The organism is Pantoea stewartii (assembly GCF_011044475.1).
Lineage (GTDB): Bacteria > Pseudomonadota > Gammaproteobacteria > Enterobacterales > Enterobacteriaceae > Pantoea > Pantoea stewartii.
The window spans coordinates 2,303,373-2,360,891 of sequence record NZ_CP049115.1 but is presented as its reverse complement, the minus strand read 5'-3'; the positions used below and the strand labels follow the sequence as shown (position 1 = coordinate 2,360,891).

The 57,519-nt window shown below is 54.4% G+C and carries 56 protein-coding genes (2 of these 56 running past the window's edge); 43 read left to right on the top strand and 13 right to left on the bottom strand.

Translation table 11 applies throughout. The annotated features are described in order from the left end of the window. From mutL to G5574_RS11130, 12 genes are all read left to right on the top strand, one after another. Window positions 1-29: the final stretch of a DNA mismatch repair endonuclease MutL gene (gene mutL, locus G5574_RS11185; RefSeq protein WP_054686971.1), read on the top strand. 1,816 nt of this gene lie to the left of the window's left edge; 29 of the gene's 1,845 nt are visible here — the last part of the coding sequence; its start codon lies off the left edge, out of view; its stop codon occupies window positions 27-29. Then, window positions 22-972 (top strand): tRNA (adenosine(37)-N6)-dimethylallyltransferase MiaA, encoded by a 951-nt coding sequence (gene miaA / locus G5574_RS11180; RefSeq protein WP_006120944.1) that lies wholly within the window; start codon window positions 22-24, stop codon window positions 970-972. The genes mutL and miaA overlap by 8 nt, the downstream gene beginning before the upstream one ends. A gap of 104 nt (window positions 973-1,076) precedes the next feature. Beyond that, the gene (gene hfq / locus G5574_RS11175) at window positions 1,077-1,391 is read left to right on the top strand and encodes an RNA chaperone Hfq (protein ID WP_033740039.1); all 315 of its coding nucleotides are present in this window, start codon (window positions 1,077-1,079) and stop codon (window positions 1,389-1,391) included. Between the two features lie 75 nt (window positions 1,392-1,466). After that, complete coding sequence (hflX, locus tag G5574_RS11170; protein WP_006120942.1) at window positions 1,467-2,747, top strand: ribosome rescue GTPase HflX; 1,281 nt, start codon at window positions 1,467-1,469, stop codon at window positions 2,745-2,747. Window positions 2,748-2,924: 177 nt separating this feature from the next. Further along, window positions 2,925-4,157, top strand: a complete 1,233-nt coding sequence (gene hflK / locus G5574_RS11165) for an FtsH protease activity modulator HflK (RefSeq protein WP_164482621.1) — start codon at window positions 2,925-2,927, stop codon at window positions 4,155-4,157. A 3-nt stretch (window positions 4,158-4,160) separates the two neighbouring features. Next, window positions 4,161-5,165 (top strand): protease modulator HflC, encoded by a 1,005-nt coding sequence (hflC, locus tag G5574_RS11160; RefSeq protein ID WP_006120940.1) that lies wholly within the window; start codon window positions 4,161-4,163, stop codon window positions 5,163-5,165. Window positions 5,166-5,220: 55 nt separating this feature from the next. Further along, window positions 5,221-5,421 (top strand): DUF2065 domain-containing protein, encoded by a 201-nt coding sequence (locus tag G5574_RS11155; protein ID WP_006120939.1) that lies wholly within the window; start codon window positions 5,221-5,223, stop codon window positions 5,419-5,421. 166 nt (window positions 5,422-5,587) lie between these two features. Further along, window positions 5,588-6,886 (top strand): adenylosuccinate synthase, encoded by a 1,299-nt coding sequence (locus G5574_RS11150; RefSeq protein WP_033740036.1) that lies wholly within the window; start codon window positions 5,588-5,590, stop codon window positions 6,884-6,886. 222 nt (window positions 6,887-7,108) lie between these two features. After that, window positions 7,109-7,552, top strand: a complete 444-nt coding sequence (gene nsrR, locus G5574_RS11145) for a nitric oxide-sensing transcriptional repressor NsrR (protein WP_006120936.1) — start codon at window positions 7,109-7,111, stop codon at window positions 7,550-7,552. Between the two features lie 16 nt (window positions 7,553-7,568). Beyond that, on the top strand, window positions 7,569-10,004 hold the full coding sequence (rnr, locus tag G5574_RS11140) for a ribonuclease R (protein ID WP_006120935.1): 2,436 nt from the start codon (window positions 7,569-7,571) through the stop codon (window positions 10,002-10,004). A 66-nt stretch (window positions 10,005-10,070) separates the two neighbouring features. After that, complete coding sequence (gene rlmB / locus G5574_RS11135; RefSeq protein ID WP_033740035.1) at window positions 10,071-10,805, top strand: 23S rRNA (guanosine(2251)-2'-O)-methyltransferase RlmB; 735 nt, start codon at window positions 10,071-10,073, stop codon at window positions 10,803-10,805. Between the two features lie 85 nt (window positions 10,806-10,890). Then, window positions 10,891-12,519, top strand: a complete 1,629-nt coding sequence (locus G5574_RS11130) for an isovaleryl-CoA dehydrogenase (RefSeq protein ID WP_164482620.1) — start codon at window positions 10,891-10,893, stop codon at window positions 12,517-12,519. On the opposite strand, the gene bsmA is transcribed toward G5574_RS11130, so the two are convergent. Together bsmA and G5574_RS11120 are read right to left on the bottom strand one after the other, a co-directional pair. Beyond that, window positions 12,493-12,819 carry a biofilm peroxide resistance protein BsmA gene (gene bsmA / locus G5574_RS11125; protein WP_164482619.1) on the bottom strand — a complete coding sequence of 109 codons (327 nt, stop codon included), beginning with the start codon at window positions 12,817-12,819 and terminating at the stop codon, window positions 12,493-12,495. The genes G5574_RS11130 and bsmA overlap by 27 nt on opposite strands. A 57-nt stretch (window positions 12,820-12,876) precedes the next feature. Next, window positions 12,877-14,808, bottom strand: coding sequence for a methyl-accepting chemotaxis protein (locus G5574_RS11120; RefSeq protein ID WP_054633018.1), 1,932 nt, complete (start codon window positions 14,806-14,808; stop codon window positions 12,877-12,879). Between the two features lie 154 nt (window positions 14,809-14,962). Between G5574_RS11120 and yjfP the strand changes: the two genes are divergently transcribed. From yjfP to rplI, 5 genes are all read left to right on the top strand, one after another. Further along, window positions 14,963-15,712, top strand: coding sequence for an esterase (yjfP, locus tag G5574_RS11115; protein ID WP_006120929.1), 750 nt, complete (start codon window positions 14,963-14,965; stop codon window positions 15,710-15,712). Between the two features lie 261 nt (window positions 15,713-15,973). After that, window positions 15,974-16,369, top strand: a complete 396-nt coding sequence (rpsF, locus tag G5574_RS11110; RefSeq protein WP_006120928.1) for a 30S ribosomal protein S6 — start codon at window positions 15,974-15,976, stop codon at window positions 16,367-16,369. A gap of 6 nt (window positions 16,370-16,375) precedes the next feature. Then, on the top strand, window positions 16,376-16,693 hold the full coding sequence (priB, locus tag G5574_RS11105; RefSeq protein WP_006120927.1) for a primosomal replication protein N: 318 nt from the start codon (window positions 16,376-16,378) through the stop codon (window positions 16,691-16,693). 4 nt (window positions 16,694-16,697) lie between these two features. Next, window positions 16,698-16,925, top strand: a complete 228-nt coding sequence (gene rpsR / locus G5574_RS11100; RefSeq protein WP_000135199.1) for a 30S ribosomal protein S18 — start codon at window positions 16,698-16,700, stop codon at window positions 16,923-16,925. A 39-nt stretch (window positions 16,926-16,964) separates the two neighbouring features. Next, the gene (rplI, locus tag G5574_RS11095; RefSeq protein WP_006120926.1) at window positions 16,965-17,414 is read left to right on the top strand and encodes a 50S ribosomal protein L9; all 450 of its coding nucleotides are present in this window, start codon (window positions 16,965-16,967) and stop codon (window positions 17,412-17,414) included. A 379-nt stretch (window positions 17,415-17,793) separates the two neighbouring features. Here the strand turns inward: rplI and G5574_RS11090 are convergent, their stop codons facing one another. Continuing rightward, window positions 17,794-18,459, bottom strand: coding sequence for an OapA family protein (locus G5574_RS11090; protein WP_158281346.1), 666 nt, complete (start codon window positions 18,457-18,459; stop codon window positions 17,794-17,796). Window positions 18,460-18,679: 220 nt separating this feature from the next. On the opposite strand from G5574_RS11090, the gene bamJ reads away from it, so the two are divergent. Next, a complete protein-coding gene (bamJ, locus tag G5574_RS11085) occupies window positions 18,680-19,300 on the top strand; it encodes a BamJ family beta-barrel-assembly machinery protein (RefSeq protein ID WP_006118358.1) in 621 nt (206 codons plus the stop codon). Between the two features lie 34 nt (window positions 19,301-19,334). Here bamJ and G5574_RS11080 read toward each other — a convergent pair whose 3' ends face one another. Next, window positions 19,335-21,275: a bifunctional 2',3'-cyclic-nucleotide 2'-phosphodiesterase/3'-nucleotidase gene (locus G5574_RS11080; RefSeq protein ID WP_033740025.1), complete on the bottom strand. Its 1,941-nt coding sequence runs from the start codon at window positions 21,273-21,275 to the stop codon at window positions 19,335-19,337. Between the two features lie 294 nt (window positions 21,276-21,569). On the opposite strand from G5574_RS11080, the gene cysQ reads away from it, so the two are divergent. After that, window positions 21,570-22,313, top strand: a complete 744-nt coding sequence (gene cysQ, locus G5574_RS11075) for a 3'(2'),5'-bisphosphate nucleotidase CysQ (protein ID WP_033740024.1) — start codon at window positions 21,570-21,572, stop codon at window positions 22,311-22,313. Window positions 22,314-22,350: 37 nt separating this feature from the next. Here the strand turns inward: cysQ and G5574_RS11070 are convergent, their stop codons facing one another. After that, a complete protein-coding gene (locus G5574_RS11070) occupies window positions 22,351-22,914 on the bottom strand; it encodes a YtfJ family protein (protein ID WP_164482618.1) in 564 nt (187 codons plus the stop codon). A gap of 313 nt (window positions 22,915-23,227) precedes the next feature. Here G5574_RS11070 and G5574_RS11065 point away from each other — a divergent pair, with 313 nt between their 5' ends. Further along, entirely contained in the window at window positions 23,228-23,434 is a 207-nt protein-coding gene (locus G5574_RS11065; protein ID WP_003855513.1) for a DUF1107 domain-containing protein, read from the top strand. Between the two features lie 32 nt (window positions 23,435-23,466). Here G5574_RS11065 and paeA read toward each other — a convergent pair whose 3' ends face one another. Next, a complete protein-coding gene (paeA, locus tag G5574_RS11060; RefSeq protein WP_033740022.1) occupies window positions 23,467-24,786 on the bottom strand; it encodes a polyamine export protein PaeA in 1,320 nt (439 codons plus the stop codon). A gap of 513 nt (window positions 24,787-25,299) precedes the next feature. On the opposite strand from paeA, the gene tamA reads away from it, so the two are divergent. The 4 genes from tamA to G5574_RS11040 all read left to right on the top strand — a co-directional run bounded on the left by tamA (window position 25,300) and on the right by G5574_RS11040 (window position 32,920). Continuing rightward, complete coding sequence (gene tamA, locus G5574_RS11055) at window positions 25,300-27,015, top strand: autotransporter assembly complex protein TamA (protein ID WP_172677636.1); 1,716 nt, start codon at window positions 25,300-25,302, stop codon at window positions 27,013-27,015. Next, on the top strand, window positions 27,012-30,779 hold the full coding sequence (gene tamB / locus G5574_RS11050) for an autotransporter assembly complex protein TamB (protein WP_164482617.1): 3,768 nt from the start codon (window positions 27,012-27,014) through the stop codon (window positions 30,777-30,779). The genes tamA and tamB overlap by 4 nt, the downstream gene beginning before the upstream one ends. Window positions 30,780-30,781: 2 nt before the next feature. Further along, on the top strand, window positions 30,782-31,138 hold the full coding sequence (locus G5574_RS11045) for a gamma-glutamylcyclotransferase family protein (RefSeq protein WP_058708626.1): 357 nt from the start codon (window positions 30,782-30,784) through the stop codon (window positions 31,136-31,138). A 327-nt stretch (window positions 31,139-31,465) separates the two neighbouring features. Beyond that, window positions 31,466-32,920 carry a glucosyltransferase domain-containing protein gene (locus G5574_RS11040; protein ID WP_244964631.1) on the top strand — a complete coding sequence of 485 codons (1,455 nt, stop codon included), beginning with the start codon at window positions 31,466-31,468 and terminating at the stop codon, window positions 32,918-32,920. A gap of 167 nt (window positions 32,921-33,087) precedes the next feature. On the opposite strand, the gene ppa is transcribed toward G5574_RS11040, so the two are convergent. From ppa to G5574_RS11025, 3 genes are all read right to left on the bottom strand, one after another. After that, a complete protein-coding gene (gene ppa, locus G5574_RS11035; RefSeq protein WP_006118350.1) occupies window positions 33,088-33,618 on the bottom strand; it encodes an inorganic diphosphatase in 531 nt (176 codons plus the stop codon). A 100-nt stretch (window positions 33,619-33,718) separates the two neighbouring features. Continuing rightward, window positions 33,719-34,168 carry a DUF441 domain-containing protein gene (locus G5574_RS11030; RefSeq protein WP_039341815.1) on the bottom strand — a complete coding sequence of 150 codons (450 nt, stop codon included), beginning with the start codon at window positions 34,166-34,168 and terminating at the stop codon, window positions 33,719-33,721. A gap of 58 nt (window positions 34,169-34,226) precedes the next feature. After that, window positions 34,227-34,637, bottom strand: a complete 411-nt coding sequence (locus tag G5574_RS11025) for a lysozyme inhibitor LprI family protein (protein WP_058708628.1) — start codon at window positions 34,635-34,637, stop codon at window positions 34,227-34,229. A 177-nt stretch (window positions 34,638-34,814) separates the two neighbouring features. Here G5574_RS11025 and G5574_RS11020 point away from each other — a divergent pair, with 177 nt between their 5' ends. Further along, on the top strand, window positions 34,815-36,374 hold the full coding sequence (locus tag G5574_RS11020) for a methyl-accepting chemotaxis protein (RefSeq protein WP_039341822.1): 1,560 nt from the start codon (window positions 34,815-34,817) through the stop codon (window positions 36,372-36,374). A 36-nt stretch (window positions 36,375-36,410) separates the two neighbouring features. On the opposite strand, the gene fbp is transcribed toward G5574_RS11020, so the two are convergent. Further along, window positions 36,411-37,418, bottom strand: coding sequence for a class 1 fructose-bisphosphatase (gene fbp / locus G5574_RS11015; RefSeq protein WP_006118345.1), 1,008 nt, complete (start codon window positions 37,416-37,418; stop codon window positions 36,411-36,413). Between the two features lie 167 nt (window positions 37,419-37,585). On the opposite strand from fbp, the gene mpl reads away from it, so the two are divergent. Further along, window positions 37,586-38,950: a UDP-N-acetylmuramate:L-alanyl-gamma-D-glutamyl-meso-diaminopimelate ligase gene (gene mpl, locus G5574_RS11010; protein WP_164482616.1), complete on the top strand. Its 1,365-nt coding sequence runs from the start codon at window positions 37,586-37,588 to the stop codon at window positions 38,948-38,950. A gap of 84 nt (window positions 38,951-39,034) precedes the next feature. Here the strand turns inward: mpl and yjgA are convergent, their stop codons facing one another. Beyond that, window positions 39,035-39,580, bottom strand: a complete 546-nt coding sequence (gene yjgA / locus G5574_RS11005; protein ID WP_033740015.1) for a ribosome biogenesis factor YjgA — start codon at window positions 39,578-39,580, stop codon at window positions 39,035-39,037. 113 nt (window positions 39,581-39,693) lie between these two features. Here yjgA and pmbA point away from each other — a divergent pair, with 113 nt between their 5' ends. Next, complete coding sequence (pmbA, locus tag G5574_RS11000; RefSeq protein WP_006118343.1) at window positions 39,694-41,034, top strand: metalloprotease PmbA; 1,341 nt, start codon at window positions 39,694-39,696, stop codon at window positions 41,032-41,034. Window positions 41,035-41,129: 95 nt separating this feature from the next. Beyond that, window positions 41,130-41,516 (top strand): cytochrome b562, encoded by a 387-nt coding sequence (gene cybC, locus G5574_RS10995; protein ID WP_006118342.1) that lies wholly within the window; start codon window positions 41,130-41,132, stop codon window positions 41,514-41,516. A 32-nt stretch (window positions 41,517-41,548) separates the two neighbouring features. Here the strand turns inward: cybC and G5574_RS10990 are convergent, their stop codons facing one another. Then, entirely contained in the window at window positions 41,549-42,349 is an 801-nt protein-coding gene (locus G5574_RS10990; protein WP_133745666.1) for a DeoR/GlpR family DNA-binding transcription regulator, read from the bottom strand. Window positions 42,350-42,383: 34 nt separating this feature from the next. After that, on the bottom strand, window positions 42,384-43,280 hold the full coding sequence (locus G5574_RS10985) for a sugar kinase (protein WP_164482615.1): 897 nt from the start codon (window positions 43,278-43,280) through the stop codon (window positions 42,384-42,386). A 166-nt stretch (window positions 43,281-43,446) separates the two neighbouring features. Between G5574_RS10985 and yihU the strand changes: the two genes are divergently transcribed. From yihU to G5574_RS10910, 15 genes are all read left to right on the top strand, one after another. Continuing rightward, window positions 43,447-44,352 (top strand): sulfolactaldehyde 3-reductase, encoded by a 906-nt coding sequence (yihU, locus tag G5574_RS10980; protein ID WP_164482614.1) that lies wholly within the window; start codon window positions 43,447-43,449, stop codon window positions 44,350-44,352. Between the two features lie 14 nt (window positions 44,353-44,366). Next, window positions 44,367-45,242, top strand: coding sequence for a sulfofructosephosphate aldolase (gene yihT / locus G5574_RS10975; RefSeq protein WP_164482613.1), 876 nt, complete (start codon window positions 44,367-44,369; stop codon window positions 45,240-45,242). A 13-nt stretch (window positions 45,243-45,255) separates the two neighbouring features. After that, a complete protein-coding gene (yihS, locus tag G5574_RS10970) occupies window positions 45,256-46,497 on the top strand; it encodes a sulfoquinovose isomerase (protein WP_033740011.1) in 1,242 nt (413 codons plus the stop codon). A 26-nt stretch (window positions 46,498-46,523) separates the two neighbouring features. Then, window positions 46,524-47,366: an aldose-1-epimerase gene (locus G5574_RS10965; RefSeq protein WP_006118336.1), complete on the top strand. Its 843-nt coding sequence runs from the start codon at window positions 46,524-46,526 to the stop codon at window positions 47,364-47,366. Between the two features lie 40 nt (window positions 47,367-47,406). Continuing rightward, complete coding sequence (locus tag G5574_RS10960) at window positions 47,407-49,464, top strand: alpha-glucosidase (RefSeq protein WP_164482612.1); 2,058 nt, start codon at window positions 47,407-47,409, stop codon at window positions 49,462-49,464. A gap of 12 nt (window positions 49,465-49,476) precedes the next feature. Further along, window positions 49,477-50,388, top strand: a complete 912-nt coding sequence (locus tag G5574_RS10955; RefSeq protein WP_164482611.1) for a sulfite exporter TauE/SafE family protein — start codon at window positions 49,477-49,479, stop codon at window positions 50,386-50,388. Between the two features lie 43 nt (window positions 50,389-50,431). Next, a complete protein-coding gene (locus G5574_RS10950) occupies window positions 50,432-51,826 on the top strand; it encodes an MFS transporter (RefSeq protein ID WP_033740007.1) in 1,395 nt (464 codons plus the stop codon). Window positions 51,827-51,851: 25 nt separating this feature from the next. Next, complete coding sequence (locus G5574_RS10945; RefSeq protein WP_164482610.1) at window positions 51,852-53,291, top strand: MFS transporter; 1,440 nt, start codon at window positions 51,852-51,854, stop codon at window positions 53,289-53,291. Window positions 53,292-53,588: 297 nt separating this feature from the next. Beyond that, entirely contained in the window at window positions 53,589-53,933 is a 345-nt protein-coding gene (locus tag G5574_RS10940) for a glycine dehydrogenase (RefSeq protein ID WP_044241509.1), read from the top strand. Between the two features lie 28 nt (window positions 53,934-53,961). Continuing rightward, window positions 53,962-54,318 carry an SFCGS family glycine-rich protein gene (locus G5574_RS10935; protein ID WP_006118330.1) on the top strand — a complete coding sequence of 119 codons (357 nt, stop codon included), beginning with the start codon at window positions 53,962-53,964 and terminating at the stop codon, window positions 54,316-54,318. A 3-nt stretch (window positions 54,319-54,321) separates the two neighbouring features. Further along, on the top strand, window positions 54,322-54,618 hold the full coding sequence (locus G5574_RS10930) for a DUF4312 family protein (RefSeq protein WP_033740005.1): 297 nt from the start codon (window positions 54,322-54,324) through the stop codon (window positions 54,616-54,618). Between the two features lie 33 nt (window positions 54,619-54,651). Continuing rightward, entirely contained in the window at window positions 54,652-55,428 is a 777-nt protein-coding gene (locus G5574_RS10925; RefSeq protein WP_006118328.1) for a DUF4311 domain-containing protein, read from the top strand. Window positions 55,429-55,441: 13 nt separating this feature from the next. Then, window positions 55,442-56,086 carry a DUF4310 family protein gene (locus G5574_RS10920; protein ID WP_164482609.1) on the top strand — a complete coding sequence of 215 codons (645 nt, stop codon included), beginning with the start codon at window positions 55,442-55,444 and terminating at the stop codon, window positions 56,084-56,086. A 53-nt stretch (window positions 56,087-56,139) separates the two neighbouring features. Next, complete coding sequence (locus G5574_RS10915) at window positions 56,140-57,273, top strand: amidohydrolase/deacetylase family metallohydrolase (RefSeq protein ID WP_058708637.1); 1,134 nt, start codon at window positions 56,140-56,142, stop codon at window positions 57,271-57,273. Beyond that, window positions 57,257-57,519 carry the 5' portion of a DgaE family pyridoxal phosphate-dependent ammonia lyase gene (locus G5574_RS10910; RefSeq protein WP_033740001.1) on the top strand. 853 nt of this gene lie beyond the right edge of the window, so only the first 263 of its 1,116 coding nucleotides appear in the window; its start codon is at window positions 57,257-57,259; the stop codon falls past the right edge of the window. The genes G5574_RS10915 and G5574_RS10910 overlap by 17 nt, the downstream gene beginning before the upstream one ends.

Here is a 57,519-nt window from a genome sequence, read left to right as displayed (position 1 = left end):
GCGCGATAAACGCGTTGAAGCATGAGTGAATTAAACCAGGCTGGCCGGCCAAAGGCGATTTTTTTGATGGGGCCGACAGCGTCAGGCAAAACCGCATTAGCGATTGAGCTGCGTAAACAGTTGCCGGTGGAACTGATCAGCGTAGATTCTGCTCTGATTTATCGAGAGATGAACATCGGTACGGCGAAGCCTTCTGCAGAGGAACTGGCGCTGGCACCCCATCGTTTGCTGGACATTCGCGATCCTGCTGAGGCCTATTCGGCAGCGGAGTTTCGGCGAGACGCGTTAGCAGAAATGGCGGATATCGTTCAGCATGGACGAATTCCGTTGCTTGTTGGTGGAACTATGCTCTACTTCAAGGCGTTACTTGAAGGATTGTCGCCGCTGCCCTCGGCCGATCCGGATGTCCGCCAAAAAATAGAGCAAATGGCGAGTGAAAAAGGCTGGGAAGCTTTACATCGTCAACTTTGCGAAATTGATCCGGTCGCAGGCAGTCGTATTCATCCGAATGATCCGCAGAGACTTTCGCGAGCACTGGAAGTTTTTTTTATTTCGGGTAAAACTTTAACGGAACTGACTAAAATTTCCGGCGAAGCGCTCCCTTACGATGTTCACCAGTTTGCTATCGCCCCCGCGAGCCGCGAGCTGTTGCATCAACGCATCGCGTTGCGTTTCGACCAGATGTTGGCGTCAGGATTTGAAGCGGAGTCTCGGGCCCTGTTTGCACGAGGTGATTTGCATACGGATATGCCTTCCATTCGTTGTGTCGGCTATCGCCAGATGTGGTCTTATTTAGCGGGCGAGATCGACTACGACGAAATGGTTTATCGGGGAGTTTGCGCAACCCGGCAACTCGCTAAACGGCAGATGACCTGGTTACGTGGCTGGGAGAACATTCACTGGTTAGACAGTGATGAACCTCACTTAGCGCGTGATACAGTACTTCAGGTTGTTAGTGCGAAGCATGGGTGATTGTGTACAATTGGCAAGTTACGTGCGCAAATTTTTACGCAGTTTTTTTCAGAACCACTGTGTTCTACAAGCAACAAACAACAAGCATATAAGGAAAAGATAGAATGGCTAAGGGGCAATCATTACAAGACCCGTTTCTGAACGCACTGCGTCGTGAACGTGTTCCGGTTTCGATCTATTTGGTCAACGGTATCAAGCTGCAAGGTCAGATTGAATCCTTTGATCAGTTCGTTATTTTGTTGAAAAACACGGTAAGTCAGATGGTGTATAAGCATGCCATCTCTACTGTTGTGCCTTCACGTCCGGTTTCTCACCATAGCAACAATACCGGCGGTGGCAGCAACAATAATTACCATCACGGCGGCAGCAATACGTCTGCTCAGTCGCAGCCACAACAAGACGGTGATAACGCAGAGTAAGGCGGCACCGTTTAACCAGGACTGGAAAGCCTCAGGTTTTCCGTCCTGGTCTTTTTATATAAGCGAGGTTATAGCTTGTTTGACCGTTATGATGCCGGTGAGCAGGCCGTACTGGTACACATCTGGTTCTCCCAAGACAAAGAGCTCGAAGATTTACAGGAATTCGAAACCCTGGTTTCTTCTGCTGGCGTTGAAGCACTGCAGGTTGTCACCGGCAGTCGTAAAGCGCCACATCCCAAGTATTTTGTCGGTGAAGGAAAAGCCGTTGAAATTGCCGATGCGGTAAAAACAAGTGGAGCATCGGTCGTCCTTTTCGATCATGCCTTAACGCCCGCTCAGGAACGTAATCTTGAGCGCCTGTGCGAGTGCCGTGTTATCGACCGCACTGGCCTGATTCTTGATATTTTTGCCCAACGTGCACGTACCCATGAGGGGAAATTGCAGGTTGAGCTAGCGCAGTTGCGTCACCTGGCAACACGCCTGGTGAGAGGCTGGACGCACCTTGAACGCCAGAAAGGCGGTATCGGCCTGCGTGGCCCGGGTGAAACGCAGTTAGAAACCGACCGCCGTTTATTGCGTGGCCGTATCAGCCAGATTTTGTCACGTCTGGAACGCGTTGAAAAACAGCGCGAGCAGGGACGACAGGCGCGCGCTAAAGCCGATGTGCCGACTGTCTCGCTGGTGGGTTACACCAACGCCGGCAAGTCTACCCTTTTTAACGCCATCACCTCTGCCAACGTTTATGCCGCGGATCAGCTGTTTGCCACGCTGGATCCCACGCTGCGTCGCCTGAATGTTGCCGATGTCGGTGAAGTTGTGCTGGCCGATACCGTCGGCTTCATCCGCCATCTGCCGCATGATTTAGTGGCCGCATTTAAAGCTACCTTGCAGGAAACCCGCCAGGCCACGTTGCTGATGCATGTGATCGATGCAGCCGACGTACGGGTCAATGAAAACATAGATGCTGTCAATGAGGTGCTTGAAGAAATCGAAGCCGATGAAATTCCCGCGTTACTGATCATGAATAAGATCGATATGCTGGACGGTTTTGAACCGCGCATTGACCGTGACGAAAATAACCTGCCGGTGCGAGTATGGCTCTCTGCGCAGACGGGGGCGGGGATTCCGCTGTTATGGCAGGCGCTGTCCGAGCGTCTGTCGGGCGAGATTGCCCAGTACGATTTACGTTTGCCACCGGATGCGGGGCGCTTACGCAGCCGTTTCTATCAGTTGCAGGCGATTGAAAAAGAGTGGAACGAAGAGGACGGCAGTGTGGGGTTGCATGTGCGAATGCCGATTGTTGACTGGCACCGCTTATGCAAGCAGGAGCCGTCGCTGACCAGTTATATTGTTTGAGATTGCCAAACCGAACTTACCCTGACGATTTTATGTTGTTGCGCGGCGTTAGTTGACATATTTCCCGACGGCCACTCTCTTCACCTGGTCGGCGAGTCGGGAACACAGACGCAGCCAGTGCCGCCACAACGGAAAATCACAAGGGTAAGCCGCTAAAACTATAAATGGAGTAATGACATGGCGTGGAATCAGCCCGGAAATAACGGACAGGACCGCGACCCGTGGGGAAGCAGCAATAATCAAGGCGGCAACTCTGGGGGGAATAAGGGAGGTAAGGAATCTGGGCCTCCTGATCTGGATGATATCTTCCGCAAGCTGAGTAAAAAGCTTGGCGGATTCGGCGGCGGCAATAAAGGTGACAATGGTCAGCGCAGTTCCGGCGGTAGCGGCAAACTTTTTGGCATTGTCGCTGTTGCGGCAGTAGTGATCTGGGCAGCAAGCGGATTTTATACGATCAAAGAAGCGGAACGCGGTGTTGTCACGCGCTTTGGTAAGTTCAGCCACATCGTTGAGCCAGGCCTGAACTGGAAGCCCACCTTTATCGATCAGGTCCGCGCCGTGAATGTCGAAGCCGTGCGTGAACTGGCGGCATCGGGCGTCATGCTGACCTCTGATGAAAACGTCGTGCGCGTGGAGATGAACGTGCAGTACCGCGTAACCGATCCGGAACGCTATTTGTTCTCTGTTACCAGCCCGGACGACAGCCTGCGTCAGGCAACGGACAGTGCGCTGCGCGGCGTAATTGGTCGCTCTACCATGGATCGTATTCTGACAGAAGGTCGTACGGTCGTGCGTAGCGAAACGCAGCGCGAAATCGACGAAACCATTCGCCCGTACCATATGGGCATCACGGTGCTTGACGTTAACTTCCAGGCGGCGCGTCCTCCTGAAGAGGTGAAGTCAGCGTTTGATGACGCGATTGCCGCGCGTGAAAACCGTGAGCAGTATGTGCGTGAAGCGGAAGCCTATGCGAACGAAGTTCAGCCGCGGGCTAACGGTCGTGCGCAGCGTGTGCTGGAAGAAGCACGTGCTTACAAAGAGCGCACGGTGCTGGAAGCACAGGGTGAAGTGGCGCGTTTTGCCAAGCTTTTACCGGAACACAAAGCCGCGCCGGAAATTACCAAAGAGCGTCTGTACATTGAGACCATGGAGCGTGTTCTGAGTCATACACGTAAAGTGCTGGTGAACGATCGTGGTAACAACCTGATGGTTCTGCCTCTCGATCAACTGATGCGTGGTGTTCAGTCTTCCTCTGCGAAGAACGGGCAAAAGAGCAGCGCAGCATTGCCGTCACTTTCCGATCGGAGTGCAAGCCGCACGGACACGTCGTCATACAGTCCAGACAGCATCATGGATCAGCGTCGAGCCAACGCTCTGCGCAACGATACCCAGCGCGAAGGGAGAGAGTAATCAATGCGTAAGCCAGTCATAGTTGTCATTATTATCGCGTTGGTCGCCATTTATGCGTCGCTCTTCGTGGTACAGGAAGGTGAGCGCGGTATTGTCCTGCGCTTTGGTAAAGTCCTGCGCGACAGCGAAAACAAGCCTCAGGTTTTTGCACCGGGTCTGCATTTCAAGATTCCGTTTATCGAAACGGTTAAAATGCTGGATGCGCGTATCCAGACCATGGATAACCAGGCCGATCGCTTCGTCACCAAAGAGAAGAAAGATCTGATTGTCGACTCTTACATTAAGTGGCGCATCAGCGATTTCAGTCGCTACTACCTGGCAACCGGTGGTGGGGATGTGTCTCAGGCCGAAGTGCTACTGAAGCGTAAATTCAGTGACCGTTTACGTTCAGAAATGGGCCGTCTCGACGTGAAAGACATCGTGACCGATTCTCGTGGTCGTTTGACCACGGATGTCCGCGATGCGCTGAATACCGGTACGGCAGGCGGTGACGACGACGTGTCTACGCCAGCCGCAGATGATGCTATCGCCAGCGCAGCGGCACGGGTTGAACGGGAAACCAACAGCAGTGAACCTGCGCCAAATCCAAACAGTATGGCGGCGTTAGGGATTCAGGTTGTTGACGTGCGGATCAAGCAGATCAATCTGCCGACGGAAGTCTCAGATGCGATCTTTAACCGTATGCGCGCCGAGCGTGAAGCGGTTGCGCGTAGCCAGCGTTCACAGGGACAGGAAGAGGCGGAAAAACTGCGTGCTCAGGCTGACTATCAGGTTACCCGTACGCTGGCAGAAGCCCAGCGTGAAGCCCTGATTACCCGCGGTGATGGCGATGCAGAAGCGGCAAAACTGTTTGCGAATGCTTTCAGTCAGGACCCGGATTTCTACGCCTTTATCCGCAGCCTGCGTGCTTATGAAAACAGCTTCAACGAAAATCAGGACGTGATGGTGTTGAGCCCGGACAGTGACTTCTTCCGCTATATGAAGGCACCGTCTAACGCCACGCGCTAAGAACTGATATAACTGACAGGCCGACAATGTTGTCGGCCTTTTTTTTGGATGCGGAATGAACGTAAATATCTGGATGGCACTGGCATTGGTTTTAGTGCTCGAGGGACTGGGGCCGATGTTTATGCCACGGCTGTGGCGGCGCGTAGTGTTGAGCATGACCCAGTTGCCCGATCGGCTTTTACACCGTTTTGGTGGGGGATTAGTGGTTGCCGGCGTGGTGATTTACTGCATGCTGCGGCTGCATGGCGAAGCCTGATAAGGTGGCGCTCGCCGTCTGTGTGGTATCTGAAGTCGTGTTTACCCCCTGGATGTAGTAGTGATCAAAACGCAGGCAAAAAAGCGCGCAATCGTGTGCTAAAAGTGCTGAAAACCATAAAATCAGATGGTAGAATCCTTTTTTAAGCAATCGGTGATTTTGAGAAATGGGTAAGAACGTCGTCGTACTGGGCACCCAATGGGGTGACGAAGGTAAAGGTAAGATTGTAGACCTTCTGACTGAGCGCGCTAACTACGTGGTGCGTTATCAAGGCGGCCACAATGCGGGCCATACACTTGTCATCAACGGTGAAAAAACCGTTCTCCACTTAATCCCTTCTGGCATTCTGCGTGATAACGTTACCAGCATCATTGGTAATGGCGTGGTTCTCTCTCCTGAAGCATTGATGAAAGAGATGAAAGGCCTGGAAGAGCGTGGGATTCCCGTACGCGAACGTCTGCTGATTTCTGAAGCCTGTCCGCTGATCCTGCAATACCATGTCGCCATGGACATGGCGCGCGAAAAAGCGCGCGGTGCAAAAGCGATCGGGACGACGGGCCGTGGCATCGGACCGGCTTACGAAGACAAAGTTGCCCGTCGTGCACTGCGCGTCAGCGACCTGTTCAACAAAGAAACCTTTGCTGCCAAGCTGAAAGAAGTGATGGATCTCTATAACTTCCAGCTGGTGAATTATTACAAAGAAGAAGCCGTCGACTACGATAAAGTGCTGAACGATGTCATGGCGGTTGCCGACATTCTGACCGGCATGGTGGTCGATGTGTCTGAACTGCTGGATACGGCGCGTAAGCGTGGCGATCTGATTATGTTTGAAGGCGCGCAGGGAACACTGCTGGATATCGATCACGGAACCTATCCCTATGTGACCTCGTCCAACACCACCGCCGGTGGCGTGGCGACAGGCTCAGGTATCGGCCCGCGTTTTGTCGATTACGTACTGGGTATTGTTAAAGCCTACTCAACGCGTGTGGGTGCGGGTCCGTTCCCTACCGAGCTGTTCGATGAAACCGGTGAGTTCCTTTGCAAGCAAGGTAACGAATTTGGTGCCACTACAGGCCGTCGCCGTCGTACGGGCTGGCTGGATGCCGTTGCGGTCCGCCGTGCGGTGCAGATCAACTCACTGTCTGGTTTCTGTATGACCAAGCTGGACGTACTGGATGGTCTGAAAGAAGTAAAAATTTGCGTGGCTTATCGCATGCCTGACGGCAGTGAAGTCACCACTACGCCGCTGGCTGCTGAGAACTGGGAAGGCATTGAGCCGATCTATGAAACCCTGCCGGGCTGGAGCGAAACCACTTTTGGCGTTAAAACGCTGGAAGGCCTGCCTCAGGCGGCGCGCAACTACATCAAACGTGTAGAAGAAGTGACCGGTGTTCCGATTGATATTATTTCAACCGGCCCTGATCGTAGCGAGACAATGATTCTGCGTGACCCATTCAGCGCGTAATCATCAGCTGGCCGGACAATGTCCGGCCTTTGTTTTTTATGTGATTTAATGCCACTAAAATTCCCTTCGCTTGTCCAACTCTACACTGGCTGAAAAAAATACACAGCCGCCAACACTCTGGTTTATCATCGTAGCGAAATACGTCAGAACCAGTTCAATATTGAAATAAACAGCAGGACGGGCGAGCATACAGGTGCCACCGAATGATTGACTGAGGTCACTGTGCAGCTAACAAGTTTTACCGACTACGGCCTGAGGGCGTTGATTTATATGGCCACGCTGCCGGAAGGCAGACTAACCAGTATTACAGAGGTCACCGATACGTATGGCGTGTCGCGTAATCATATGGTCAAAATTATCAATCAACTTAGTCGTGCTGGGTTTGTTGCGGCCATACGTGGCAAAAATGGGGGCATTCGTCTGGGAATGCCTCCGGGAAATATCATCATTGGTGATGTGGTTCGCAAAATGGAACCTTTGCAGTTGGTTGACTGCGCCCGGTGCTCTATCACGCCTGCCTGTCGCCTTAAGCAGGCCTTACATGATGCCGTGCAGTTATTTTTAAAAGAACTGGACGGCTATACGCTGGCAGATTTAGTGGAAGGTAATACGCCTTTATATGAAATTGTATTGTCTGAACCGCCGGTGGCAATGAATACTCAATGACATCGGAGGAACCGTAATGTCAAAAGATCCTTTTCTGGACAGAGAAGCTGAAAAGTACGAAAACCCTATTCCAAGCCGTGAATTTATTCTGGCTTTATTAGAAAAACGCGAAAAACCCGCCAGCCGCGAAGAGCTGGCACAAGAAATGAATTTGCAGGAAGAAGAGCACCTCGAAGCCTTACGCCGTCGTTTACGTGCAATGGAACGTGATGGCCAGTTAGTTTTCACCCGCCGCCAGTGTTATGCCCTGCCTGAACGTCTTGATCTGCTGCGTGGAAAGGTCATTGGTCATCGCGATGGCTATGGCTTTTTACGCGTTGAAGGGCAAAAAGACGATCTGTATCTTTCTGCCGAACAGATGAAATTTTGTATGCATGGCGATGTCATCCTGGCGCAACCGCTGGGGGCCGATCGGAAAGGTCGCCGCGAAGCGCGTGTCGTTCGGGTTCAGGAACCGCGCAATAATCAAATCGTCGGCCGTTATTTCACCGATGCCGGCGTCGGCTTTGTTGTGCCCGACGACAGTCGTCTGAGCTTCGATATTCTGATCGGGCCTGAAGAAACCATGAATGCCCGCATGGGGTCCGTCGTGGTCGTTGAGCTTTTACAACGTCCAACCCGCCGTTCGAAGGCAATCGGTAAAATCGCCGAGATTCTTGGCGATGATATGGGCACCAGCCTGGCCGTGGATATGGCGCTGCGCACCCATGAAATTCCGCACAGCTGGCCGCCAGAGGTTGAAGCTCAGGTGAGCAAGCTGAGTGAAGAGGTGCCCGAGTCGGCGAAAAAAGGCCGGGTCGATCTGCGCCAGTTGCCGTTAGTCACTATCGACGGTGAGGATGCCCGCGATTTTGATGACGCGGTTTACTGCGAGAAAAAGCGCGGAGGTGGCTGGCGTCTGTGGGTGGCCATTGCGGACGTCAGTTACTATGTTCGCCCCGGCACACCGCTGGATAACGAAGCACAGCAGCGCGGGACATCGGTATATTTCCCTTCGCAGGTAGTGCCGATGCTGCCGGAAGTGCTGTCGAACGGCTTGTGCTCGCTGAATCCTCAGGTCGATCGCCTGTGTATGGTGTGCGAAATGACCGTATCGGCAAAAGGTAAACTCACCGGCTTTAAACACTATGAAGCGGTGATGAACTCCCATGCGCGTCTGACCTACACCAAAGTGTGGAATATTCTGCAAGGCAACCCGGAGCTGTGTGAGCAGTACGCGCCGCTGGTCAAAGACCTGCAGGAACTGCACAACATGTATCAGGTGCTGGAAACCGCCCGCGAAGAACGGGGTGGTATCTCCTTTGAGACAGAAGAAGCGAAGTTTATTTTCAACGCTGAACGCCGCATCGAACGCGTTGAACGCACCTCGCGCAATGACGCCCACAAGCTGATTGAAGAGTGCATGATTCTGGCAAACATTGCCTCTGCCCGCTTCGTGGAGAAGAATCAGGAGCCTGCGCTGTTCCGCGATCACGATCGCCCCAGCGACGACAGCATCAAAAGTTTCCGCACCGTATTAAATGAACTTGGCCTGAGTCTGCCTGGAGGCAATAAACCGCAGCCTGTCGACTACGCCGCGTTGCTGGAGCAGGTTGCCGATCGTCCGGATGCGGAAATGCTGCAAACCATGCTGCTGCGCTCCATGAAACAGGCGGTGTACGACCCGGAAAACCGTGGGCACTTTGGCCTGGCGCTGGCGTCATATGCTCACTTCACTTCACCCATTCGCCGTTATCCGGATTTACTCCTGCACCGCGCCATCAAGTATTTGCTGGCTAAAGAGCAGGGCGACGTGAAAGGCCTGACGACACCAACGGGCGGTTATCACTACGATATGCAGCAGATGCTGCAACTGGGCCAGCACTGTTCCATGACCGAGCGTCGTGCCGACGAAGCCACCCGCGATGTCGCCGACTGGCTGAAATGTGACTTTATGCAGGATCAGGTCGGTAATGTCTTCAATGGTGTCATCTCCAGCGTTACCGGCTTTGGCTTCTTTGTCCGTCTCAGCGATCTGTTTATCGACGGCCTGGTGCATGTGTCGACACTGGACAATGATTACTACCGCTTTGATCCGGTGGGGCAGCGGTTGATCGGTGAATCCGGTGGACGCACGTATCGCTTAGGTGATGCGGTTGAAGTGCGTGTTGAAGCGGTCCATATGGACGAGCGCAAGATTGACTTTGCGTTGATCTCCAGCAAGCGTCAGGTGCGCGGCGAAGGGAAAACCGAACGTGACAAGGCGAAGCGGGACGGTAAAGCACCAACCAAACGCCGTCGCCAGGCCAGCCGTAAAACCAACTTTGAACCGGATTCCGCTTTCCGCAAGAGTGGCAGCAAGCCTGCTGCGGCAAAGACTGAGAAAAAAAGTAAAAAAGTTTCGGAGAAAACCCGTAAAATCGCCGCCGCCACTAAGGCGAAGCGCGCCGCGAAGAAGGCGAAGCCTGCCTGATGCGCCCAGGCCTCTGCGTTCGCGCAGGGGCTGTTATCCATTTATTTCCAACCACTGAGCAGATTGATGAGCGAAATTATTTTTGGTATCCATGCCGTGCAGGCGTTGCTGGAACGTGACCCACAACGTTTCCAGGAAGTCTTTATTCTCAAAGGCCGCGACGATCGTCGCCTGCAACCGCTGGTGACCGCGCTGGAAGCTCAAGGGATCGTCATTCAGCTGGCCGACCGCAAATGGCTGGACAGCCAGGTCGAAGGCGGCGTACATCAGGGCATCGTGGCACGTGTTAAGCCGGGTCGGCAGTATCAGGAGGGCGATCTGCCGGATCTGCTGCAGAGCCTGGAGAAACCCTTCCTGCTGGTGCTGGACGGCGTCACCGATCCGCATAATCTGGGTGCCTGCCTGCGCAGTGCTGACGCGGCGGGCGTACATGCCGTTATCGTGCCGAAAGATCGCTCTGCGCCCCTGAACGCAACCGCTAAAAAAGTGGCCAGCGGTGCAGCGGAAAACATCCCGTTAATCAGGGTCACGAATCTGGCGCGTACCTTACGTCTGCTACAGGAATATCACATCTGGGTTGTGGGTACCGCTGGTGAAGCCGACCACACCGTTTATCAAAGTAAGATGACAGGCCCGATGGCGCTGGTCATGGGCGCGGAAGGCGAAGGCATGCGCCGCCTGACACGTGAGCACTGTGACGAACTGATCAGCATTCCAATGGCAGGAAGCGTTTCCTCGCTCAATGTTTCAGTCGCAACGGGCGTCTGTTTGTTTGAGGCGGTGCGTCAGCGCAACGCGTGATCGCCGCCGCAAATTAGGTTTTCTGTCCGGTCATAATGGCCACTCACCTTACATACTGAGTGAGTGACATCCGCGAGGAGCCGTTATGACCTGGACAACTCACACCGTTTTTAATCAACCTTTTCCTCTCAGTAACAGCAACCTGTTTCTGTCTGACGTGCCGTTATGTGACGCGCTGTTGCGTGAAGGCGGCGGAGGGGACAGCGACTGGCTGGCATCGGTAGGCAGTCAACTGGGCAGTGCAGAGTCGCTGGAGCTGGGGCGGCTTGCGAATACCTGTCCTCCTGAACTTCACCGCTATGATGCGCGCGGCGTAAGAGTGGATGACGTGCGCTTTCATCCTGCCTGGCATCTGCTGATGCAGGGCGTGTGCAGCAGCCGTCTGCATAATCTCAGCTGGCAGCCTGATGTACAGCCAAACGCCAGCGTGGCGCGCGCGGCCCGGTTTATTTTGCATGCCCAGGTTGAGGCTGGCACGCTTTGCCCGGTGACGATGACGCACGCCGCGATTCCCTTGCTGCAACGCTATCTGCCCACCGCGTTTCGGGGCTGGCTTGAGCCATTACTCAGCGATCGTTACGACACACATGCGATGCCGGGCGATCAGAAGCGTGGACTGTTGATCGGCATGGGGATGACTGAAAAGCAGGGCGGCAGCGATGTGCTGACGAATACCACGCGCGCAGAGCCGCTGCAGGGACGGGGAAGTGGCGAAGCGTATCGCCTCATCGGCCATAAATGGTTTTTCTCTGTACCGCAAAGCGATGCCCACGTCATCCTGGCGCAAACGCAGCAGGGACTCAGCTGTTTCTTTCTGCCTCGCCTGCTGCCGGACGGGTCACATAACGCCATTTTCATTGAGCGCTTAAAAGACAAACTCGGTAACCGCGCCAATGCCAGTAGTGAAGTGGAGTTCAAAGACGCAACCGGCTGGCTGCTGGGTGAAGAGGGCGAAGGCGTGCGCCTGATCCTGAAAATGGCCGGCATGACGCGCTTTGACTGTGCGCTGGGCAGCCACGGACAAATGCGCCGGGCCTTCTCCGTCGCCCTTTACCATGCCCACCAGCGCCAGGTGATGGGAAAAAATCTGGTGGATCAGCCCCTGATGCGTCAGGTGTTAGCGCGTCAGGCGCTACAACTGGAAGGGCAAACGGCCTTACTGATGCGGCTGGCGCGTGCCTGGTCGCAGGCGGATGACGCGAATCAGGCGGCGTTTGCCCGGCTGTTAACCCCCGCGGCGAAGTTTGTGATTTGCAAAGCGGGCATGCCGTTTGTAGCGGAATCCATGGAAATGCTGGGAGGAAATGGCTACTGCGAGGAAAGCGAACTGCCCCGGCTTTACCGTGATATGCCCGTTAACAGCATCTGGGAAGGCTCAGGCAATGTGATGTGTCTGGATGTTCTGCGTGTGATAAGCAAAAAGAGCGGCATCGTGGAGGCGTTAATTCGGGAATGTGATGAGGTAAAGGGCGTTAACCGCCACTTCGACAGACGCTGGCGTCAACTGAAGCTGCGCCTTGGCAAACACGATGAAGCCCAGGCGCGGACGTTAACACAGGACATCCTGCAGTTGGCCACAGCGGTTCAACTGTTACGCCACGCTGAACCGCGACTGGCGGATGCCTGGTGCGGCCAGTGGCTGGATACGCGGGGCGACCCCACTATCGATGCGGCACTGGCCGATCGCCTACTGGCGCGTGCCAGCGGCCGGTGAGGCACCGTAGAGGATCGCGGTGGTATACCAGATGCCAGGCGTTATCGTTTCGTCGACCATCAGAATCTGATAATAAACGGCGCCTGCCTGATTCGCGCGCGCAGCAATCGCCCGCTCCGCGTCATCCGGTGAGCCTCTCACGCTGGCGCTAATCGTACCGAGCTTCGGTAAACCATAGCTTTGCGCGCGGGTAATCGACTGCGCCTGAGCCGTTGGCGCGGGCGGGGCTTTCGGCGTCTCCTGAAACGCCGTGCAGCTACTCAACAACAGACTCAACGTCAGTAACACAACATAACGCATAGCTAATCCTTGAGAGTCACCTTAACAGGATAAGTGTAAGCCACCGCCCCACGATCATCACGACTTAATCGAGAAAACGCTGACAAGCTGCGTCAGGTGGTGGCCTTTATCACTCAGGCTCTGGGCTGTCTGTTCTGCCTGCGTAACCAGTTCACTGTTCTGATGCGTGGCCTGGCTAATCTGATTCATCGCCAGGTTAACCTGGCCAATGCCGGCCGTTTGCTGTTGTGCGGCGACGTTAATTTCACCCATTAACGCCTGAACCTGCTCAATATGCGTCACAATTTCGCTCATCGCATCGCGGGTTTGTTCCGACAATGCATGGCCTTCAGCAACGTGACGTATTGAGGTCGCAATCAACGTATCAATTTCTTTTGCTGCCTGGGCGGAACGCTGTGCCAGCGCCCGTACTTCGGCGGCAACGACGGCGAAGCCGCGCCCGTGCTCACCCGCCCGGGCGGCTTCAACCGCGGCGTTCAGCGCCAGAATATTGGTCTGGAAGGCAATGGACTCAATAACGTGCGTAATGTCAGCGATGCTCTGCGACGAAACGTTAATGGCGGACATGGTGTTGACCGAACGGGTGACCGTCTGGTTGCCGTTATCCACGATACTGCTGGCCTCGGCCACCAGCGACATGGCCTGACGCAGGCTGTCGGCGGTATGCTCAACGGTCGCACCAAACTGCTCCATGCTGGCCGATGTCTCTTCAACGCTGCTTGCCTGGCGCCCAATTTGCTCACTGATGTTGTGACTGCTGGCGGCAATGGTATCCGTGCCATCGCTGATTTCCTGCGCGGCACGGCGAACCTGCGCGACTATTTTCTCCAGCCCTTCGCCAATCCCGTTAATGGCATTAATCAACTGACCCACTTCATCGTGGCGCGTCGTAGCCAGATGAACCAGTAAGTTGCCGGCCGCGTATTGCTCAGCCAAATGGATGACCTGCTGTAACGGACGCGTAATGGCACGACGGCTGTACCAGACAAAACACGGCGCAAACAGCAAGACCAAAATCAGGCCGGTTATGAGGAACATATTGCGGCTGTGAATCACCGGTGCCAGCAGGCTGTCGCGGTTGACCTCACCGACCACAATCCAGTTCCAGCCAGGCAACTGTTGCCAGGCCAGCATTTTGGTTTCCCCATCAATATCGGCTTGCTGTACGCCCTCAGGCTGCGTCAGCATCGCGTTCAGCACGCCCTCCTGCCAGTCGGGACGTTTACCTTCAGCCTGTTTATCAAACAGGTACTGCCCCTGCATAGCACCTGGCGTGCCGTTTAACACGTAGAAATGCCCACTGTCGCCCAGACGACGTGCCAGCACTTTTTCGCGCATCAGGCCGTACTGTTTATCGATCTGTACGCCAACAAAAATAATGGCAATCACGGTACCGCTGTCGTCTTTAACGGGCTGATACTGCGTGATATAACGGTGACCAAACAGGGTGGCCAGTCCACGGTAGATCTCGCCTTGCGTCACTTTTTTCCAGGCCCCACTGGTCCGATCAAGCTGGGTGCCAATGGCCCGGCTGCCATCTTCTTTTTTCAGCGAGGTGGAAACACGAATGAAATTATCACCATCACGCACAAAGATGGTGGCGACGGCCGACGTACGATCCGTAAAATCATCTACGGCAATTTGATCGAGGTTCAGCGTTTTGAGCCCGGCCCGCAGAGTCGGTGTTGAAAACTCGCCCACCTGAATACGTGAAGTTTCATCGCGGCTGAAACGCTTAGGCAAAAAGCTGACAAACAGTTGAGTATAATTGCCCACTTCCTGCGTCAGCGTCGCGTTAAACATGGACGCCATTTCAGTAATGCCCTGCACCTGATTGACCATGTCATCCATGGCGAGACTTTCCAACTGGCGTGAAGCATTTTGACTTTGAATCAGCGTCAAAACTAACAATAAAACGCCTACACTTACTGAAGTTATGGCGCACAGCTTCACTCCAAGGCTTGTTCTGCTGAGAGAGAAACGTTTCATAAAGTACCTTTATTTTTTGTCAAATATGCACTAACAACGGCAGCGCGGCGCAAATGTTTAGTTAAGAAATTATTGCCTTTATGATGTTGTGAAGCGCGGAATTACATTAAACCCCTAATATGTCGTCTCAATTTGTCGTCGGAGAGGAGAAAAAATGATTGAGCTCACCACGGAAAGGTTTGCAGGAATCGAGTGCCTGCATGCTGCGCCTGCGGGTCAGCGTCGCCAGCGTTTACCCACCCTCGTTTTTTATCACGGGTTTACCTCATCCAAAGAGGTGTACGCTTACTTTGCCGTTGCGCTGGCGCAGGCAGGCTTCCGTGCCGTTATGCCCGATGCCGACATGCATGGTGCGCGTTATAACGGTGATGCCGAGACGCGGTTGCGCCATTTCTGGGACATCCTCAAACAGAACATTGATGAATTTCCGGCTATCGAGGCCGCCTTACGTGCCGACGATCTGATTGCCGATGCGCGCTTTGCCGTTGCTGGCGCCTCAATGGGAGGCATGACGGCGCTGGGGATTATGGCGCGCTATTCACACATCCACAGCGTTGCCTGCATGATGGGGTCAGGCTACTTTATGCAGCTCAGTCATACGTTGTTTCCGCCTGTGGTGGTAACGAATGAAGAACAGAAAGCCCAGTTCACAGCACGTATGGCATCGCTGGCAGACTATGATCCTTCAGCCCGGCTGCAGAACCTGGCGAACCGGCCACTTTTGTTGTGGCACGGTGATGCCGATGAAGTGGTGCCTTTTGCTGAAACTCAGCGCCTGGATCGGGCATTACGCGAAAAGGGGCTTGATGCCCATCTGACCACGCTGTCCGAAACGCATATCGGACACAAAATTACGCCGTCAGGTCTGACCGCGCTGGTCAGCTTTTTTAAGCGTCAACTCTGATCCGTTAACGAAACCGCCCTCTTACTTTGGCCCTTGCTTGCTTTTCACACATAAGCGCGGGAGCGGGGCGGTCTCCCGCCGATTTAAATGAAATCCCCGCTTGAGTTTGTCCGCCCACGCCAGTATGATTACGCGTCAATTTTTCAGCTGCATTCAGAGGTGTGTGTCATTTCGGTGATTCACAACCTATAACGTTCCTTGCTTCCGTGGGCCGCAGCTGACCCTGACAGGAGGCTGAATAATCCGTAAGGAGCAATTTCGATGCGTCATTACGAAATCGTATTTATGGTTCATCCTGACCAGAGCGAACAGGTTCCTGGCATGATCGAGCGTTACACTGGTGCTATCACTGGTGCAGAAGGCACGATCCACCGTCTGGAAGACTGGGGCCGCCGTCAGCTGGCTTACCCAATCAACAAACTGCACAAAGCACACTATGTTCTGATGAACGTAGAAGCGCCGCAGGAAGTGATTGACGAGCTGGAAACGAACTTCCGCTTCAACGACGCCGTTATCCGCAGCATGGTTATGCGCGTTAAAAACGCGGTAACTGAAGCATCACCGATGGTTAAAGCGAAAGACGAGCGTCGTGAGCGCCGCGAAGATTTTGCTAACGAATCCGCTGATGACTCAGATGCTGGGGATTCTGAAGAGTAATCCATCGTGACGGTTAATCGGCTGCGCCTGTCTGGCACCGTGTGTAAGACGCCAGTTCGAAAAATTAGCCCGTCAGGAATTCCGCACTGTCAGTTCGTGCTTGAGCACAACTCGGTGCAGATGGAAGCCGGATTTCACCGGCAAGCCTGGTGTCGAATGCCTGTTATTCTTAGCGGCAGCGCCCATCAGGTGATTACTCAACATATAACGGTCGGCACGCAACTCATTCTCGAAGGCTTTATTAGCTGCCATCAGGCGCGAAATGGTCAGAGTAAAATGGTGTTACATGCCGAGCAGATTGAATTGATAGATTCTGGAGACTAGCCAAATGGCACGTTATTTCCGTCGTCGCAAGTTCTGCCGTTTCACCGCGGAAGGCGTTCAAGAGATCGATTATAAAGATATCGCAACGCTGAAAAACTACATCACTGAAAGCGGCAAGATTGTACCAAGCCGTATCACTGGTACTCGCGCAAAATACCAGCGTCAGCTGGCTCGTGCTATCAAGCGCGCGCGTTACCTGTCTCTGCTGCCGTACACTGATCGTCATCAGTAATCGGCAACTGTCCATTAACGACTTTAAGAGGATAAGGTAATGCAAGTTATTCTGCTTGATAAAGTAGCAAACCTGGGCAGCCTGGGTGATCAGGTTAACGTTAAAGCGGGCTACGCTCGTAACTTCCTGGTTCCACAGGGTAAAGCTGTTCCTGCTACCAAGAAAAACGTTGAATTCTTCGAAGCACGCCGTGCAGAACTGGAAGCCAAACTGGCTGACGTTCTGGCAGCATCTAACGCGCGCGCAGAAAAAATCAACGCACTGGGCACTGTTACCATCACGTCTAAAGCAGGCGATGAAGGTAAACTGTTCGGTTCCATCGGTACCCGCGACATCGCTGACGCTGTTACTGCAGCTGGCGTTGACGTTGCTAAGAGCGAAGTTCGTTTACCGAACGGCGTTCTGCGCACCACCGGTGAGCACGAAGTGGACTTCCAGGTTCACAGCGAAGTATTCGCGAAACTGATCGTGAACGTGGTTGCAGGTTAATTTTTATTAGCCTGCCGCACCTGAACGCCGACACTTGTGTCGGCGTTTTTGTTTTCAGTCGTTAACACCCTTTCTTTTTCTGCCCGGCCCCATCCCTCTTCACCGGCACCCGCATCTTCGCCATCACATAAAGGCGTACCGGACAACCCGATCCTCATGCGATCAACGCGCTGTTTGCCGATTAAAAGGTGACGATGATATGTGCGGCTAAACCCTCAGCGCATCAGGGTGACGACGCGACATCAGCGACCACGCTCCGTCATCTGTGCTGACGCGGCTATCCGCTTGCGTTGCGGTTGGTCTGCCCGGAAACCGGGCGGGCAAATAAAATGACGGCCATGAAGGGCGCAACCGGTGACGGACCGCCACCGGGGAGGACTTATTCTACACGTAAAAAGCTGCCGTCCGGCTGGCGGGTAAACAGGACAGGACCGTTAGCGCCCTCCAGCGTTAAGCCTGTAACGACGCCATTCGCATCCCGACGGATCTTCACCTGCTGCCCCTGCTTCAGCGTACTGAGCGGCTGATCGTTGCCCTCAACGCGTGCCATGGCAAACACATCATTGACCGGCAGATTATTGTCGCGGAACAGCTGTGCCAGCGTTTGTCCGGCGGCAATCTGATAGCTGTGCCAGTCACCCTGCGTGTCCGCCTTCGGTTCGGATTGTGCAGAGGAGCGAGACGGTTTGTTATCGTAGATATCCGCCTGCATCGGCACGTCTTTTTCGGCCGAAGGTGTCACAGGCCGTTCGACCGGATACTGCGGCGTACTGGAGGGCCAGAGAAAGGCCAGCAGCAGTATGATGACGGCAATGACGATCCCCCGACGGTGGAAAGCCGGGAGCGGGTCCATCCAGCGAATATCGTCTGTAAAATGCCAGAGGCGATACAGCCAGTTGGGCAGGCGAGACGGGACGTCTGAAGTCATATCGGGTTCCTCCGCTCCGGCACCTTGCGACCGCGTTCGTTGCGGCAGTAAGTTCTGTAACCGGGTTAAAATACGCAGTGCATGCGTCCTGCGGCGACGAGGGGCTATCTGGCCCATATTCTCTCTCTTTCTTATAGTGCCACTGACAAGGGGGAACTTGTCACTTATACAGTATGGGCAATGTGGACGCGAAGTGCCTGCCAGCATTGGTAAATTTGACCTGCGTATTGTTTCTCTTTCGCCGACAAAAGTCATCTGTAGCGCTGCGGATTTTACGCCAGCGGCCTGCGCTGTTATGCTGCCCGTCTTACTATATCCGAGAGTGAAAGGAACGAAGATGACTACCCCTTCTTTCGACAGCGTCGAAGCACAAGCAAGTTACGGTATTGGTTTACAGGTTGGCCAGCAGCTGCTGGAATCTGGTCTGCAGGGGCTGCAGCCAGAAGCACTGCTCGCGGGCCTGCGCGACGCGCTGGAAGGGAACTCACCTGCGGTGCCTGTCGATGTGGTACATCGCGCCCTGCGTGAAGTACATGAGCGTGCGGAAAGCGTGCGTCGTGAGCGCGTGGAAGCCATGGCCGCAGAAGGCCAGGCTTTCCTGCAGGACCATGCTCAGCGTGAAGGCGTCAGCAGCACCGAGTCAGGTTTACAGTTCAGCGTGATTACGCAGGGCGAAGGCCCGATTCCTTCGCGCCAGGACCGCGTACGCGTGCATTACACCGGTAAACTGATCGACGGCACGGTGTTTGACAGCTCTGTTGCACGTGGCGAGCCGGCGGAATTCCCGGTCACCGGCGTGATTGCGGGCTGGATCGAAGCGCTGACGCTGATGCCGGTTGGCTCGAAGTGGGAACTGGTGATTCCCCACAACCTCGCCTACGGCGAGCGTGGAGCGGGCGCGTCCATCCCGCCATTCAGCACCCTGATTTTTGAAGTTGAGCTGCTGGAAATCCTGTAAGGATAAAGGGCGGTGCGATGCCGCCCTTACCCCTCTACTGCTGTAAGTTTACCTGCCAGAGAGCGAATCCCGTCTCGTCATTCCCTGTCGCCTTCATGGGATATTGCGCATGCTGCTGAATAAAGTGTGTGGCTTTATCGCCGGGTGCGGTTTCAAAGCGAATATCAAGAGGCTGCGCGGCAGGTATTGCAGCCAGTCGCCAGTTATTATCCGCCTGTGGGCGCACTTCACCGTGCTTTTTGGTTTCGGCACTGATATACGCCGCCAGAATCGCGCGGTTTTCATCAGGCGAGGCAAAGGCAATGTATTTGTCGCCCGTTCCGGCAAACTTGCCCGCGTAGGCCCGGTAGTTATTGGTTGCTACCAGGAAGGTCGCCTTAAGATCGATGGGTTTTCCCTGCCAGCGAAGATCTTTAATGCGTGACGCGTCCGGATGGATCAGGTTGCACTCTTCGTCGTAACGGGCGGGTTGTGTGACATCAATCTGATAGCTCACGCCGTCAATCACATCGAAGTTATAGGTGCGGAAATTCCAGTTGATCAGCGGCTGTGTGCGGCGACTGGTCGGATCGATTTGGTTAAACTGACCCGCAGAGCACTCCAGCCAGTCTTTCACCTGCTCGCCGCTGACTTTCATCACCACCAGCGTATTCGGATACAGATAGAGATCGGCTGCGTTGCGGAAGGTCAGGTTGCCTTTCTCAACTTCCACATAGCTGGCAGGATCGTTTTTACGTCCCCCGGCTTTAAACGGCGCGGCGGCAGACAGTACCGGCAAGTGCGCCAGATCGGGATCGCCCTGGATAAAATGCTCGACGTAGGCGCGCTGGGCGTTATTCACAATTTGCACAGTAGGATCGTCCTGCACCAGCGACAGATAGCTGTACATCACATCCGCAGATTTTCCGATAGGCTGGGCGACAAAGGTGCGGGTAGCATCATGATCGTCTTTCAGAACCTTAACCAGTGCAGGATCTTCAGCAGCCAGCGCAGTTTTATGCGCGATATCGTAGATCGGACGCGCCTGCGCGGTACCGCTTGTCACCTGCCAGTGATCGCCTTCCTTGCTCAGCACCAGATCCACCACACCAAGATGATCGCCCCACATGCCGGGCATGACCGCAGGCACACCGTTTAATGTTCCTTTCTCAATGTCTGCACCTTTGATCCCCGCAAACTCTTTCCCCGGGAATACGGCATGCGCATGACCAAACATAATGGCACTGATGCCCGGAACTTCGCTGAGGTAATAAACCGAGTTTTCTGCCATCGCCTGATACGGCTCGCTGCTTAACCCTGAATGGGCTAATACGACAACCACGTCCGCTCCTTTAGCGCGCATTTCGGGCACGTAGCGCCGGGCGGTTTCTGTAATATCGTCCACCCGCACTTTGCCCTGCAGGTTGCCTTTATCCCACACCATAATCTGCGGCGGGACAAAGCCGATATAGCCGATGTTCACCGTCTGCGTGTTGCCGTCGCGATCGGTCACTGTGGTGGGTTTAATCAGATAAGGCGTAAACAGTGGCTTACCGCTCTTCAGATCGATGACGTTGGCATTGACGTAAGGAAAATGCGCGCCCGCCAGGGCTTTTTGCAGATAGGGCAGACCATAATTGAATTCATGATTGCCCAGCGTGCCCGCGCTGTAATCCAGCGTATTCATCGCCTTATAGACGGGATGGACTTCACCCTGTTTGAGCCCTTTCGCAGCCATATAGTCGCCTAACGGGCTACCCTGAATCAGATCGCCATTGTCCACCAGCACGCTGTTCGTGACTTCCTGACGCGCGGCATGGATCAGGGACGCAGTGCGCACCAGACCATATTTTTCTGTGGGCGTATCTTTGTAATAGTCGAAGTCCATCATATTGCTGTGCAGATCGGTCGTTTCCAGCACGCGTAAATCCACGGTGGCTCCCTGTGCTGCAACTGAAACGCTCAGTGCCAGTAACATCATTCCCGCCTTAACCATGTTCACTCCCAACGTTAAAAGATCAAGGCTACAAAAGTAATGTAAAAGGCTGATGAAAGGGCAGATTAAAACGTGATGCAAATAACGTTTTGAGCCTGACTGGTGCCGCTTCAGTCACATCAGTGCAGAGGCCGGCGTGAAAAGAGGTCTTTGCCATTGTGGGCTATTGTGTTGATATAGCTGAAAAAGGATTCAAAATGTTTACCTGAAACCAGGGGCGAGCATGAAACTGCTAAAATGTACCCCAACAGGCATAACAGTTAACGCGTAGCATTCGCATACATGAGGTGACAAATGTTAGAGCAAATAAGCCAACTGGCGCGTGAAGCAGGCGACGCGATTATGCAGGTCTATAACGGTTCGGTTCCCGCTGATGTTTCGCATAAAGCAGACGATTCGCCCGTCACAGCAGCCGATCTGGCCGCGCATGATGTGATTGTTAAGGGCCTGAAACAGCTGACACCGGATATTCCGGTGTTGTCAGAGGAAGATCCGCCCGGTTGGGAAGTCCGTCAGCACTGGCAGCGCTACTGGCTGGTGGATCCGCTTGACGGCACCAAAGAGTTTATCAAACGCAATGGTGAGTTTACGGTCAATATTGCGTTGATCGAGCAGGGCAAACCGATCATGGGCGTGGTGTACGCGCCCGCGCTGGGCGTGATGTACTCGGCAGCAGAAGGTAAAGCCTGGAAGGAAGAGGGCGGAGAAAAGCAGCCGATTCACGTTCTGGATGCACGTCCACCGCTGGTGGTGGTGAGTCGTTCCCACAACGATGATGATGAGATGAAAGAGTATCTGAAGCAGCTAGGGGAACATCAGACGGTGGCAACCGGCTCATCGTTAAAATTTTGCCTGGTCGCTGAAGGTAAGGCCCAGCTTTATCCGCGCTTTGGACCCACCAATATCTGGGATACCGGCGCGGGTCATGCCGTTGCTGTCGCGGCAGGTGCTCACGTCCACGACTGGCAGGGAAGAACGCTGGATTATGCGCCGCGTGAATCTTTCCTGAATCCGGGCTTCCGTGTATCGCTGTTCTGACGTCAGACGGGAGGCACTCGCCTCCCGACTTCACCTGTCAGGATGCTTTTAACAGCGTTTTTAACAACGTAATGACTTCTTTGACTTCCTGCTGCGTCAGTGCCCCGTCTTTGACATATTTCACCTGACCGTTTTTATCCAGCACCACAATGGTCGATCCGCCTTGCTGCAACTGCCAGGCGTGCTGCACATTGCCCTTGCTGTCGACGATAAACTGCGACCACGGATACTGCTTTTTATTACTCTGAATGCTGCTGCGAACAAACAGGCTGGTGCCGGGAATGGCATCATCGGTGTTCACAATCGTCGTGGTCTGATAGCGATCGTGCGGCAGTTTCGCTGACTTGATGGCCTCAACCAACGCTGCATTCATCTCTTTAGCCGATGAGCGGCCTGCAATGTGCTGTATGACACGTACTTTTCCGTTCAGTTGCGCGCTGTTCCAGTCTTGATAACTGAATTTTTCCTGCGCCAGGATCAACTCGCCTTTGTCATTGACGCCCACGGGCGGCACGCGTTTTCCCGTCTCAAGATTGTGGGCCAACGCACTTACAGGAAGCAGCAGTGACAAGGCCAGTGCGGCCAGAGTAATACGCCTCATTATTTTCTCCAGTGATCAGACCAGTTAGTCATCCAACTGTAATAGTAAGCAGGGATGATGCGGCTGTCTCAAAAAGCTGTCAGCTTTGTTATCAACCACACAATTCTGTAACGAACGAAGGTTTATACTGAATAGTGAAAAGTAAATAACAGAGTATTCTGTAATGTTCTGTCAGCACGGTAAAAAAAGTTATTTCTGGTCGTGCGAAGTAAGCAGAGTGTTCTATAGTTTATCTCGCATTCGCGCTTCATGGTGGACCCGTACCGAATTTGGCAACGGCGAAGCGTGCTTAAAAATTAAGGAGTTAAGAAGTATGAAAATCTTCCAGCGCTATAATCCGCTACAGATAGCAAAATATGTTAAGACGCTGTTTAAAGGAAGGTTGTACATCAAGGATGTGGGCGCGTTTGAGTTTGATAAAGGTAAAGTCCTGATCCCCCGGGTCAAAGACAAACAGCACCTGAGCGTGATGTCAGAAATTAACCGCCAGGTCGTTCGTCTCAAGCTAGAGTTTAACTAAAAAACAGGGCGCCGATGGCGCCCTGAGTGTTTCTATTCTTCGCTTTTCGTCACGTTCAGCATCGGCGGTCGTTCATCAATCCGTGTCACCAGCAGCTGATCAATGCGGTAACTGTCGATATCGACCACTTCAAACTTGTAGCCCGCAAATTTCACAAAGTCGGTACGTTTCGGGATTTTACGCAGCATATACATCATAAAGCCGCCAATCGTTTCGTAGTTACCCGACTGCGGAAAATCATCGATATCCAGCACGCGCATAACATCATCAATCGGCGTCCCGCCTTCCACCAGCCAGGAGTTTTCATCGCGCGCAACAATCTGTTCTTCCATGCCCTGACCCACCAGGTCGCCCATCAGCGTCGTCATCACATCATTCAGCGTAATGATACCGACCACCAGCGCATATTCGTTCATGATGACCGCGAAGTCGTCGCCCGCCGTTTTAAAGCTTTCCAGCGCCTCAGACAACGTCAGCGTATCCGGAACAATCAGCGCGGAACGAATCTGCACGCCGCTGTTCAGCGCCATGCTCTGATTGCCCAGTACGCGCAGCAGCAGCTCTTTCGAATCGACATAGCCAACGATGTGGTCGATGTCCCCATTACAGACCAGGAATTTCGAGTGAGGATGTTCAGCGATTTTTGTTTTCAGGCTGACTTCGTCTTCGTGCAGATCAAACCAGACGATATTTTCACGTGACGTCATGGAGGAGGGCACGGTGCGTGATTCCAGCTCAAACACGTTCTCAATCAGTTCGTGTTCCTGCTTACGCAGCACGCCAGCCAGCGCACCGGCTTCCACAACCGCGTAGATATCGTCGGACGTGATATCGTCTTTGCGTACCATCGGCAGCTTAAAGACGCGAAAAAAGACGTTGGCCAGGCCGTTAAACAGCCAGACCAGCGGCCGCATAACCAGTAAACAAAAGCGCATGGGATTGATAATCCGCAGGGCAATGGTTTCTGGCGCGATCATGCCTACCCGTTTTGGGGTTAAGTCGGCGAACAGAATAAACAGGCTGGTGACGATGGTGAATGAGCAGATAAAACTGAGCTGTTCGGCCAGTTCGTGAGACATAAAGCGATTGAAGAGGGCGGAAAATGCCGGGGAAAAGGCCGCATCACCGACGATACCACCCAAAATAGCGACGGCGTTCAGGCCAATTTGCACCACGGTGAAGAACATGCCGGGCGTTTCCTGCATCTTCAACACCCGCTGAGCGTTAACGTTGCCTTCGTCAGCCAGCAGTTTCAGCTTAATCTTGCGGGCGGCAGCCAGCGAGATTTCGGAGAGAGAAAAAAAAGCACTGATTACGATCAGTAGCAGAATGACAAGTAAGCTATCAAGCATAAGTAATCCAAAGAGTTATCCACTTGTCATTTTTGGCCTGGGCAGCGTGCGGTTGAGGCGCTTATTCCCTGTACGTACGACGCAGAGGAGCTATCCGTGCCAAAAATGTCTGCGCCCGTTCGACAAGGTTGTAAGGGGAAAGGGGCAGAAATGAAGACAGGCGGGATGCCTGCGGTGGGTGATTATAGCAGCAGCGAGGAGGCCGCCGCCAGAGGGCAAACAGTGGCTTATAATGAGGTTTTCAGCTCAGGATGCATGTGTAATGCAGGAGAGCGGTCTACTGGCGTGCGGCCTGTCTGGACAACAAGGTCGTTGTATCGTGCGTCCGTTTTACCGACAATAATGCGCAATTTGACTTAGAACGCGTTACAGACTGCCCTTTGGCAAAAAGTGCGGCTATGATGAGTAAGTTGCCGTTGCGATTGTGACGGCAACAAGGATTAACACGCGCCCTGCGGAATGGGGCGGGCATGAGAGACAGGAGTACAGGTGCCACGATTTTATGTTTATTGCATGGCGGGCTTATTGCTCGTCGCGCCCGCCTTTGGGGCGGCACCGGTTCGACTACAGCTTGAAGGGCTGACCGGCGAACTGCAAAAAAACGTCAGGGCACGCCTGTCGACCATCAGCAGCGACGAAGTCACCAACGATGGCCGTTTCCGCGCGCGCGTATCGGCCGCTATCAAAGAAGGGCTTCGCGCGCTCGGCTACTATGAGCCTGATATCGACTTTGAATCACGCCCTGCCCCTGCGCAAGGTGGCCGTCCGGTGCTCATCGCGCGCGTGACGCCTGGCCAGCCGGTAAAGATTGCCGGTAGTACGATCATTGTCACCGGTCAGGCAAAAAACGATGCAGACTATAAAAACTGGATCGCCCAGGGCCGCCCTAAAGTTGGCACAATCCTTAATCATGGTCAGTACGATAAATTCAAAAGTGGCTTTACCAACCTGGCGCTGCGCAACGGCTATTTCGATGGCGAATTTGAAAAAAGTCAGTTAGGCGTTTCCGTGGCGCGCCACGAAGCCTTTTGGGATATCGACTACAATAGCGGACCGCGTTACCGCTTCGGCGATGTCACCTTCCAGGGCTCACAGATCCGTGACGCCTATTTGCAAAATCTGGTGCCGTTTAAAAAGGGCGACTATTACAGTTCCCGTGATTTGGCTGAACTGAATCGCCGCCTGTCGGCGACGGGGTGGTTCCAGTCGGTGGTCGTCGCGCCGGAATTTAAAGAGGGACGCAAAACCAAAGTCCTGCCGTTAAATGCGGCCGTTTCCCCTCGGGCAAAAAATATTGTTGAAGCCGGTGTCGGGTATTCGACGGATGTCGGGCCGCGTCTGAAAGGCACCTGGAGAAAGCCCTGGGTTAACGACCGTGGCCACAGCATGATGGCCAGTGCCTATATTTCTGCGCCTGAGCAGCAGGTGGATCTCAGCTACAAAGTTCCGTTACTCAAAAGCCCGCTGGAGCAGTACTACACTTTTTCAGGCGGGCTCAAACGCACCGATCTGAACGACACCAAAGCGGATACCAGCACGCTGGCAGTATCGCGTAACTGGGACAGCAGCAGTGGCTGGCAAAGGGCCGTCAATCTGCGCTGGAGCCTTGACCACTTTACCCAGGGGAATGTCACCAATACCACGATGTTGCTTTATCCCGGCGTCAGTCTGAACCGCACGCGCTCACGCGGTGGCCTGATGCCGACCTGGGGCGACTCGCAGCGTTATTCTGTCGATGTGTCCGATACCACCTGGGGATCGGATGTCGATTTCCTGATCCTGCAGGCGCAAAACGTCTGGATTCGTACGCTGGGCGAAAAGAACCGCTTTATTGCACGCGGCACGGTGGGATGGATTGAAACCAACGACTTCGATAAGGTGCCGCCGGATCTGCGCTTCTTCGCCGGGGGGGACCGCAGTATTCGTGGCTATAAGTACAAAAACGTCTCGCCGCGTGACAGTGATGGCAAACTGACCGGAGCCTCAAAAATGGCCACCGGTTCACTGGAATACCAGTACAACGTCAGCGGAAAATGGTGGGGTGCGGTGTTTGTTGACGCCGGTGAGGCCGTCAATGATATCAGCCAAAGCGATATTAAAACCGGTGCCGGTATCGGCGTGCGCTGGGCATCGCCTGTGGGGCCCATTAAGTTTGATATTGCGCGTCCCATTGGCGACAGGGAGGAGCACGGTTTGCAATTTTACGTAGGATTGGGGCCTGAACTATGAAGCGCTGGAAAAAGGTCCTGACTGGCTTTCTGATTTTTTTGGTCTTGTTGTTGGCTGGCGTGGCATTTTTGATTGGTACGACGCCGGGCCTGCATTTAGTGTTAAACGGCGCGTCGCGCTGGGTACCGGGATTATCCATCAACAAAGTGGATGGCGGCTGGCGTAATCTTACGCTCAGCGGTCTGCGTTACGACATGCCGGGCGTCAGCGTTAACGCGGGCAATATCCATCTGGCGGTAAATCTCAATTGCCTGCTGCACTCGTCGGTCTGCGTCGATGATCTGACGCTAAAAGATATCAGTGTGGTCGTCGACAGTAAAAAGATGACGCCGTCGGCGGCGGCACCCGAAGACGATAACAGCGCGACCAATCTCAGTACGCCGTACCCCATCAGCCTGCGCCACGTCGGGCTGCATAACATCAGTGTGAAAGTCGATGATACCGCGATTTCGCTGGTGGATTTTTCCACCGGATTACACTGGCAGGCGCGGGCGTTAACGCTGAATCCTACCCACATTCAAAGCCTGTTAATTGCGCTGCCTAAAGCGGCAGCGGTCGCGAAGGAGCAGGTGGTCGATCCGAAAGTACAGCAGCCGCAGCCAAACGAGAAGCCGCTGGGCGAAACGCTGCAGGCGATGTTTGCCAAACCCCTGCTACCGACACTGCCGGACTTCCAGTTACCGCTGGATATCGATGTTCAGGACATCGTGGGCGAACAGCTCCGCATTACCGGCGATACCGATATCGTTGTGAATCAGCTGCGTGTGAAGGCCAAAACGCTTGACCGCCATATACAACTGCAAACGCTGGACGTGGACTCAAACCTCGGCAGGCTCAACGGCAGCGGCCAGGCCACGCTCGCAGACAACTGGCCCGTTGATTTTGCCCTGAATGGCGATGTGAATGTTGATCCGGTTAAAGGGGAAAAGCTGAGTCTGACCTTACAGGGCGCGATGCGTGACGAGCTGAAGCTGGCGCTCAACCTCTCTGGCCCGGTCAGGGCGCAGCTGGATGCCCGCGCTCAGCCTGCTGTTGCCGGTCTTCCGCTGGCATTAACCCTGACCAGTCCGCAACTGCGCTGGCCGCTCACCGGAGCGGTTCAGTACCAGGCGGACAATCTCGACTATCAGTTCAAAGGCAAGGCGACCGACTACGTGATGTCGCTGCGCACGGCGGTGAAAGGCGAAGCGGTGCCGCCTGCCACGATTACGCTGGACGGTAAAGGGAATAGTGAACAGTTCAGCCTGGACAAGCTGCGTGTGGCAGCGTTACAGGGCACTATCGATCTGACGGCGCTGGTGGACTGGAGCAAAGCCATCAGCTGGCGCAGTGAACTGACGCTGGCGGGCATCAATACCGCCCGCCAGTATCCGGACTGGCCAGCCAGACTGGAGGGTAAAATCACTACGCGCGGCAGCCTGTATGGCGGCAGCTGGCAGCTGAGTGTGCCGCAACTGATGTTGAAGGGTAACGTCAAACAGAACGCGGTCAGTGCGGACGGAACATTACGGGGCAACAGCTACAACCAGTGGGATATTCCGGGTATTAAGATTGCGCTGGGCCGCAATCATCTGGATATCAAAGGCAGTCTGGGCGAAACGCTGAACCTGGATGCCAACGTGGATGCCCCCCATCTTGATAACGCATTGCCGGGGCTGGGCGGTGTGGTCAAAGGGGATATCAAAGCCCGCGGATCGCTGAAAGCCCCTCAGCTGCTGGCGGATCTGACGGCCACTGGCTTACGTTGGCAGCAACTGCTGGTCCGGCGCGTAACGCTGAAAAGCGATGTACGCTCCAGCGACCAGATCGCCGGTAAGCTGCAGTTGCGCGTTGAACAACTGAAGCAGGATGCGCTTAACATTAATCTGTTGACGCTCAATGCTGATGGCGACGAAAAGCAGCATCAGCTTAAACTTAACGTGCAGGGCGAGCCGGTATCGGGTCAGCTCGCGCTGAACGGTAGCTTTGACCGCCAGACGGAGACATGGAAAGGCAGCCTGAACAATACGCGTTTTAATACGCCCGTCGGGGAATGGCGTCTGACGCGCGCTATGGCGATCGACTATGTTAATCAGAAGCAGACTGCGTCAATCGGCCCGCACTGCTGGCAAAACCCCAACGCGCAGCTTTGTGTGCCAGAACCGATTGAAGCCGGCCCCAGCGGTCACGCTCATGTGGTATTAAACCGCTTCGATCTGGCGATGCTAAAACCCTTCCTGACTGACCAGACCCAACTGAGCGGCGTGTTCAGCGGCGATGCCCGCGTTAACTGGACGGCGGATGGCAAACTGCCCGTCGGCACGCTGGCGCTGAAGAGTAATAACGTGAAAGTCGCGCAGGATGTGCAGGGCAATACGCTGCCCATCGCGTTTAACACAATTAATGTCAATGCGGCACTGCGGGACGGACGTGCACAGCTCGACTGGCTGATTCGCCTCGTCAATAACGGCCAACTGGATGGCAATGTGCAGATTACCGATCCGCAACAGCGCCGTGAGCTGGGTGGCAATGTGAATATCCGCAATATCTCGCTGGCGATGATCAATCCCGCCTTAATGCAGGGCGAGAGCATCAAAGGCCTGCTGAACAGCGATCTGCGCCTGGGCGGCACAGTACAGCAGCCGCAGCTTTTTGGGCAACTGGGTCTGAAAGATGTGAATGTGAAAGGCAACTTCATGCCGGTGGATCTGACCAGTGCCAGTCTGAACATGGTGTTTAACGGCATGAGTTCGACGCTGAATGGCCTGCTACAGACCGCACAGGGCAATATCAACCTGAGCGGCGATGCGGACTGGAGCCAACTGGATAACTGGCGTGCGCGCGTAGCCGCCAAAGGCAGCCGGGTCCGTGTCACGGTGCCGCCAATGGTGCGCATGGATGTGTCGCCGGATGTGGTATTTGAAGCCACGCCAGCCGCCTTTAATCTTGACGGGCGCGTCGATATTCCCTGGGCACGTATCACGGTACAGGAGGTTCCTGAGAGCGCAGTCGGCGTATCGTCTGATGAAGTTATGCTGGATAAAAACCTTAAACCGATTGCGCCTAAAACGGCCTCAATACCGATTAACAGTAACCTGACCATTCATGTTGGAAACGACGTGCGTCTGTCGGCCTTTGGACTGAAAGCCCGTCTGAATGGCGATCTGAAAATGGTCCAGGATAAATCAGGACTGGGACTCAACGGACAGATCAATATTCCATCCGGCCGTTTCCATGCTTACGGTCAGGACTTGATCGTGCGTAAAGGCGAGTTGCAGTTTGCGGGCCCGCCAGACCAGCCTTATCTCAACCTGGAAGCGATTCGTAATCCGGATGCGACCGAGGATGGCGTAACGGCAGGATTGCGCGTTACGGGGCTGGCGGATGAGCCGAAAGTGGAAGTGTTCTCCGATCCGGCGATGTCACAGCAGGAGGCCCTTTCTTACCTGTTACGCGGTCAGGGGCTGAATAGCGACGGCGACAGTAACGCGTTAACGTCAGCGTTAGTCGGCTTAGGGGTTGCACAAAGTGGGCAGGTTGTGGGTAAAATCGGCGAGACATTCGGTGTCAGTAATCTTGCCCTTGATACGACCGGCGTTGGCGACAGTCAGCAGGTACAGGTCAGTGGCTATGTGTTGCCGGGTCTACAAGTAAAATACGGGGTTGGCATCTTTGATTCACTGGCAACGTTAACCTTACGTTACCGACTGATGCCCAAACTCTATTTGGAAGCCGTGTCCGGTGTGGATCAGGCTCTTGATTTGCTCTATCAGTTTGAGTTTTAGTAATGCGAATAATTGTCTATGGCAGTTTACGGCGCAAACAGGGAAACAGTCACTGGATGACACATGCGCAATGGTTGGGTGATCACCAGATTGAGGGTTATGAACTCTACAGTCTGGGTCACTATCCTGGCGTGATCACGGGCGAAGGAACGGTATATTGCGAAGTCTACCGAATTGATGCCTCCATTCTCGCCGAGTTAGATGCGCTTCGGACCAAAGGTGGTGAGTACAAACGCCATCTGATTCAGACGCCGTTTGGTAGTGCTTGGCTTTATGTCTATCAGCGTTCGGTCGCGGGTCGCCAGCGTATCCAGAGTGGAGACTGGCTGAAGCGTGATGAGGAGCAGGAAAGCCACTAATACGTTGCGGTTGCGTGTATCAGGCTAAATGCTTCTCAGGTAAAAGGGTTCATGATTGTTATGTGCCCTTTTATCCATGCACTAAAGTGGCTTAAAGCCCTCTCTGTTTCTTCCTGCGCCAACCTGATAGCGGTAATTTTCCGATCATTCACTTTAACAGCGTAATCGTACATCCGCGGGGTTAGTTATAAAAAAGCGGTTTGCGAAAAAGAAATATACATTGATAATCGCGCCCACATGACGCTTGCGAGTCTGTACGCATGCGAGAAAATCGCATAATGGTGCCATTATCACGACGCCAGCAAAACTTTACCAAAGTGAAAAGCAATGAAAAAAACAATCAATATTTATCTTATCGCAGTTTTTTTATTTTCATTACCGTTGTTGCTTGCCAATACTTTTTACATTGATGACAACGGAAGAGCCATTACAGGAAACGCGCTTTGGGGCCGGGATGGGAGGCCTTTAGCTGACCTGCTAATGAAAATATTATTTCTTAGTTCTCACGTTTCAGACATTTTTCCTTTACCGCTGATCATCACAAGTGTGCTTATCGCAGTGGTATTAGCGCACTATCATCGCCGCCACTTTACGTCACTCAAAACCTGGGTCGGTGCTTTAGCCGCGCTGAGTTTTTTTGCTAACCCTTATCTTGCTGAAATCTTTTCCTATCGTTTTGACGTGCTCACTATAGGTTGCGCGCTGGTGTTGAGCATCGCATGGATTTTATTCCCTGTGCAGAAAACATGGATACAGTTCTTATTGGCTGTACTGGCTATCGTTGCCATCTTTAGCCTCTATCAGATTGCGGCAAACATTGCTGTGATGATGGTGTTCGTGATCGTCTTTGGACAGATGGTCAACAATGCCCCTGCAACAGAGATCATTCGTGGGCTTATACTGCGAAGCGCAGAGTTTATCGTCGCCTCAGCTGTTTACCTCAAAATTGTTTTACCATTGACTTTTTCAGGTGAGTACGCAGCTAATCATCCGGCTATAGCCTTTGAGCAATTGTGGCTCACCGCTTGCAATAATGCGCTCGCATACTGGCACTTCGTTAATGCCACCTTTTATAAAGATGGTAAAGGAATGGCTGTGCTCATGGTTGTCCTGAGTGCGTCAGTGGTCTCCGCAGCGATAATCGCTTCGCGTTATATAAAGCAACAACGTAATCCAGCCAGGATTATTGTTGCAGTTATAGCGCTGTTTTTACCTTTCGCTGCATTCCTGATGATTCCCGGTAGCCTGCTCATTTTACAAAATCCATTACTTGCACCTCGGGTCATGCTGGCAGTGAGTGGGTTTATGTTGTTCAGTGCAACATTACTGGCGTGGGCGATGAAAGGAAAATGGTCATTCGTAAACATGGTTATCGCAATTCCTTTGCTCTATGCCTTTACAGGTATATATGTCTATGGGAATGCCATTCATCAGCAAGATGAGATTAATGCCGCAATCACACAACGGTTAAAACAGGACACCAATGCATTATCCGTTGGCTCCCTCTATATGCAGTTTTATGGGGCCTCGCCGCGTTCCCCAGTATATCTTAATTCCCTAAATAACTATCCGGTTCTCAGCGCGCTGATTCCTGAATATTTCGCTAACTGGTGGTTTCCATTTCCTTACATGGCGATAAGGGGCTTTCAGGCTAAAAATCCTATTCAGGACAATATTACTGTGAGCAATGAAGATTTGGTTATGGCGCTGTGTCACGGAGAGCGCATTGCACATAATCAGGATTATGATTTATATAAGTACCATGACCGACTGACCGACTGACCGTCGACTTTACGCTAAAGGGTTGCCAGCACTAATGTATAAGAGCTTGCTGTAATTTATTAGTTTTGAGACAAAAAAACAGGCCCATTGCTGGGCCTGTTTATATCAACAGATTTAGCGCGTATCCTGTGCTGCAACTTCAGTTTTATTTCACAGCACAAGTGGCATTACTTCTTCGCCGCACGCTCAAAAGACGAGACGATCTCGGCTTTGGCTGCTTCGGCGTTATCCCAGCCGTCAACCTTAACCCATTTGCCTTTTTCCAGATCTTTGTAGTGCTCAAAGAAGTGGGTGATCTGCGCACGCAGCAGTTCTGGCAGGTCGTTCACATCTTTGATGTGATCGTACTCTTTGGTGAGTTTGGTGTGCGGGACAGCAACCAGTTTGGCATCTTCGCCAGACTCGTCGGTCATTTTTAACACGCCAACCGGACGGCAGCGGATCACTGAGCCGGGCTCCAGTGGGTACGGTGTTGGAACCAGTACGTCTACCGGGTCACCATCCAGCGACAGCGTATTGTTGATGTAACCATAGTTGCATGGATAGAACATTGCCGTAGACATAAAGCGATCCACAAACAGGGCTCCAGAATCTTTATCAACTTCATATTTGATCGGATCGGCATTCGCCGGGATCTCAATAATTACGTAGATATCTTCTGGCAGGTCTTTACCTGCTGGCACCTGGTTCAAACTCATCGGGTATTCCTTCAGTCGTCGTATGTTGAGTGTCGGCTATTATAGCCAACTGACTGTGAAAGTACGCCCCCTTTTTGGCGTTTCAGAATGCTCCTCAACGCTATTTGGCCGTGACAAACAGGGATACAATGCCCGCAGCAATCAGTGGCCCTACCGGAACGCCACGGAAAAACGCCACGCCGATTACTGTTCCTATCAGCAATCCGCCAATGACGGAAGGCTGTACACTCATAAAACTCACGCCGCGCCCGCCCAGCCAGGCCACGAAAATGCCTACCAAAATCGCGACAATCGACTGCCAGTTGGCAAAGGATTTCAGCAGGGATGACGCAGGCAGCGAACCACTGGCCAGCGGGGCCATTACGGCTACGGTAAGGATAATAATGCCCACTGTAATGCCCTGTTTTTCCACATAAGGAAAGAATTGCGACAGCGGTGTCATTTTGATGATCAGCAGGATCAGAATGGACAGGGTCACGGCAGTGTTGTGGACGAAGTAACTCAGTACAGCAAGGCAGATCAAGATCAGCGTGGAGGCGTAAGCAACCATAGTTTTTCCCTGAAAATGAATGAAGACAGTTATGACTGACTTTAAAGGGTTACATTAATCAACAATCGTCGGGGTTCGCGCAACTGCCAGTGGCTAAAGATTGCAACTGTAGAGTTTGATTGCGGACCAGCGCGGTGCTCTGGGTGGCCAGCGCAACGGGGCCGAGAGTGCCCTGCGTGTTGAGTTGGCTGCGGCTCACCGCTAACCAGGCTTCCCGGTAACGCAGCCAGGCGCGCTGGGCGATACGCAGTTTCTCTCTGGGTTCTCCGCTTAATTTTTTCATCAATGCACTGTACTGCGCGTTCATTTCCGCGTCCCATTGCTGGGTTGCCGTATCCTGACATTGCATCAAGGCCAGCGTGGTATCGGCTTGATTAAGGCATTGATTTAACGTGACATCAATCGTGGACTGCTCAGCCACTGCAAGCTTACAACTCAAGAGCGCTATCAACATTACCCTTTTTTTCATCGATTTCCCCTTTGTTTCCTTAACAAAATACCTTCAATTTCATTAACAGGTTAGCGGCAAGCACGGGATTAATCATTCACAGGCGTTAAAGTTTGCGAATCGCAATGCCGATACTTTCTCCGTTTAAGGGTTGTCGAAATTATTTCGCCTTTTACTACTCATACGGAAACGATCAAGATGAAACAGTTATCACTACGCACGGGGTTGCTGGCGTTGCTGGCATTCATGACACTGCTGTTGTTGGCGGTGAGTGTGATGGGCATTGTGGCAATCAACAAGGGCAACCGCTCGCTGGATGTGATTAACCGCATTCAGGGGATTGAGTTAAACAGTCTGTATCGCAGTAACGCCGATTTAATGCGCGCGCGTGCCAGTGCTGCGCTTGCAGTACGCAAGATTGAGATTGGTTTACTGGATGAGGGCGCGCAGGTCACCAAAACGGCGCAGGCCGATGTCGAGTCCTCTCAGCGCAATTTAAAACGTTTTGTGGATGCCGGAACCGTGACGGCGGAAGGCAAAATCATGGCCGATGCCATTGCATCAAGCTATAAGGATTACCTTGATCAGGGCATCCTGCCGATGATGAAGGCGCTCGACAAGCAGTATAACGATGAATATTACCAACTGCTGGAAGGTAAACTGGAGCCTTTATCGGCGAAGTACACCAAAGCGGTAGAGACCTTTGGCGCAAAAGCCGACGAAATTACCCAGGCACAGTTAGTTGAAGCTCAGCGCAATGAAATCATGATGAAAGTGCTGATCGCCGTGGCGGTGGGGCTCTCCGTGCTGCTGCTGGTACTGGCCTGGGTGCTGCTGCGCCGCATGTTACTGACGCCGTTGAACAATGCGATTATTCACCTTGAGCAGGTGGCGGCGGGCGATCTGTCTCAACCGTTGCCGCTGGCGGGCAACAACGAACTGGGTCGTCTTAACAATGCGCTGGCGGGCATGCAGCAGGCTCTGCGTGACTCGGTGAATAAGGTGCGTGAGGCCGGGCTGAAAATCGACAGCGGCAGCCGCGAGCTGGCGGCGGGCAACGTTCACCTTTCTCAACGTACCGAAGAATCCGCCGCGTCGCTGGAGCAAACGGCGGCCAGTATGGAACAGTTGACCGCAACGGTTCGTCTGAACGCCAGTAACGCGCAGCAGGCTCACCAGTTGGCGAATGCCGTTTCTGACAGTGCCGATCGCGGGGCGGAAGTGGTGAACTACGTGATGGAAAAAATGCGTGAGATCACCGAGAGCGCCAATCGCATCGGCGATATTCTGAGCGTGATCGACGGCATTGCCTTCCAGACCAACATTCTGGCGTTAAACGCCGCCGTGGAAGCGGCACGTGCCGGTGAACAGGGGCGCGGTTTTGCCGTCGTCGCGAATGAGGTGCGCACCCTGGCGCAGCGCAGTGCCAGCGCGGCGAAAGAGATTCGCACGCTGATCAGCGATTCACAGACGCGGGTGAAAGAGGGCAGTGAAATGGCCACGCGTGCAGGCGAAACCATGGATGATATCGCTGGTGAAGTCATGCGCGTGACGGCACTGATGAAAGAGATTTCGATGGCTTCAGAAGAGCAAAGTCGGGGCATCGATCAGGTCAACCATGCGGTGACGCAGATGGATGAAGCGGCGCAGCAGAACGCAGCGCTGGTGGAGCAGGCCACCGCCGCCACGCATTCACTGGAGGCGCAGTCAGAGCAGTTGCAGGCTGCTATGGCGCTGTTCCGGCTTCAGCAGGCATAAGACAAAATAAGGGCGCGACACCCGCGCCCTTTATGCTTAGCCCTGACGACACTCCGGGAACTCTGCCAGGAAGCGCTCTACGTCATCCACCATGGCGGTGTTGCCACAGTAGAACGGGCAGCGCTGATGCAGCGTTACCGGGGGGATATCCAGAATACGGTTTTGCCCGTCGCTGGCTTTACCGCCCGCCTGCTCGGCCAGGAAGGCCATGGGGTTGCACTCATACAGCAGGCGCAGTTTACCCTTCGGATGGCTGGCCGTGCTGGGGTAAAGGTAGATACCGCCTTTCAGCAGGTTACGATGGAAATCCGCCACCAGTGAACCGATGTAGCGTGAGGTGTAAGGACGGTGCGTTGCCACATCCTCTTCCTGACAGAATTTCAGGTATTTTTTCACGCCCTGCGGGAAACGAATGTAGTTACCTTCGTTAATGGAATAGGTGTAGCCCACTTCCGGATACGTCATCCGTTCGTGACTGAGGCAGAACACGCCCAGTGACGGATCGTAGGTAAACGCGTGTACACCACAACCGGTGGTGTAAACCATCATGGTAGACGAACCGTAAACCACATAACCGGCCGCGACCTGTTTGTTGCCCGGCTGCATGAAGTCCGCTTCGACGACCGGTGTGCCGGGTTCACTGACGCGACGATAGATTGAGAAAATGGTGCCGACAGAGACGTTAACGTCGATGTTTGATGATCCATCCAGCGGATCCATCAAGACCACGTACTTGCCGTTTTCCTCGCCCTCAAAGATGACAAATTCGTCCTCTTCTTCAGAAGCGATACCGGCAACGATACCGCGTGCTTTCAGTGCGGCTTTGAGTTTTTCGTTGGCGAACAGATCCAGTTTCATCTGCTGTTCACCCTGAACATTCTCGACGCCGCTGGCCCCCAGGATATCCACTAAACCGGCTTTGTTAATATCGCGGTGGATAATTTTGGCACCCAGCTTAATCGCTGAGATAAGCGCCGTCAGTTCACCTGTAGCGTGCGGAAAGTCGTGTTGCTTCTCGACGATAAATTCGCCCAACGTTTTCATAACACATTCCCTGAATCATCGATGGAGTGGCAGCGGCATACTTCACTGCCGACGGATGCGTACGCAGTTTAGCCGATTGAACTTCAAAAACCATAGTCCTAATCCGTTTCTTCCGCTCGCAACCGAGGTTACACTGTGCGCCGAACTTTTGAGTTATGGACGTTTTTATGCGCATTCACATCCTCGGGATATGTGGCACGTTTATGGGCGGGCTGGCGATGCTGGCACGCTCCCTTGGCCATCAGGTGACAGGCTCAGATGCCAATGTTTATCCGCCGATGAGCACCCTGCTTGAGCAGCAAGGTATTGAATTAACAGAGGGTTATGACGCCAGTCAGCTTGATCCTCAACCAGACCTGGTCATCATCGGCAATGCCATGACGCGCGGTAATCCCTGTGTGGAAGCGGTTCTGGAACGCAACATTCCCTACCTTTCAGGTCCCCAGTGGCTGCATGATTTCGTGCTGCGTGACCGGTGGGTGCTGGCCGTGGCCGGCACCCACGGTAAAACCACGACGGCAGGCATGGCAGCGTGGATTCTGGAGGCGTGTGGTCTGGAACCGGGCTTTATTATCGGCGGTGTACCCGGCAACTTCGATGTTTCAGCAAAATTAGGAAAAAGCCCATTCTTTGTGATTGAGGCTGACGAATATGACTGCGCGTTTTTCGATAAGCGCTCTAAATTCGTTCATTACTGCCCACGTACGCTGATTCTGAATAACCTGGAATTCGATCATGCGGATATTTTTGACGATCTGCGGGCGATCCAGAAACAGTTCCATCACCTGGTACGCATCGTGCCGGGCCAGGGCAAGATCCTGCTGCCGGAGCACGATCATAACCTGAAGCAGGTAATGGCGATGGGCTGCTGGAGCGAGCAGGAACATGTCGGCGATGGCGGTCACTGGCAGGCGAAAAAACTGACGCCTGACGCCTCACACTGGGAAGTCTGGCTGGACGGCAACAAAGTGGGTGAAGTGAACTGGGCACTGGTCGGCGAACACAACATGCACAATGGTTTAATGGCCATTGCGGCAGCCCGTCATGTTGGCGTGAAACCCGAGGATGCCAGCCAGGCACTGGACAGCTTTATCAATGCCCGTCGTCGTCTGGAACTGCGCGGCGAGGTCAACGGCATCAAGATCTATGATGATTTTGCCCATCATCCGACCGCGATTCTTGCCACGCTGAGCGCGCTGCGCAGCAAAGTGGGCGGGACGGCGCGTATCCTGGCCGTGCTCGAACCGCGTTCAAACACCATGAAAATGGGCGTGAATAAAAATGAACTTGCCCCGTCACTGGCGCGTGCCGACGAAGTGTTTCTGTTCCAGCCGAGCCATATTCCCTGGCAGGTCGCGGATGTCGCAGAAGCCTGCATGCAGCCTGCGCACTGCAGCGCGGATATTGATGCGCTGGTAGAAACAATCGCCAAAACGGCGCAGCCGGGCGATTCCATCCTGGTGATGAGCAACGGGGGCTTTGGTGGGATTCATCAGAAGCTGCTGGATCGTCTGGATCGTCTGGCTCGTTAACCGGTAGCCGATCCTTTTCTCCCCGAACGAGGGGAGAGAAAACCCTGCGGCTGGGCACTGCTCAGCCGCACATCACCGCCAGGGTCAGACGGCTTCTGCTAATTCGCGCAGGTACTGAAAAATCTGACGGGCAGATTTTGGCGGTTTGTTACCCGCTTTTTCCTTCTGTGCATTACGAATCATGCTACGCAGTTGCTGACGATCGGCCTGAGGATAAAGGGCAAGCACGTCGGTCATCGCCTCATCGCCTTCTTCAATCAGGCGATCGCGCAGCATTTCCAGCTTGTGAAACAGCGCAACCTGCTGGTTATGGCGGTTTTTAAGCTTATCCAATGCGGTACGAATCGGTTCAACGTCGATGCTGCGCAGCAGCTTACCAATTAACTGTAACTGACGGCGGCGGCCTTCTTTCTTAATACGCTGCGCCAGTTCAATCTCGGTACGCAAACGCTCATCCAGCGGAATTTTATCCAGCGAGTTTTTCCCCAGGTCGACCAGTTCGGCCCCCAGGCGTTTCAGCTCTTCAGCATCGCGTTTGATTTCGCTCTTACTAACCCAAATAATCTCTTCATCTTCTTCTTCGTGATTATCGGGCACATCATCGAGCCACTCTTCAGGCTGCTTAGTCATATCTGGCTCCAAAAAAAAGAGGCTAATCCTACCAGTTTATCGGGTGACTGCGAAATTGTTCTCTGACTCTGATAGACTCAAATTATTCAACCATAAGATTAGACGGCAGGTCGATGAACGTATCAACTCAAGTTGCAGAACAGCGAAAAGCACTGGAACAGGCAATTGCACAGGCGCTTGAACTGGCAAAAGCAAGTACGGATGGCGCGGAAGTCGCGGTGAGCAAGACCACCGGTATTGGTGTCAGTACCCGTTACGGCGAAGTGGAAAACGTCGAATTCAACAGTGATGGCGCACTGGGCATCACTGTTTACCACCAAAACCGTAAAGGCAGTGCCTCATCGACCGATCTCAGCCCGGATGCCATTAAACGAACCGTGCAGGCGGCGATTGATATCGCACGCTATACCTCGCCGGATCCCTTTGCCGGCCCGGCGGATGCCGAACTGCTGGCTTATGACGCACCGGATCTGGATCTCTACCATCCGTGGGAGATCGATGCCGATTATGCTATCCAGCTGGCGGCACAGGCAGAGCAGGCGGCATTGCAGGCAGACAAACGCATCACCAATACTGAAGGCGGTAGTTTTAACAGCCATGTCGGTATCAAAGTCTTTGGTAACAGCCACGGCATGCTGCAAAGCTACTGTTCCAGCCGTCATTCGCTGTCCAGCTGCGTCATTGCTGAGCAGGACGGCAATATGGAGCGTGATTATGCGTACACCATTGGCCGCGCCATTGAGGACTTAAAGAGCGCGGACTGGGTTGGGGCTGAGTGCGCTCGCCGGACGCTGTCGCGCCTGGCACCGCGTAAGCTCGATACCATGAAAGCGCCGGTCATTTTTGCGCCGGAAGTCGCGACCGGCCTGTTCGGCCATCTGGTCGGCGCCATCAGCGGCAGCAGCGTCTATCGTAAATCCACATTCTTACTGGATGCGATGGGCAAACAGATTCTGCCTGAATGGCTGACCATTCAGGAGCAGCCGCATCTGTTAAAAGGCCTGGCCTCCACGCCGTTTGACAGCGAAGGCGTACGTACACAGGCCCGCGACATCATTAAAGATGGCGTGCTGCAAACCTGGCTGATGACCAGCTATTCTGCGCGCAAGCTGGGCCTGACCAGCACCGGTCACGCGGGCGGCATTCATAACTGGCGCATCGCCGGTCAGGGGCACAGCTTCAACGACATGCTGAAGCAGATGGGCACCGGGCTGGTCGTGACCGAACTGATGGGACAGGGCGTCAGCGCCATCACGGGCGATTATTCGCGTGGCGCAGCCGGTTTCTGGGTGGAGAATGGCGAGATTCAGTATCCGGTAAGTGAAATTACGATTGCAGGTAACTTAGGCGATATGTGGCGGAACATTGTTACCGTAGGCGATGACATTGAAACCCGCAGCAATATTCAGTGTGGTTCTGTTCTGTTACCCGAAATGTATATTGCCGGACAGTAAAATCTCTTTTAAGTTGTGTAGGCGATAGCAAGCGGAGGGCATCGACCCTCCGCTTTTTTATAAGCAGCGTTTTCACAATAAAAAGGAAGCTGAGCATGCGTAAAGCGTTTATGTCGTTGTTAGCTGTTGCCTTGTTATCTGTTAATGTCACCGCCGGTGCGGCATCTCTTGAGCACGATATGAAAGAGATGGCGGGTATTTACAAGTCGCTGGATGGGGCGAAAAGCGCCGATCAGCTGCACAAAATGTTAGGTGATTTGCGCGCCAAAGCCGAAGATGCCAAAAAAGGCACCCCGGACAAACTGGAAGGCAAAGCACCGGACAGCCCGGAAATGAAAGACTTTCACAAAGGCATGGATGATTTGATTGCCCAGATTGATAAAGCCGATGCACTGGCTAAGCAGGGCAAGCTGGATGAAGCGAAAGCAGAAGCGCAAAAACTGGCTGCTATCCGTAACGAAAACCACAAGAAGTTCCGCTAAACACACGCTAACCCCGGCACTGCCGGGGTTAATTATTCCGCCCCCTCATCGCCACCCGGCTTAGCCAGGATCACTTCAACCTGATGGGTTTTCAGCAGGTTTTGCAGCGCCGTACCCGGCAGTTTATCGGTGAACAGGGCTGTCGCCTGCGCCACGCTGCCCATCTCCACCGCGGCCGAGGCCTGGAATTTAGTATGATCGGCGGCGAGCAATATATGACGCGAATGCGCCATCATCGTTTGTGCAACGTTGGCCTCATTGACGTCAAATTCCAGCAGCGCACCGTCACTCTCAATGGCGCCCATGCTGGTGACGAGATAATCCGCCCGGAAACTGGCCACAAAGGCCGTGGTCACCGGACCAATAATGCCACCATTGTGTGGGCGCAACGTGCCGCCGGGCACCATGACTTCAAACTGGGGGCATTTATACAGAATATGTGCCACCCGCAGGCTGTTGGTGATAACCCGCAGATGCTTATGGTTCATCAGGGCGCGGGCCACATGCTCCACGGTAGTGCCAATCGTAATAAACACCGTGGAACCATCAGGAATGTAGTCAGCGATGGCGTCAGCGATAGATCGTTTTTCATCGGTTTGTGAGACTTCGCGCTGTTCAAAGGCGGTATTGACCACGCTGGATGCGCGGCCTGCGCCGCCATGATGACGGGTAATCAATCCCTGTTCGCTGAGTTTGCGAATGTCGCGGCGTACCGTTTGCGTCGACACATCCAGTAGCACCGCAAGTTCATCAATATTCATGTAGCCACGTTCGGCGATCAGGCTGAGTAAACGATCGTGGCGAGGATTACCGGTTACGTCCGTGAGGATCATGAGCTGCTCTCTGAAGACCACTTTGGCTGTCAGTTTAACCATTAACTGACATAAAAGAACAGGTTTGCTCATAATCGGGAATACCGGCCCGGCCACCCGGGCGCGTACATTTTAAGGCCGCGACAGCGCTGGCAAAGCGCACCGCTTCCGCCACGGCGGGCTTTTGGGCCAGCCTGAATGCCAGTGCGCCATGAAACACATCGCCGGCACCGGTCGTGTCGACCACCCTGACATGAAAAGCTGGCTGATGCTGTAATCTGCCCGCATCAAGCCAGAGGCAACCCTGAACGCCTTGTGTCACATAGACATGTCCCTTTGTGAGCATTTGTGCTTTTTTCAGCGCACTGGCGTCACTTTCCATACCGGTCAGGCGCTGCAAACCGGGTGCGGAAAACGCCGCGTGGTCGCTCAGCGTTACCAGTTCAGCAATGTTTTGTGGCGTCACATCGCCATCCAGAATAGTGGGAACGCCGGACCTGCGTGCCAGCTTAAAGGCGCATTTTGCGCCCTGATGCCAGCGGACATCCGCCAGCACGGCATCCCACTGAGAAAAATCGATTTCCGCTAGCCAGTCGGCCTCGTCGGGTAAATCCGGGCTGGGATAGTTGGCGATGATACGTTCGCCTTCAGCATCCACAAGAATGGCAGATTGCGAGGAGCGGGCAGCGTTAAAAATCTTTGTATAACGTGTACTTACGCCGTAACTGTTTAACTCGGACAGCAGCCTTTTCCCGGTGTCATCGTCCCCGACCCGGCCAATAAAATCTACCTGCGCACCCAACTTTGCAGCCGCGACGGCTGCCGTGGCCGCCGGGCCACCGCCGACTTCCCGATAGTTGCTGGCGACATATTTTCCGCCCTGATGCGGTAACGTTTCCAGGTACCAGATGCGATCCAGTACGGTGATCCCTACACAAGCTATGCGCGTCATCACTCTTCCTCAGGCATTTTCTCGTGCTGTCATTTTAATTTCATCAAATGTTTTAAAAGTGACACCTGTCAATTTTTTGACCATAAATTACAAATATGATCCGAAAAAGACAGTAAAAATCATATATCGGACAAAATGTGACATTCATCGGGTTTGGGAGAGCGGTATGGCGGAAGTAGCGTTTATTGGACTGGGGCAAATGGGGGCGCCGATGGCGAGCAATCTGCTTAAGCAGGGCCATCAGCTCAGGGTGTTTGACGTCAATCCCGAGGCGGTTGCCAGGTTAGTGGAAAAAGGCGCACAGGCTGCCCGTTCTCCAGCCGAGGCCGCCGAAGGGGCTGAATTCGTTATCACCATGCTGCCCAATGGCGATTTGGTGCGCGCTGTCCTGTCAGGCGATCAGGGCGTCTGTACCACCCTGTCGCCTTCGGCACTGGTGATCGATATGTCGACGATCCATCCGCTACAGACCGACCAGATGATTAACGAGATGCGGGCGAGCGGCTTCAGCATGATGGACGTGCCGGTTGGGCGCACATCCGATCATGCTATCGCCGGCACGCTGTTGCTGCTGGCAGGCGGAACACTGCAACAGATTGAGCGGGCAAAACCGCTGCTGTTGGCCATGGGAAATGAGGTGGTGGTGGCTGGCGGACCGGGCATGGGGATTCGCGTCAAGCTGATTAATAACTACATGAGTATCGCCCTGAATGCGCTCTCTGCAGAGGCGGCGGTGCTGTGTGAAGGGCTGGGGCTGCCGCTGGACGTTGCGCTACAGGTCATGAACGGCACGCCAGCAGGGAAGGGGCACTTCACCACGACCTGGCCAAATAAGGTGCTGAAAGGCGACCTGTCACCGGCCTTTATGATCGATCTGGCTCATAAAGACCTGGGCATCGCGCTGGATGTGGCTAACCAGCTGCATGTGCCCATGCCGCTCGGGGCCGCCTCACGTGAGGTTTACAGCCAGGCGCGCGCCGCCGGACGCGGACGTCAGGACTGGACCGCCCTTCTCGAACACGTGCGCGCCAGCGCAGGCCTCTCACCTTCGACAACCCCTTGTGACGCTTAATCAGAGGAAAGCACATGACTCATTACACCCTTAAAGACATCGCCCGGCCATCAGGTGGTTTCGCCATGCTGGCTGTGGATCAGCGTGAAGCGATGCGGCTGATGTTTGCCGCCGCGGGTGCGCCAGAGCCGGTCAGCGATCGGGTTCTGACCGAATTCAAAGTGAATGCCGCCAGCGTGTTATCGCCTTATGCCTCCGCCATCCTGGTGGATCAGCAATTTTGCTTTCAGCAGATTGTGGAGCAGCGGGCTGTGTCGCCCGGTTGCGGCATCATTGTCGCGGCGGATGCGTTTATACCGGGCAACGGCATGCCGGTTGACAGTGTGGAGATTGATCACCGCGTCGATCCTCAGGCCGTCAAGCGTGACGGGGCAAAGGCGCTCAAGCTGCTGGTGCTGTGGCGCAGCGATGAAGACGCACAGCAGCGGCTCGATATGGTGAATACCTTCACTGCGCGCTGTCACCGCCATGGTCTGCTCAGCATTATCGAACCCGTTGTCAGACCGCCGCGCCGGGGCGATCGCTTCGATCGCGAGCAGGCGATCCTCGCTGCAGCGAAGGAACTGGGTAACAGCGGAGCGGATCTTTATAAGGTGGAAATGCCGCTGTACGGCAAAGGTTCACAAGCCGACCTGCTGACGGCCGCGCAGAAACTTAACGATTTGATCATGATGCCGTGGGTCATCCTCTCCTCTGGCATTGACGAAAAATTATTCCCACGAGCCGTCAGAGTCGCCATGCAGGCGGGTGCCTCCGGATTCCTGGCGGGCCGCGCAGTCTGGTCTTCGGTTATTGGTTTACCCGATACCGACCTGATGCTGCGGGATATCTCTGTTCCCAGACTGCAACGGCTGGGCGAGATCGTAGATGAAATGATGGCGAAACGTTAATAGGGAGAAGCAGATGAAATGGTTTAACACCTTAAGCCACAATCGCTGGCTCGAACAGGAAACTGATCGGATTTTCAGTTTTGGCAAGCATGCGGCGGTGCCAACCGGATTTGGCTGGCTGGGTAATAACGGTCAGGTCAAACCCGATAAGGGAACGCACCTGTGGATCACCGCCCGCATGTTGCACGTCTATGCGGTGGCGGCCTCGATGGGGCGGCCCGGGGCTTATCAACTGGTTGAACATGGTATCAATGCGTTAAACGGTGCGCTTCGCGATAAAAAATATGGCGGCTGGTACGCCTGCGTCAACGATGAAGGCGTTCTCGATGCCTCCAAGCAGGGCTACCAGCATTTTTTTGTATTGCTGGGCGCCGCCAGCGCCGTTACCACCGGCCATCCGGCGGCACGTCCATTGCTGGATGAGGCGATCAAGGTCATTGAACGTTACTTCTGGAGTGAAGACGAGCAGATGTGCCTGGAATCCTGGGACGAGGCATTCAGCAAGACCGAAGACTACCGGGGAGGGAACGCCAATATGCACGCCGTTGAAGCGTTCCTGATCGTGTATGACGTCACGCACGATAAGAAATGGCTGGATCGCGCGCTGCGCGTCACCTCCGTAATCATCCATGATGTCGCGCGTCAAAATAATTACCGCGTGAATGAACACTTTGACACGCACTGGACGCCACTGCGCGATTACAACAAAGACAACCCTGCCCACCGCTTCCGTGCTTATGGTGGCACGCCCGGCCACTGGATTGAGTGGGGGCGACTGATGCTGCATCTGCACGCCGCGCTTGAAGCGCGCTTTGAAACCCCACCGGCCTGGTTAGTGGAAGATGCCAAAGGGTTATTTCACGCCACCCTGCGTGATGCCTGGGCGCCCGATGGTGCAGACGGTTTCGTTTATACCGTGGACTGGGACGGCAAGCCCGTGGTGCGCGAGCGGGTACGCTGGCCTATCGTCGAAGCGATGGGAACCGCCTATGCGCTATATACCGTCACCGGTGAGGCGCAATACGAAGCCTGGTATCAAAAGTGGTGGGACTACTGCATGACCTACCTGATGGACTTCGAAAACGGTTCCTGGTGGCAGGAACTGGATTGCGAAAACAAGGTGACGACCAAAGTCTGGGACGGCAAACAGGATATCTACCACCTGCTGCATTGCCTGGTCATCCCACGCCTTCCGCTGGCACCGGGCCTGGCTCCCGCTGTCGCCGCCGGATTACTGGACTGTAACGCAAAATAATTCCAAAACAGACGGGAGTACCAGCTATGCACAGCAGCGGAAAAACCCTTGTACTGCGTGCCGGAGACTACCAGGCCACCCTTGTCACCGTGGGCGCGGGTCTGGCTGAACTGACATACGCAGGTCAGCATCTGGTGCTCCCCCATCCCCCTGAAACCCTGCCGCTGGCGCACATGGGGAAAGTCCTGATTCCCTGGCCCAATCGCGTCGCGAAGGGCACCTGGTACCATAACGGTAAATGGCTTCATTTACCGATCAATGATCACGAAGGGGGAACCGCCATTCACGGTTTGCTGGCGTGGCGTGACTGGCAGATTACGGAACATACCGACAGCACAGCGAGGCTGACAATCTTTTTACCGCCCAGCTACGGGTATCCGTTTGCCCTGGTTTCAACGGTGACGTACCGGCTGGATGCCATGCAGGGCCTGCTGGTGACGCTCGACAGTCAAAATACAGGACGTGAACCTGCTCCTTATGGCGCAGGTGCGCACCCGTATCTGACCTGCAACAGAATGCCGCTGGACGAGTGCCTGCTCACGTTGCCTGCCGCGATAGCGCAAGGCGATTTCCTTTCCCCACGTCTGCTCGGCGCAACGCAAATTGATGACAGCCTTCGCACAGGCACGGACGGCCAGCAGTGGGAAGTGCGCCTGACCAGCCGGAAGCCGTCCCTTTCTGTTTACTTACGTAGCGATCAGCCCTGGCTGCAAATTTACACCGGCGAAAAACTGGGCCGCACCGGGCTGGCAACCGAGCCCATGAGTTGCCCGCCTGATGCGTTTAACTCCGGCGTTGATCTGGTCTGGCTCGCACCGCAGGCGACGCATCGGCTGGCCTTCACCCTTGGCTGCGATCGCCCCGGATAAAGATCACCTTACCGCCTTACCCTACAACTAAGAGGCCAGTATGCACTTACAACACCTTGAAACGGCAGGGGTAAAACTCACTGCCACTGATAACGGCTTTTCACTGGTTTATCACGGCCGCGTTATTCTGAGCCACAGCCCGGAAGCGCCCTGTCTGTGGATGGGGCACGGTCGGGCCGACATTAAAATGTTTCGTGGCAACTTCAGTATCAAAGATCGGCTGAATGAAAAGCTGGCTCTGACTGAGGTCACCATGACGTCGCAGGCCGACTGTTGGCACATCCGTTTCTCGCGCGGCAACGTCATCAGCGCCACGCTGACGGTTGGGCTGGATGCCGGCGGGCGTTTACTGCTCACACTAAATAATGACGCCGACAGTCATAACCGCATCTGGCTACGGCTGGCAGCGCAGCAGGCGGATCACATCTACGGCTGCGGCGAACAGTTTTCCTGTTTTGACCTGCGCGGGAAACCGTTCCCGCTCTGGACCAGTGAGCAGGGCGTCGGACGGAATAAAAACAGTTATGTTACCTGGCAGGCGGACTGTGCGGAGAATGCCGGCGGCGATTATTACTGGACGTTTTTCCCTCAGCCCACCTTCGTCAGCAGCCAGAAGTATTACTGCCATGTGGACAACAGCGGCTACATGAATTTTGACTTCAGCGCACCCGATTATCACGAACTGGCGTTCTGGGAAAACCGCGCGACGTTACGCTTTGAATGCGCCGACAGCTATATTGCGCTGCTGGAAAAACTGAGCGCCTTGCTGGGCCGCCAGCCTGAATTGCCTGACTGGGTTTACGATGGCGTGATTCTGGGCATTCAGGGCGGCACCGACGTGTGTCAGCAGAAGTTAGACAAGATGCGTCAGGCGGGTGTGAAGGTTAACGGTATCTGGGCTCAGGACTGGTCCGGTATTCGCATGACGTCGTTTGGCAAACGTGTCATGTGGAACTGGCAGTGGGACAGCGAACTCTATCCGCAACTGGATACACGCATTCAGCAATGGAAAGCCGAAGGCGTCCAGTTTCTCTCTTATATCAATCCTTATGTCGCCAGCGATCGCCCTCTGTGCGACGAGGCCGCCCGGCACGGCTATCTCACCAAAACGGCTTCCGGTCAGGACTACCATGTTGAATTTGGTGAGTTCTATGCGGGCGTTGTCGATCTGACTCATCCTGATGCTTATAACTGGTTCAAAGAGGTTATCAAACAAAATCTGATCGGCCTGGGCTGTGGCGGCTGGATGGCGGATTTTGGCGAATATCTCCCAACCGATACGGTTCTGCACAACGGTGTCCATGCCGAGATTATGCATAATGCCTGGCCCGCGCTGTGGGCAAAATGTAACTACGACGCGCTGGCAGAAACCGGCAAGCTCGGCGAAACGCTCTATTTTATGCGCGCGGGTTATACCGGCAGTCAGAAATACGCCGTGATGATGTGGGCCGGGGATCAAAACGTTGACTGGAGTCTGGACGATGGCCTCGCGTCGGTAGTGCCTGCCGCCTTGTCGCTGGCAATGAGTGGGCACGGTTTGCATCACAGTGACATTGGTGGCTATACCACGCTCTACGGCATGAAACGGAGCAAAGAACTGCTGCTGCGTTGGTGTGATTTCAACACCTTTACGCCCATGATGCGCACCCATGAAGGTAACCGTCCCGGCGATAACTGGCAGTTTGACAGCGATGACGAAACCATGGCGCATTTTGCCCGTATGTCGACGATCTTTACTTCCTTAAAGCCTTACATCAGGCAGGCGGTGGCGCAGAATGCCCGCAGTGGTCTGCCTGTTATGCGGCCGCTTTTCCTGCACTATGAAGCGGATGCCCGCACTTATTCGCTGAAATACCAGTACCTGTTTGGTCGTGATTTGCTGGTCGCGCCGGTGTATGAAGAGGGCCGCCACGACTGGACGCTCTATCTGCCGGAGGATCGCTGGATAAACCTCTGGACCGGTGAAGCGGCCAGCGGTGGCGAGATCACGGTGGCCGCACCGCTTGGCCAGCCGCCCGTCTTTTACCGGGCTGAAAGTGAATGGCAGGCGTTATTTGCCTCGTTACGGCTGATCGACAGTGCCGGTTCGACGCGATAAAGGAGAAAGGGTATGGATTTCTTCACGCTTTTTACTCCCGACGGGCTTGAGCTGAGTATTGAGGTTGTCTGCATCATCATCGCCATCATGTTCCTGTATACCTTCATCGGTATCTGCGCAGGCTTTGGTGGCGCGCTGGTGACGATGCCGCTGATCACCTTGTTGCTGCCGGTCAAAATGGCGGCACCTATGTCGGTCATTGTCGGGACAGCCACCGCGTTATATGCGACCTGGTTGTCACGTAACGAAACCCACTGGCGATCTGCGCTGGTGCTTATCCTGTTCTCCTTTGCCGGCATTCCCCTGGGGATTTATGCGCTCGCCAGTTTCCCGGACAACATCATGACAACCGGGCTGGGCACTTTCCTGATCCTGTACGCGTTTTATAGCCTGTTTGTTCCTCGTCTGCCTGTCTGTGACAAAAACTGGCTAGTGGTGCCCACGGGCATCATCGCCGGCGCTCTGGGGTCGGCTTTTGCGACCAACGGCCCGCCGGTAGTGATTTATGGCATGTTGAGAAATCTGGCTCCGGCGGCGTTTCGTGGCACGCTCAATGCGTTTTTTACCGCCAGTAACATCGCCATTATTGGCGGCCTGACGACCAGCGGCATCTTAACGCTGTCAACCGTCAAGCTGGTGCTGTTCTGCGTGCCCACCATGATCCTGGGCTCGCTGGTGGGCCAGTATGTTCACCAACGCATCTCTGTCAGCACTTTCCGGCTGATGGTGCTCCTGCTGCTGATCGCATCCGGCGCCATGCTGATCAAGGGGGCGTTGGCGATTCCGGCATGGTCGGTACTGGTGCCGGTGTTTGGCCTGCTGGCGATTATGCAGTGGGTATTGGGCAAAAAAGTTGCGGCGATACGCGCGGAAACACAGCAGCAAGCGGAAACACAGCAGCAAAACGCTTCCCCTTCATCCTGAGCAAGGTTACCCGCCAGGCGGGCGGGTAAACCGGAGAACCATCATGAATCAGCAAACTGTATCTTCTGCCGGCGAGCCTGCGACGCTGCGGTTGCCGTTCCGGGAAAAAGTGGCCTATGGCATGGGCGATCTGGGTTCTAACATCCTGTTAGATATCGGGACGCTTTACTTACTGAAGTTCTATACCGATGTGCTGGAGCTGCCGGGAACGTACGGCGGAATTATCTTTCTGGTCGCCAAGTTCTTCACGGCGTTTACCGATATGGGCACGGGCATCATGCTGGATTCGCGGCGCAGGATTGGCCCGAAAGGGAAGTTCCGGCCGTTTGTCTTGTACGCCGCGTTTCCGGTCACGCTTTTGGCTGTCGCCAACTTTATCGGTACGCCGTTTGAAATCACCGGTAAAGCGGTCGTCGCCACGGTGTTGTTTATGTTGTATGGCCTGTTCTTCAGCATGATGAACTGTTCGTATGGGGCGATGGTGCCCGCCATCACCAAAAATCCTGATGAGCGCGCCTCCCTGGCCGCCTGGCGGCAGGGCGGTGCAACGCTGGGGTTACTGATTTGTACTGTGGGTTTTGTGCCGGTGATGAACCTGGCAGAAGGCAGCGCGCAGTTCCGCTATATCGCTGCAGCCACACTTTTCTCGGCATTTGGTTTGTTCTTTATGTGGTGGTGCTATGCCGGTGTAAAGGAGCGCTATGTCGAACAGCCGTCTGCCCACCCCACGCAAAACCCGGGCCTGTTAGCCTCCTTCCGCGCTATCGCGGGTAACCGTCCGCTGTTTATTCTCTGTATTGCCAACCTGTGCACACTGGGGGCGTTCAACGTCAAGCTGGCGATTCAGGTCTATTACACCCAGTACGTTCTGAACGATCCCATCCTGCTGTCATGGATGGGCTTCTTTAGCATGGGCTGCATTTTTATCGGTGTCTTTATGATGCCCGGCGCCGTCAGGCGCTTTGGTAAGAAAAAAGTGTATATCGGCGGTTTGCTGATTTGGGTCGTGGGCGATCTGCTCAACTATTGCTATGGGGGCGGTTCCGTCAGTTTCATCGTGTTTTCCTGTCTGGCTTTTTTTGGATCTGCCTTTGTGAACAGTCTTAACTGGGCTTTAGTCTCTGATACGGTCGAATACGGGGAATGGCGGACGGGCGTGCGTTCTGAAGGCACGGTTTATACCGGTTTCACCTTTTTCCGTAAGGTCTCACAGGCACTGGCAGGCTTTTTCCCCGGCTGGATGCTGACCCAGATTGGCTACGTGCCTAACGTTGTCCAGCGCGCCGGTACGGTCGAGGGCCTGAAGCAACTGATGTTTATTTATCCCGGTGCGTTAGCCGTGGTCACGATTGTGGCCATGGGGTGTTTCTACAACCTCAATGAAAAGATGTATGTCCGCATCATTGACGAGATTGACGCCCGTAAGCGTCAGCACTGATTTGGCTCTGTGATAAGGATCCGTTATGAACACAGGTTCTGATCCCTTAACGCTGAAACTGCCTCTGCGTGAGAAGTTTGCTTACGGCATCGGTGATTTCGGCTCCAACCTGATGCTGGCTATCGGGACGCTTTACTTACTTAAGTTTTACACCGATGAACTGGGGATGCCGGCCTGGTATGGCGGCGTGATTTTCCTCGTCGCCAAATTCTTTACGGCCCTTACCGATATGTTTACGGGCATCGTGCTGGATTCACGGCGGACAATTGGCGCAAGAGGAAAATTCAGGCCGTTTATCCTGTATTTTTCGCTGCCGGTCGCGCTGGTGGCGGCGGCGCAGTTTGTGGCGAATGACCTCAGCCTGACATGTAAAACGGCTGTCGCCACCGCGCTGTTTATGCTGTTTGGCCTGTTTTACAGTCTGATGAACTGTTCCTACGGGGCAATGGTGCCTGCCATCACCAGAAATCCCACCGAGCGCGCTCATCTTGCCGCCTGGCGGCAGGGCGGGGCCACGTTAGGATTGCTGGTTTGTACCGTAGGCTTTATGCCCATCCAGTCGCTGTTTGTGGGCAAAAGTGCGCTGGGTTATCAGGTGGCGGCTGCCGTCTTTGTCACTGGCGGATTGCTGTGCATGGGGCTTTGCTACAGCGGCGTGAAAGAACGCTATGTCGAGGTCACGCCCGCCCATCACAAACCTGGCGTTGCAACCGCCTTTCGCGCCATCTTTCACAATCCACCCTTGCGGACGCTGTGCCTGGCGAACCTGTGTACCTTGGCGGCATTCAACATCAAGCTGGCGATTCAGGTTTATTACACCCAGTACGTGCTGAACGATGTCAGTCTGCTCTCCTGGATGGGTTTCTTCAGCATGGGCTGTATTCTGGCCGGTGTGCTGCTGGTGCCCGCTGCGGTGAAACGTTGGGGTAAAAAGCAGGTGTATCTCGGTGGTTTAGTATTCTGGGCTGTCGGCGATCTGTGCAATTTTCTCTGGGGCAGCACATCGCTAATGTTCGTCCTGTTCTCCTGTATGGCGTTCTTCGGCACAGCGTTTGTGAACAGCCTTAACTGGGCGCTGGTGCCGGATACCGTCGAGTACGGTGAATGGAAAACCGGTATCCGCGCAGAGGGCGCCTGCTATACCGGCTACACCTTCTTCCGTAAGATCTCTGCCGCCATGGCGGGGTTTTTGCCGGGCCTGATGCTGACACAAATCGGCTATGTGCCGAATGCCCTTCAATCGGATGCCACGCTGGCGGGGCTGCGGCAGTTGATCTTTATCTGGCCCTGTACGCTGGCCATCGCGGCGGCACTGATTATGGGATGGGGTTACAGGCTCAATGAAGCGCGTTTCGCGCGCATTGTCGCGGCCATTAATCAACGTAAACGGCACGCTCTTGCCCCTGCTGCTATCCCAACGCGCAACGAGGCCTGCGTTCAGGTGACGGGGGCGGAAAAGCCATAAGTTTCTCTGTTAAGACGTGATGGCAGGTAACTGTTTGCCAGTTTTGTGACAGCGGTACAGTACCGGCCATCGCGCATTATGTGTTCACAGGCGCATCACTGCGCACAGGTAAGACAGCCTAACCTGTTGTTTTATATAGCCTGAATCTCCATTCTCCCCCTGTTCACTCCCCACTTTGCGGCACCGATCACGCTCAGGTGCAGGATTTCCACTTCGAAACGGAAAAAGTCGTTCTCCACAGCCGCGCGGACTCTGTTTAGTTTGTGATCACGCTGAATGCGTAACGGGATGCAGACGATGAGCACGTGTAATGGAGCGGTAGCGATGAACGCGTCACAAGACGAGCAGCAAACGATTCAGGCCCTGGCGGATCGCGTAATGACCCAGATCGGCGCGCTGTTTGCCGAGCGGTCCATTAAGCCGAATGCGGTACAGCTGCAAATGCTGGCTTCGCATGTCCGCGCAATGGCATTGCGATCGGTAACCGGTGAAGGGCTGCCGGAGGTGGAGGCGGATCTGTTCGATGAGATCTCGCCAGCGTCAATGGCACTGGCGCAGCAGGTCGTGGATCTGTTTGGCAATTTACCGCCGGAAGAAGCCTGGCTGCTCTCCGTCCACTTTGAAGTGGCTAAGAACGACTGATTTTCACCACCATGAGAGGTACAGACATATGGTAACCGTAGTAATAGGCGATCGATTAGGTAAAGGACAGAAAGTGGCGGCCGGCGTTGAGAAAGCGGGCGGGCGTGCCGTTGTCGTGCCCGGCGTGGCAGCTGACATGAAGTTGGGCGATGTGATGAAGGCTGAGAATGCCGATTTTGGCATTTCTTTTTGTGGCAGCGGCGGTGCGGGGGCGATTACGGCACAAAACAAGTATGGCTACAAAGCCAAACACGGCATGCGCTCAGTGGATGAAGGTGTGACAGCCATCAACGAAGGCGCCACCGTGCTGGGCTTCGGGTTTATGGATAAAGAAGAGCTGGGTGAACGTCTGGTTCAGGCCTGGCACAAAAAACACGGTGGATAAGGAATGAAAGAGACCTTTACAACCTCGGTAGCCGTAAGCGGCAAAGGCGATACCAAAGCGAAAGCGTTCTCTGATGCGCTCAGCCGGGTGCAGCACGAAGTCCTGCGCAACGCCAACAAGATTTTGCTGCGCATCGAACCCCAGGACGTAAAGGTGGTGCGCGCGCAGGAGCGCGTCAGAACCGAAAAATTTCTTTTCTTTTTCCTGGCACGCGAGCGCAGGCACTTCAGTGTCGATCTGGAGGTCACCATCAACGTGACCTGTCTGGACGGCGATAAAGTTGCGTTCACCCGCGTGTAAGTCAGCCTCAAACAACATAAATAAGGAAAGAGGATGTTTCTCATCATTTTGCTCAAGTCGTTAATCATCGGCGGCCTTGTGGGCGTCGGTGTGGGTGCTGGCGCTGCCCGCATGTTCCACGCGCCGACGACACAAGGTATGGGCGCGTTTCGCACACTGGGTGAACTCAACTCCTGTGAAGGCGATCCCGCTTCTCACTTCTCTTTTGGGTTGGGTTTCTTTTTCAATGCCTGGGCTTCCTCCGTTGCGGCGGGTGCATTCACCCAGGATGTGGATCACCGCATCATCCCCAACTGGGGCGCGGCGGCCATCATGGTCAAAAACCGCAACGTCGCGCAAACGCTGCACGATCCAAAAAAGATGGCTATCGCCTGCGGCATCATCGGCATGGTGGTGGTCGCGTTTTTGAATTCGACGGCCTCTGCCGTTCCGGCGGCCCTGCAGGTTACGGCGGTCAAAGTGCTGGTCCCTGCGGCGAATCTGCTGGTGAACACGGTCATGCCCGTGATCTTCTGGCTGGCCGCAATCGATGCCGGTAAGAAATCGGGCTTCTGGGCCACCATTTTTGGCGGTCTGGCGCAGCTGATTATGGGCAATGCGGTACCGGGCCTGGTGCTGGGAATTTTGATTGGCAAAGGGGTTGAAGAGAGCGGCTGGCACAAAGTGACCAAAGTCATGATGACCGCCATCGTTGCCCTGTTTGTCCTCAGCGCCTTCTTCCGCGGTTTCGATATGAAGATGCTGCAATCCTTCCAGCTCGGCATTCCTGGCTGGCTCGACAGTATTCATAACAGCCTGAGCGGCAAATAACGGAGCGTCTGCAATGGAAGAATCAAACAAAGGTTTCTGGTATGCCGACTGGGCATTCCCGATTTTTGTCGGTTTGCTCTCCTCCGGCGTGTTTGCCGGGACACATATGTACTACCTGTACGGCATTGGAGCGTTTAACGAAGTCGCTTTCGTGTCCATGCTCCGGGCCGGAATCGATACCGGCGTCTATGGGGCGGTGGCTGCCTTCGGAGCCAGCTTCCTGTTCGCCCGCATCATTGAAGGATCGCTGGTCGGGATTCTGGACATCGGTGGTGCGATCCAGACCGGTGTCGGTCTGGGCGTGCCGGCGTTGCTGCTCGGGGCGGGTTTTGTTTTCCCCGTCGCCAACTTTGCGGCTTCGCTGGTCACCGGCCTGATTCTCGGTGTGGCAATCGGTTACGTCATTATCCTGGCACGTAAGTTCACCATCAATCAGAGCAACAGCACGTACGGTGCGGACGTCATGATGGGGGCGGGCAATGCATCAGGCCGTTTCCTGGGACCCTTGATCATTCTGGCCGCGATGGGTGCCTCAATTCCTATCGGCCTCGGATCCTTGCTGGGCGCGCTGGTGTTCTATCTGTGGAATAAACCGATCACGGGCGGTGCGATCCTGGGTGCCATGATCCTGGGCGCGATCTTTCCTGTGGCGATCTGACCCTGTTATCCCCCGATCGGTTCAGGCCGATCGGGGCAGTTAAGGAGGTTCCTGTGTACGATCTGATTCTGCGGCGTGCGCGTTTGCCCGATGAAACCCTGATCGATATTGCGATACGTGACGGCAAGATTGCCGCCACAGGTGAAATCAGCGGCCACGCAACCGTCGAGAAAACGCTGGCAGAAGGCTGTTATCTCAGTGCGGGCTGGATTGATTCGCATGTGCACTGCTATGAAAAATCCCCCGTCTACCACGATCATCCCGATCGGGTTGGCGTGGAAAGCGGCGTCACCTGCGTGGTGGATGCAGGCAGTACTGGCGCGAATGACATTGACGATTTCTGGCAGCGCACCCGAGCGGTGAGCACGCAGGTTTACGCGCTGCTGAATATCGCGCGCACTGGCATCATTACCCAAAATGAACTGGCGGACATGACGCAGATTGATCGCCAGGCCATTGCCGACGCGGTAAAACGTCACCCCGATTTTATTGTGGGGCTTAAAGCCCGTATGAGCAGCAGCGTAGTGGGCGAAAACGGCATTAAGCCGCTGGTCCTCGCGAAAGCTATTCAGCAGGAAAACGGCCATCTGCCGCTGATGGTGCATATCGGTAACAACCCACCCAACCTTGATGAGATCGCGGAACTGCTGACCTCGGGTGACATCATCACTCACTGCTATAACGGCAAACCCAATCGCATCCTGACACCCGACGGCGAACTGCGTGCCGCCGTCAAACATGCACTGGCACGCGACGTACGGCTTGATGTCGGCCACGGCAGCGCCAGCTTTAGTTTCGAGGTCGCGCGTGCGGCCATCGCACAGGGCATTTTGCCTGACACCATCAGTTCGGATATTTACTGCCGCAACCGCCTCAATGGACCGGTTTATACCCTGGCCCATGTGATGTCGAAGTTTTTCAATGTCGGCATGACCCTGCCACAGATTATCGCCTGTGTGACTCACCAGGCAGCCAGCGGCCTGCGTTTACGCCACAAAGGCCGTATTGAGCCCGGCTACGATGCCGACTTTACGCTGTTCACCGTCGCGCAAGAGCCGGTGTCCTTTGTAGATGCGGAAGGGCTGGCGGAACAGGGCGATCGTCACCTGATTCCCCTTGCCGCCATTGTCGCCGGCGAGTGCTGGATTACTGAACAAGGAAAAAAATACCATGTCTTCTCTGTATGAAAAATATGGCCTGAAGCAGGTCATCAACGCCTCCGGTCGTATGACCATACTGGGCGTTTCAACGCCATCGGATGAGGTGATCGATACGGTTAAGTACGGTCTGGCGCACTACTTTGAAGTAAAGGATCTGGTCGATAAAACCGGCGCGTATATTGCTAACCTGCTGAAAGTGGAAAATGCGCTGGTGGTCTCCTGCGCCTCGGCAGGGATAGCCCAGAGCGTGGCCGCCGTCATTGTGAAAGATGA

Excerpts from the sequence above, each read along its gene's own strand:
- G5574_RS11020 (WP_039341822.1), top strand. The coding sequence starts at position 34,815 with ATGAAACAGTTATCACTACGCACGGGGTTGCTGGCGTTGCTGGCATTC.
- G5574_RS10985 (WP_164482615.1), bottom strand. The coding sequence starts at position 43,280 with ATGACGCGCATAGCTTGTGTAGGGATCACCGTACTGGATCGCATCTGG.
- G5574_RS11155 (WP_006120939.1), top strand. The coding sequence starts at position 5,221 with ATGAACGTAAATATCTGGATGGCACTGGCATTGGTTTTAGTGCTCGAG.
- G5574_RS10965 (WP_006118336.1), top strand. The coding sequence starts at position 46,524 with ATGCACAGCAGCGGAAAAACCCTTGTACTGCGTGCCGGAGACTACCAG.
- G5574_RS11065 (WP_003855513.1), top strand. The coding sequence starts at position 23,228 with ATGAAAATCTTCCAGCGCTATAATCCGCTACAGATAGCAAAATATGTT.
- fbp (WP_006118345.1), bottom strand. The coding sequence starts at position 37,418 with ATGAAAACGTTGGGCGAATTTATCGTCGAGAAGCAACACGACTTTCCG.
- cysQ (WP_033740024.1), top strand. The coding sequence starts at position 21,570 with ATGTTAGAGCAAATAAGCCAACTGGCGCGTGAAGCAGGCGACGCGATT.
- G5574_RS10945 (WP_164482610.1), top strand. The coding sequence starts at position 51,852 with ATGAACACAGGTTCTGATCCCTTAACGCTGAAACTGCCTCTGCGTGAG.
- tamB (WP_164482617.1), top strand. The coding sequence starts at position 27,012 with ATGAAGCGCTGGAAAAAGGTCCTGACTGGCTTTCTGATTTTTTTGGTC.
- yjfP (WP_006120929.1), top strand. The coding sequence starts at position 14,963 with ATGATTGAGCTCACCACGGAAAGGTTTGCAGGAATCGAGTGCCTGCAT.
- G5574_RS11120 (WP_054633018.1), bottom strand. The coding sequence starts at position 14,808 with ATGAAACGTTTCTCTCTCAGCAGAACAAGCCTTGGAGTGAAGCTGTGC.
- yjgA (WP_033740015.1), bottom strand. The coding sequence starts at position 39,580 with ATGACTAAGCAGCCTGAAGAGTGGCTCGATGATGTGCCCGATAATCAC.
- cybC (WP_006118342.1), top strand. The coding sequence starts at position 41,130 with ATGCGTAAAGCGTTTATGTCGTTGTTAGCTGTTGCCTTGTTATCTGTT.
- G5574_RS10955 (WP_164482611.1), top strand. The coding sequence starts at position 49,477 with ATGGATTTCTTCACGCTTTTTACTCCCGACGGGCTTGAGCTGAGTATT.
- rplI (WP_006120926.1), top strand. The coding sequence starts at position 16,965 with ATGCAAGTTATTCTGCTTGATAAAGTAGCAAACCTGGGCAGCCTGGGT.
- G5574_RS11070 (WP_164482618.1), bottom strand. The coding sequence starts at position 22,914 with ATGAGGCGTATTACTCTGGCCGCACTGGCCTTGTCACTGCTGCTTCCT.
- G5574_RS11045 (WP_058708626.1), top strand. The coding sequence starts at position 30,782 with ATGCGAATAATTGTCTATGGCAGTTTACGGCGCAAACAGGGAAACAGT.
- rpsF (WP_006120928.1), top strand. The coding sequence starts at position 15,974 with ATGCGTCATTACGAAATCGTATTTATGGTTCATCCTGACCAGAGCGAA.
- G5574_RS11080 (WP_033740025.1), bottom strand. The coding sequence starts at position 21,275 with ATGGTTAAGGCGGGAATGATGTTACTGGCACTGAGCGTTTCAGTTGCA.
- G5574_RS11030 (WP_039341815.1), bottom strand. The coding sequence starts at position 34,168 with ATGGTTGCTTACGCCTCCACGCTGATCTTGATCTGCCTTGCTGTACTG.
- bamJ (WP_006118358.1), top strand. The coding sequence starts at position 18,680 with ATGACTACCCCTTCTTTCGACAGCGTCGAAGCACAAGCAAGTTACGGT.
- G5574_RS10950 (WP_033740007.1), top strand. The coding sequence starts at position 50,432 with ATGAATCAGCAAACTGTATCTTCTGCCGGCGAGCCTGCGACGCTGCGG.
- hflC (WP_006120940.1), top strand. The coding sequence starts at position 4,161 with ATGCGTAAGCCAGTCATAGTTGTCATTATTATCGCGTTGGTCGCCATT.
- G5574_RS11040 (WP_244964631.1), top strand. The coding sequence starts at position 31,466 with ATGAAAAAAACAATCAATATTTATCTTATCGCAGTTTTTTTATTTTCA.
- G5574_RS11150 (WP_033740036.1), top strand. The coding sequence starts at position 5,588 with ATGGGTAAGAACGTCGTCGTACTGGGCACCCAATGGGGTGACGAAGGT.
- yihU (WP_164482614.1), top strand. The coding sequence starts at position 43,447 with ATGGCGGAAGTAGCGTTTATTGGACTGGGGCAAATGGGGGCGCCGATG.
- rpsR (WP_000135199.1), top strand. The coding sequence starts at position 16,698 with ATGGCACGTTATTTCCGTCGTCGCAAGTTCTGCCGTTTCACCGCGGAA.
- G5574_RS10940 (WP_044241509.1), top strand. The coding sequence starts at position 53,589 with ATGAGCACGTGTAATGGAGCGGTAGCGATGAACGCGTCACAAGACGAG.
- G5574_RS10935 (WP_006118330.1), top strand. The coding sequence starts at position 53,962 with ATGGTAACCGTAGTAATAGGCGATCGATTAGGTAAAGGACAGAAAGTG.
- mpl (WP_164482616.1), top strand. The coding sequence starts at position 37,586 with ATGCGCATTCACATCCTCGGGATATGTGGCACGTTTATGGGCGGGCTG.
- bsmA (WP_164482619.1), bottom strand. The coding sequence starts at position 12,819 with ATGCGTTATGTTGTGTTACTGACGTTGAGTCTGTTGTTGAGTAGCTGC.
- G5574_RS11090 (WP_158281346.1), bottom strand. The coding sequence starts at position 18,459 with ATGGGCCAGATAGCCCCTCGTCGCCGCAGGACGCATGCACTGCGTATT.
- miaA (WP_006120944.1), top strand. The coding sequence starts at position 22 with ATGAGTGAATTAAACCAGGCTGGCCGGCCAAAGGCGATTTTTTTGATG.
- yihS (WP_033740011.1), top strand. The coding sequence starts at position 45,256 with ATGAAATGGTTTAACACCTTAAGCCACAATCGCTGGCTCGAACAGGAA.
- G5574_RS10930 (WP_033740005.1), top strand. The coding sequence starts at position 54,322 with ATGAAAGAGACCTTTACAACCTCGGTAGCCGTAAGCGGCAAAGGCGAT.
- tamA (WP_172677636.1), top strand. The coding sequence starts at position 25,300 with ATGGCGGGCTTATTGCTCGTCGCGCCCGCCTTTGGGGCGGCACCGGTT.
- hfq (WP_033740039.1), top strand. The coding sequence starts at position 1,077 with ATGGCTAAGGGGCAATCATTACAAGACCCGTTTCTGAACGCACTGCGT.
- pmbA (WP_006118343.1), top strand. The coding sequence starts at position 39,694 with ATGAACGTATCAACTCAAGTTGCAGAACAGCGAAAAGCACTGGAACAG.
- G5574_RS11025 (WP_058708628.1), bottom strand. The coding sequence starts at position 34,637 with ATGAAAAAAAGGGTAATGTTGATAGCGCTCTTGAGTTGTAAGCTTGCA.
- G5574_RS11130 (WP_164482620.1), top strand. The coding sequence starts at position 10,891 with ATGACCTGGACAACTCACACCGTTTTTAATCAACCTTTTCCTCTCAGT.
- G5574_RS10990 (WP_133745666.1), bottom strand. The coding sequence starts at position 42,349 with ATGATCCTCACGGACGTAACCGGTAATCCTCGCCACGATCGTTTACTC.
- rnr (WP_006120935.1), top strand. The coding sequence starts at position 7,569 with ATGTCAAAAGATCCTTTTCTGGACAGAGAAGCTGAAAAGTACGAAAAC.
- G5574_RS10925 (WP_006118328.1), top strand. The coding sequence starts at position 54,652 with ATGTTTCTCATCATTTTGCTCAAGTCGTTAATCATCGGCGGCCTTGTG.
- yihT (WP_164482613.1), top strand. The coding sequence starts at position 44,367 with ATGACTCATTACACCCTTAAAGACATCGCCCGGCCATCAGGTGGTTTC.
- paeA (WP_033740022.1), bottom strand. The coding sequence starts at position 24,786 with ATGCTTGATAGCTTACTTGTCATTCTGCTACTGATCGTAATCAGTGCT.
- rlmB (WP_033740035.1), top strand. The coding sequence starts at position 10,071 with ATGAGCGAAATTATTTTTGGTATCCATGCCGTGCAGGCGTTGCTGGAA.
- ppa (WP_006118350.1), bottom strand. The coding sequence starts at position 33,618 with ATGAGTTTGAACCAGGTGCCAGCAGGTAAAGACCTGCCAGAAGATATC.
- G5574_RS10960 (WP_164482612.1), top strand. The coding sequence starts at position 47,407 with ATGCACTTACAACACCTTGAAACGGCAGGGGTAAAACTCACTGCCACT.
- G5574_RS10920 (WP_164482609.1), top strand. The coding sequence starts at position 55,442 with ATGGAAGAATCAAACAAAGGTTTCTGGTATGCCGACTGGGCATTCCCG.
- hflK (WP_164482621.1), top strand. The coding sequence starts at position 2,925 with ATGGCGTGGAATCAGCCCGGAAATAACGGACAGGACCGCGACCCGTGG.